Origin of the sequence: Leclercia sp. 1548, from assembly GCF_050435045.1 — a bacterium.
GTDB lineage: Bacteria > Pseudomonadota > Gammaproteobacteria > Enterobacterales > Enterobacteriaceae > Enterobacter > Enterobacter adecarboxylatus.
Window position 1 is genome coordinate 286,640 of the sequence record NZ_JBNDJP010000002.1, and the last position, 57,671, is coordinate 344,310.

At 56.4% G+C, this 57,671-nt stretch carries 43 protein-coding genes, 1 tRNA gene and 1 pseudogene (2 of these 45 running past the window's edge); 21 read left to right on the top strand and 24 right to left on the bottom strand.

Going from position 1 to position 57,671, the window contains the following annotated elements; translation table 11 throughout:
* Both nrdA and ubiG read right to left on the bottom strand, forming a co-directional pair.
* Positions 1-1,840, bottom strand: the 5' portion of a protein-coding gene (gene nrdA, locus ABIE02_RS06660; protein WP_032612721.1) for a class 1a ribonucleoside-diphosphate reductase subunit alpha. The gene continues 446 nt to the left of window position 1, outside the view; 1,840 of the gene's 2,286 nt are visible here — the first part of the coding sequence; its start codon is at positions 1,838-1,840; its stop codon lies beyond the left edge, outside the window.
* A gap of 333 nt (positions 1,841-2,173) precedes the next feature.
* Positions 2,174-2,902 carry a bifunctional 2-polyprenyl-6-hydroxyphenol methylase/3-demethylubiquinol 3-O-methyltransferase UbiG gene (gene ubiG / locus ABIE02_RS06665; RefSeq protein ID WP_336994473.1) on the bottom strand — a complete coding sequence of 243 codons (729 nt, stop codon included), beginning with the start codon at positions 2,900-2,902 and terminating at the stop codon, positions 2,174-2,176.
* 132 nt (positions 2,903-3,034) lie between these two features.
* Between ubiG and gyrA the strand changes: the two genes are divergently transcribed.
* Both gyrA and rcsC read left to right on the top strand, forming a co-directional pair.
* Positions 3,035-5,671, top strand: a complete 2,637-nt coding sequence (gene gyrA, locus ABIE02_RS06670) for a DNA topoisomerase (ATP-hydrolyzing) subunit A (RefSeq protein WP_059307489.1) — start codon at positions 3,035-3,037, stop codon at positions 5,669-5,671.
* Positions 5,672-5,816: 145 nt separating this feature from the next.
* Positions 5,817-8,663, top strand: a complete 2,847-nt coding sequence (gene rcsC, locus ABIE02_RS06675; RefSeq protein ID WP_032610842.1) for a two-component system sensor histidine kinase RcsC — start codon at positions 5,817-5,819, stop codon at positions 8,661-8,663.
* Positions 8,664-9,384: 721 nt separating this feature from the next.
* Here rcsC and rcsB read toward each other — a convergent pair.
* The gene (gene rcsB / locus ABIE02_RS06680; protein WP_032612710.1) at positions 9,385-10,035 is read right to left on the bottom strand and encodes a response regulator transcription factor RcsB; all 651 of its coding nucleotides are present in this window, start codon (positions 10,033-10,035) and stop codon (positions 9,385-9,387) included.
* Between the two features lie 16 nt (positions 10,036-10,051).
* Complete coding sequence (gene rcsD, locus ABIE02_RS06685) at positions 10,052-12,724, bottom strand: phosphotransferase RcsD (protein ID WP_059307491.1); 2,673 nt, start codon at positions 12,722-12,724, stop codon at positions 10,052-10,054.
* A 739-nt stretch (positions 12,725-13,463) separates the two neighbouring features.
* Between rcsD and ABIE02_RS06690 the strand changes: the two genes are divergently transcribed.
* The 6 genes from ABIE02_RS06690 (at position 13,464) to mgtE (ending at position 20,885) form a co-directional block, all read left to right on the top strand.
* The gene (locus ABIE02_RS06690) at positions 13,464-14,576 is read left to right on the top strand and encodes a porin OmpC (protein WP_032612705.1); all 1,113 of its coding nucleotides are present in this window, start codon (positions 13,464-13,466) and stop codon (positions 14,574-14,576) included.
* Positions 14,577-14,696: 120 nt separating this feature from the next.
* Positions 14,697-15,752, top strand: a complete 1,056-nt coding sequence (gene apbE, locus ABIE02_RS06695; protein WP_032612703.1) for an FAD:protein FMN transferase ApbE — start codon at positions 14,697-14,699, stop codon at positions 15,750-15,752.
* Between the two features lie 72 nt (positions 15,753-15,824).
* Positions 15,825-16,889 (top strand): bifunctional DNA-binding transcriptional regulator/O6-methylguanine-DNA methyltransferase Ada, encoded by a 1,065-nt coding sequence (gene ada, locus ABIE02_RS06700; protein ID WP_059307492.1) that lies wholly within the window; start codon positions 15,825-15,827, stop codon positions 16,887-16,889.
* Positions 16,889-17,539, top strand: coding sequence for a DNA oxidative demethylase AlkB (gene alkB, locus ABIE02_RS06705; protein WP_336994474.1), 651 nt, complete (start codon positions 16,889-16,891; stop codon positions 17,537-17,539). The genes ada and alkB overlap by 1 nt, the downstream gene beginning before the upstream one ends.
* Positions 17,540-17,615: 76 nt before the next feature.
* A complete protein-coding gene (locus ABIE02_RS06710; protein ID WP_336994475.1) occupies positions 17,616-19,259 on the top strand; it encodes a multidrug ABC transporter permease/ATP-binding protein in 1,644 nt (547 codons plus the stop codon).
* A gap of 189 nt (positions 19,260-19,448) precedes the next feature.
* Positions 19,449-20,885, top strand: a complete 1,437-nt coding sequence (mgtE, locus tag ABIE02_RS06715; RefSeq protein ID WP_032612695.1) for a magnesium transporter — start codon at positions 19,449-19,451, stop codon at positions 20,883-20,885.
* Here the strand turns inward: mgtE and ABIE02_RS06720 are convergent.
* Positions 20,848-22,194, bottom strand: a pseudogene (locus ABIE02_RS06720) (SulP family inorganic anion transporter). The gene mgtE and the pseudogene ABIE02_RS06720 overlap by 38 nt on opposite strands.
* Before the next feature lie 132 nt (positions 22,195-22,326).
* Here ABIE02_RS06720 and mqo point away from each other — a divergent pair.
* Positions 22,327-23,982 carry a malate dehydrogenase (quinone) gene (gene mqo, locus ABIE02_RS06725; RefSeq protein ID WP_279867396.1) on the top strand — a complete coding sequence of 552 codons (1,656 nt, stop codon included), beginning with the start codon at positions 22,327-22,329 and terminating at the stop codon, positions 23,980-23,982.
* A gap of 38 nt (positions 23,983-24,020) precedes the next feature.
* Here the strand turns inward: mqo and eco are convergent, their stop codons facing one another.
* On the bottom strand, positions 24,021-24,518 hold the full coding sequence (eco, locus tag ABIE02_RS06730) for a serine protease inhibitor ecotin (protein ID WP_059307496.1): 498 nt from the start codon (positions 24,516-24,518) through the stop codon (positions 24,021-24,023).
* 192 nt (positions 24,519-24,710) lie between these two features.
* Between eco and ABIE02_RS06735 the strand changes: the two genes are divergently transcribed.
* The 3 genes from ABIE02_RS06735 (at position 24,711) to ABIE02_RS06745 (ending at position 27,735) form a co-directional block, all read left to right on the top strand.
* Positions 24,711-24,971, top strand: coding sequence for a DUF2534 family protein (locus tag ABIE02_RS06735; RefSeq protein ID WP_032612688.1), 261 nt, complete (start codon positions 24,711-24,713; stop codon positions 24,969-24,971).
* A gap of 93 nt (positions 24,972-25,064) precedes the next feature.
* The gene (locus ABIE02_RS06740) at positions 25,065-26,249 is read left to right on the top strand and encodes an MFS transporter (RefSeq protein ID WP_336994476.1); all 1,185 of its coding nucleotides are present in this window, start codon (positions 25,065-25,067) and stop codon (positions 26,247-26,249) included.
* Between the two features lie 91 nt (positions 26,250-26,340).
* Positions 26,341-27,735, top strand: coding sequence for a DUF1996 domain-containing protein (locus tag ABIE02_RS06745; RefSeq protein WP_336994477.1), 1,395 nt, complete (start codon positions 26,341-26,343; stop codon positions 27,733-27,735).
* Between the two features lie 76 nt (positions 27,736-27,811).
* On the opposite strand, the gene ABIE02_RS06750 is transcribed toward ABIE02_RS06745, so the two are convergent.
* The 3 genes from ABIE02_RS06750 to ABIE02_RS06760 all read right to left on the bottom strand — a co-directional run bounded on the left by ABIE02_RS06750 (position 27,812) and on the right by ABIE02_RS06760 (position 29,969).
* Positions 27,812-27,888 (bottom strand) — tRNA-Pro (locus tag ABIE02_RS06750).
* A gap of 73 nt (positions 27,889-27,961) precedes the next feature.
* Entirely contained in the window at positions 27,962-29,722 is a 1,761-nt protein-coding gene (yejM, locus tag ABIE02_RS06755; protein ID WP_032612682.1) for an LPS biosynthesis-modulating metalloenzyme YejM, read from the bottom strand.
* A 19-nt stretch (positions 29,723-29,741) separates the two neighbouring features.
* Entirely contained in the window at positions 29,742-29,969 is a 228-nt protein-coding gene (locus tag ABIE02_RS06760; protein ID WP_032612681.1) for a YejL family protein, read from the bottom strand.
* Positions 29,970-30,103: 134 nt separating this feature from the next.
* Between ABIE02_RS06760 and yejK the strand changes: the two genes are divergently transcribed.
* Positions 30,104-31,111 (top strand): nucleoid-associated protein YejK, encoded by a 1,008-nt coding sequence (gene yejK, locus ABIE02_RS06765; RefSeq protein ID WP_032612679.1) that lies wholly within the window; start codon positions 30,104-30,106, stop codon positions 31,109-31,111.
* Between the two features lie 51 nt (positions 31,112-31,162).
* Here the strand turns inward: yejK and rplY are convergent, their stop codons facing one another.
* On the bottom strand, positions 31,163-31,447 hold the full coding sequence (rplY, locus tag ABIE02_RS06770) for a 50S ribosomal protein L25 (protein WP_032612678.1): 285 nt from the start codon (positions 31,445-31,447) through the stop codon (positions 31,163-31,165).
* A 126-nt stretch (positions 31,448-31,573) separates the two neighbouring features.
* The gene (locus tag ABIE02_RS06775; protein WP_103792187.1) at positions 31,574-33,334 is read right to left on the bottom strand and encodes a DEAD/DEAH box helicase; all 1,761 of its coding nucleotides are present in this window, start codon (positions 33,332-33,334) and stop codon (positions 31,574-31,576) included.
* A gap of 151 nt (positions 33,335-33,485) precedes the next feature.
* Here ABIE02_RS06775 and rsuA point away from each other — a divergent pair, with 151 nt between their 5' ends.
* From rsuA to ABIE02_RS06790, 3 genes are all read left to right on the top strand, one after another.
* Positions 33,486-34,193 (top strand): 16S rRNA pseudouridine(516) synthase RsuA, encoded by a 708-nt coding sequence (rsuA, locus tag ABIE02_RS06780; protein WP_059307500.1) that lies wholly within the window; start codon positions 33,486-33,488, stop codon positions 34,191-34,193.
* Between the two features lie 15 nt (positions 34,194-34,208).
* The gene (locus ABIE02_RS06785; RefSeq protein ID WP_103792186.1) at positions 34,209-35,405 is read left to right on the top strand and encodes a Bcr/CflA family multidrug efflux MFS transporter; all 1,197 of its coding nucleotides are present in this window, start codon (positions 34,209-34,211) and stop codon (positions 35,403-35,405) included.
* A 332-nt stretch (positions 35,406-35,737) separates the two neighbouring features.
* The gene (locus ABIE02_RS06790; protein WP_032612669.1) at positions 35,738-36,082 is read left to right on the top strand and encodes a YejG family protein; all 345 of its coding nucleotides are present in this window, start codon (positions 35,738-35,740) and stop codon (positions 36,080-36,082) included.
* Between the two features lie 3 nt (positions 36,083-36,085).
* Here ABIE02_RS06790 and yejF read toward each other — a convergent pair whose 3' ends face one another.
* The 9 genes from yejF to ABIE02_RS06835 form a co-directional block, all read right to left on the bottom strand.
* A complete protein-coding gene (gene yejF, locus ABIE02_RS06795) occupies positions 36,086-37,675 on the bottom strand; it encodes a microcin C ABC transporter ATP-binding protein YejF (protein WP_077226281.1) in 1,590 nt (529 codons plus the stop codon).
* 1 nt (position 37,676) lies between these two features.
* Positions 37,677-38,702 (bottom strand): ABC transporter permease, encoded by a 1,026-nt coding sequence (locus ABIE02_RS06800; protein ID WP_336994478.1) that lies wholly within the window; start codon positions 38,700-38,702, stop codon positions 37,677-37,679.
* Positions 38,702-39,796: a microcin C ABC transporter permease YejB gene (locus ABIE02_RS06805; RefSeq protein WP_059307503.1), complete on the bottom strand. Its 1,095-nt coding sequence runs from the start codon at positions 39,794-39,796 to the stop codon at positions 38,702-38,704. The genes ABIE02_RS06800 and ABIE02_RS06805 overlap by 1 nt, the downstream gene beginning before the upstream one ends.
* Positions 39,797-39,805: 9 nt before the next feature.
* A complete protein-coding gene (locus tag ABIE02_RS06810) occupies positions 39,806-41,611 on the bottom strand; it encodes an extracellular solute-binding protein (RefSeq protein WP_336994479.1) in 1,806 nt (601 codons plus the stop codon).
* Between the two features lie 75 nt (positions 41,612-41,686).
* Positions 41,687-43,243 (bottom strand): cyclic di-GMP phosphodiesterase, encoded by a 1,557-nt coding sequence (locus ABIE02_RS06815; protein ID WP_155167079.1) that lies wholly within the window; start codon positions 43,241-43,243, stop codon positions 41,687-41,689.
* 181 nt (positions 43,244-43,424) lie between these two features.
* Positions 43,425-43,994, bottom strand: a complete 570-nt coding sequence (gene mepS / locus ABIE02_RS06820) for a bifunctional murein DD-endopeptidase/murein LD-carboxypeptidase (protein WP_059307505.1) — start codon at positions 43,992-43,994, stop codon at positions 43,425-43,427.
* 440 nt (positions 43,995-44,434) lie between these two features.
* Positions 44,435-45,124: a phosphatase PAP2 family protein gene (locus tag ABIE02_RS06825; protein WP_032612654.1), complete on the bottom strand. Its 690-nt coding sequence runs from the start codon at positions 45,122-45,124 to the stop codon at positions 44,435-44,437.
* 33 nt (positions 45,125-45,157) lie between these two features.
* Positions 45,158-46,144, bottom strand: coding sequence for a CobW family GTP-binding protein (locus ABIE02_RS06830; protein WP_032612652.1), 987 nt, complete (start codon positions 46,142-46,144; stop codon positions 45,158-45,160).
* Positions 46,145-46,269: 125 nt separating this feature from the next.
* Positions 46,270-47,736: a mannitol dehydrogenase family protein gene (locus tag ABIE02_RS06835; RefSeq protein WP_200142066.1), complete on the bottom strand. Its 1,467-nt coding sequence runs from the start codon at positions 47,734-47,736 to the stop codon at positions 46,270-46,272.
* A 205-nt stretch (positions 47,737-47,941) separates the two neighbouring features.
* On the opposite strand from ABIE02_RS06835, the gene uxuA reads away from it, so the two are divergent.
* The gene (gene uxuA, locus ABIE02_RS06840) at positions 47,942-49,132 is read left to right on the top strand and encodes a mannonate dehydratase (protein ID WP_130588473.1); all 1,191 of its coding nucleotides are present in this window, start codon (positions 47,942-47,944) and stop codon (positions 49,130-49,132) included.
* A 128-nt stretch (positions 49,133-49,260) separates the two neighbouring features.
* On the opposite strand, the gene yeiP is transcribed toward uxuA, so the two are convergent.
* Positions 49,261-49,833 carry an elongation factor P-like protein YeiP gene (gene yeiP, locus ABIE02_RS06845; RefSeq protein ID WP_014884579.1) on the bottom strand — a complete coding sequence of 191 codons (573 nt, stop codon included), beginning with the start codon at positions 49,831-49,833 and terminating at the stop codon, positions 49,261-49,263.
* A gap of 163 nt (positions 49,834-49,996) precedes the next feature.
* On the opposite strand from yeiP, the gene ABIE02_RS06850 reads away from it, so the two are divergent.
* Positions 49,997-50,251: a YkgJ family cysteine cluster protein gene (locus ABIE02_RS06850; protein WP_077226275.1), complete on the top strand. Its 255-nt coding sequence runs from the start codon at positions 49,997-49,999 to the stop codon at positions 50,249-50,251.
* Here the strand turns inward: ABIE02_RS06850 and setB are convergent.
* Positions 50,248-51,429: a sugar efflux transporter SetB gene (gene setB, locus ABIE02_RS06855; RefSeq protein ID WP_032612642.1), complete on the bottom strand. Its 1,182-nt coding sequence runs from the start codon at positions 51,427-51,429 to the stop codon at positions 50,248-50,250. The genes ABIE02_RS06850 and setB overlap by 4 nt on opposite strands.
* A 368-nt stretch (positions 51,430-51,797) precedes the next feature.
* Between setB and fruB the strand changes: the two genes are divergently transcribed.
* The 3 genes from fruB to fruA are packed head-to-tail and all read left to right on the top strand — an operon-like array spanning position 51,798 to position 55,580.
* Positions 51,798-52,928 (top strand): fused PTS fructose transporter subunit IIA/HPr protein, encoded by a 1,131-nt coding sequence (fruB, locus tag ABIE02_RS06860; protein ID WP_032612640.1) that lies wholly within the window; start codon positions 51,798-51,800, stop codon positions 52,926-52,928.
* Positions 52,928-53,866, top strand: a complete 939-nt coding sequence (fruK, locus tag ABIE02_RS06865) for a 1-phosphofructokinase (RefSeq protein ID WP_032612637.1) — start codon at positions 52,928-52,930, stop codon at positions 53,864-53,866. Before fruB ends, fruK begins: the two co-directional genes overlap by 1 nt.
* A 16-nt stretch (positions 53,867-53,882) precedes the next feature.
* Positions 53,883-55,580 carry a PTS fructose transporter subunit IIBC gene (gene fruA / locus ABIE02_RS06870; protein WP_144882980.1) on the top strand — a complete coding sequence of 566 codons (1,698 nt, stop codon included), beginning with the start codon at positions 53,883-53,885 and terminating at the stop codon, positions 55,578-55,580.
* Between the two features lie 419 nt (positions 55,581-55,999).
* On the opposite strand, the gene nfo is transcribed toward fruA, so the two are convergent.
* Both nfo and ABIE02_RS06880 read right to left on the bottom strand, forming a co-directional pair.
* A complete protein-coding gene (gene nfo, locus ABIE02_RS06875; RefSeq protein WP_103792178.1) occupies positions 56,000-56,857 on the bottom strand; it encodes a deoxyribonuclease IV in 858 nt (285 codons plus the stop codon).
* 65 nt (positions 56,858-56,922) lie between these two features.
* Positions 56,923-57,671: the 3' portion of a YeiH family protein gene (locus tag ABIE02_RS06880; RefSeq protein ID WP_223610300.1), read on the bottom strand. The gene runs 298 nt beyond the window's last position; the window shows 749 of its 1,047 coding nt (coding positions 299-1,047); its start codon lies beyond the right edge, outside the window; it ends in the stop codon at positions 56,923-56,925.

Genomic DNA, 57,671 nt, shown 5'->3' on the forward strand with positions numbered 1-57,671 from the left:
AGTTACGCAGGCCGTGGGTTTTAATCGACTCGCGCAGGCCTTCCCAGTCGAGGTGCAGCGGCTCGCTGACGATCCCGTCCAGATCTTTCTTGTAGGTATCGATCGGCAGAATGCCTTTGGCGTAGGTGGTTTCGTTGAACCACGGGCAGGCGCCTTGTTCGATGGCCAGTTCGTTAGAGGCTTTCAGCAGGTAGTACTGAATGGCTTCGAAGGTCTGGTGCGTCAGGTTATTGGCGCTGCCGTCGGAGTAACGTTTGCCGTTTTTCGCCAGCCAGTAAGCGTAGTTGATCACGCCAATGCCGAGAGTACGACGACCCATTGCCCCGCGTTTTGCCGCTGGGATTGGGTAATCCTGGTAGTCCAGCAGCGCATCCAGCGCGCGAACCGCCAGCACTGCCAGCTCTTCCAGCTCGTCCAGGCTATTAATCGCACCCAGGTTGAACGCAGAGAGCGTACACAGGGCGATCTCGCCGTTTTCGTCGTTCACATCTTCCAGCGGTTTGGTCGGCAGGGCGATCTCCAGGCACAGGTTGGACTGGCGCACTGGTGCAACGACCGGATCGAACGGGCTGTGGGTGTTGCAGTGGTCAACGTTCTGGATGTAGATACGGCCCGTGGAAGCACGTTCCTGCATCATCAGGGAGAACAGTTCAACCGCTTTCACACGCTGCTTACGGATGCTGTCGTCGTTTTCATACTGAACGTACAGACGCTCGAACTCATCCTGATCGGCAAAGAAGGCGTCGTACAGGCCCGGGACGTCTGACGGGCTGAACAGGGTGATGTCGCCGCCTTTCAGCAGACGGGTGTACATCAGCTTGTTGATCTGAACGCCGTAATCCATGTGACGTACGCGGTTACCTTCCACGCCACGGTTGTTTTTCAGTACCAGCAGGCTTTCGACTTCCAGATGCCACATCGGGTAGAACAGGGTGGCTGCGCCACCGCGTACGCCGCCCTGAGAGCAGGATTTCACCGCAGTCTGGAAGTGTTTGTAGAATGGAATACAGCCGGTGTGGAACGCTTCACCGCCGCGAATTGGGCTGCCCAGCGCACGGATGCGACCGGCGTTAATACCGATACCGGCGCGTTGGGAAACGTATTTCACAATGGCGCTGGAGGTGGCGTTAATGGAGTCCAGGCTATCGCCACACTCGATCAGTACGCAGGAGCTGAACTGACGGGTAGGGGTGCGCACGCCGGACATGATCGGCGTCGGCAGAGAAATCTTGAAGGTGGAAACCGCATCGTAGAAACGCTTCACGTATTCCAGACGGGTAGCACGCGGATAGTTAGAGAACAGGCAGGCGGCCACCAGAATGTAGAGGAACTGGGCGCTCTCGTAGATTTCGCCGGTCACACGGTTCTGGACCAGGTATTTCCCTTCCAGCTGCTTCACCGCGGCGTAGGAGAAGTTCATATCACGCCAGTGATCGATAAACCCGTCCATCTGCTTGAACTCTTCTTCCGTGTAGTCTTCCAGCAGATGCGTGTCGTATTTGCCCAGCTCTACCATCTTCACCACATGATCGAACAACGCTGGCGGCTCAAACTGGCCGTAGGCTTTTTTACGCAGGTGGAAAATGGCCAGACGGGCTGCGAGGTACTGATAATCCGGTGCTTCACGGGAGATCAGATCCGCCGCGGCTTTGATAATGGTTTCGTGGATATCAGACGTTTTGATGCCGTCATAGAACTGGATATGGGAGCGCAGTTCCACCTGAGAAATGGATACGTTATTCAGTCCTTCTGCTGCCCAGTCGAGAACACGATGGATTTTGTCCAGATTGATACGCTCGGTAGCACCGTCGCGCTTTGTCACCAGCAGACTCTGATTCATGTGGGTTTTTACCTGTCCGTGAAAAAAGAAAATATCCCCCGCTTATCCACAGACCTCTGTGGATAAATACTACATATAGGGGTTTTACGATAAGGATAACGCAAGATGGTGAGTATTCTAGTAAGGATTCTTTTCAGTACAAGAGTTGATTTTGAGGTTAAATTGAGGTTGTGAAAGAGTAAAAAAGCGTAAGTCCTCGTACCGTAAGGCCTGGACGTGATGTCAATAATGTAGAAAAAAAAATGAAAAATTGATCGACTGCTGATTTCTTCAACGGGTGGTCAAAAATGCGCAACAAACTGCTGCGCATTCTTAGAAAAAGAGTAGATAACCTTAGTCTTTTTTGGCGGTGGTATGGAGCATGTAGTTAACGTCCACGCCTGGCGCCAGTTTGAACTTGTCGGTCAGAGGATTGTAGTGCAGACCGGTCATGTGCTGCTCTTTCAGGGAGGTGCCATCGACCCAGCTCAGTAACTCTGCCGGTTTGATGAATTTTTTCACATCGTGGGTGCCTTTTGGCACCATCCGCAGCACGTATTCTGCGCCGACCACGGCCATCAGCCACGCCTTGCCGTTGCGGTTGATGGTGGAGAAGAACACCTGGCCGCCCGGTTTAACGAGTTTTGCGCAGGCGTTCACCACCGATTGCGGGTCGGGCACGTGCTCCAGCATCTCCATGCAGGTGACGACGTCATACTGTTGGGCAAACTTCGCGGCGTGTTCTTCAACCGTTTCCTGCACGTACTCCACCTGAATACCGCTTTCCAGCGCATGCAGTCGCGCCACCTGTAGCGGCTCGAAGCCCATATCCAGCCCGGTCACGGTAGCGCCTTCGCGCGCCATACTCTCTGCCAGGATACCGCCGCCGCAGCCTACATCGAGCACCTTTTTAACGAACAGGCCGCCGGAGCGTTCCGCGATATAGCCCAGACGCAGGGGGTTAATGCGGTGCAGGGGTTTAAACTCACCTTCAAGATCCCACCAGCGCGAGGCGACGGCTTCGAATTTGGCGATCTCTTCATGGTCAACGTTGGGAGCCACCGGGGATTTTTCCGCATTCATGGACGCTTTTACTCCGTAATTTAAAGACGAGGAAGTATATCAGGATAACAAAGCAAATTAGTTTAAACCTAAGCGGGTGTGTTATAATTTCCGACCTTTGAATCCGGGATACAGTAGAGGGATAGCGGTTAGATGAGCGACCTTGCGAGAGAAATTACACCGGTTAACATCGAGGAAGAGCTGAAGAGCTCCTATCTGGATTATGCGATGTCGGTCATTGTTGGCCGTGCGCTGCCGGATGTCCGCGATGGACTTAAGCCGGTACACCGTCGCGTACTATACGCCATGAACGTATTGGGCAATGACTGGAATAAAGCCTACAAAAAATCTGCCCGTGTCGTTGGTGACGTAATCGGTAAATATCACCCGCATGGTGATACCGCCGTGTACGACACCATCGTCCGTATGGCGCAGCCATTCTCCTTGCGTTACATGCTGGTAGATGGTCAGGGTAACTTTGGTTCGGTCGATGGTGACTCCGCGGCGGCGATGCGTTATACGGAAATCCGTATGTCGAAAATCGCCCACGAGCTGATGGCCGACCTGGAAAAAGAGACCGTTGATTTCGTCGATAACTACGACGGCACCGAGCGCATTCCCGATGTGATGCCAACCAAGATCCCTAACCTGCTGGTAAACGGTGCGTCCGGTATCGCAGTAGGTATGGCGACTAACATTCCGCCGCACAACATCACGGAAGTGATCAACGGTTGCCTGGCCTATATCGACGATGAAGACATCAGCATTGAAGGGCTGATGGAACACATCCCCGGCCCGGACTTCCCGACCGCCGCCATCATTAATGGCCGTCGCGGCATTGAAGAAGCGTACCGTACCGGTCGCGGCAAGATCTATATTCGTGCCCGCGCAGAAGTCGAAGCCGACGCCAAAACCGGCCGTGAGACCATCATCGTCCACGAAATACCGTATCAGGTGAACAAAGCGCGCCTGATCGAGAAGATTGCCGAGCTGGTTAAAGAGAAACGCATTGAAGGTATCAGCGCGCTGCGTGATGAGTCTGACAAAGACGGCATGCGTATCGTGATTGAAATCAAACGTGACGCGGTAGGGGAAGTGGTACTGAACAACCTCTACTCCCTGACTCAGCTTCAGGTCTCCTTCGGGATCAACATGGTTGCGCTGCACCATGGTCAGCCGAAGATCATGAACCTGAAAGACATTCTGAGCGCGTTCGTGCGTCACCGCCGTGAAGTGGTGACTCGCCGTACCATTTTCGAACTGCGTAAAGCCCGCGATCGTGCGCACATCCTTGAAGCGCTGGCCGTTGCGCTGGCGAACATCGATCCGATCATCGAGTTAATTCGCCGTGCGCCAACCCCTGCGGAAGCGAAAGCGGCGTTAGTGGCTCAGCCATGGGCGCTGGGTAATGTCTCAGCAATGCTGGAACGTGCGGGCGATGACGCTGCGCGTCCAGAGTGGCTGGAACCCGAGTTCGGCGTGCGTGATGGCCAGTACTATCTGACCGAGCAGCAGGCTCAGGCGATTCTGGATCTGCGTCTGCAGAAACTGACCGGCCTTGAGCACGAAAAATTGCTCGACGAGTACAAAGAGCTGCTGGAACAGATTGCCGAGCTGCTGCATATCCTCGGCAGCGCCGATCGTCTGATGGAAGTGATCCGCGAAGAGCTGGCGCTGGTTCGCGATCAGTTCGGCGATGAGCGTCGCACTGAAATCACGGCCAATACCGCTGATATCAACATCGAAGACCTGATCAACCAGGAAGACGTTGTTGTGACCCTGTCTCACCAGGGCTACGTGAAGTACCAGCCGTTAACCGACTACGAAGCACAGCGTCGTGGCGGTAAGGGCAAGTCAGCGGCACGTATTAAAGAAGAAGACTTTATCGACCGCCTGCTGGTGGCCAACACCCACGACACCATCCTCTGCTTCTCAAGCCGGGGCCGTCTGTACTGGATGAAGGTCTATCAGCTGCCGGAAGCGAGCCGTGGCGCACGTGGACGTCCAATCGTCAACCTGCTGCCGCTGGAGCAGAACGAGCGTATCACCGCCATTCTGCCGGTTCGTGAGTACGCAGAAGGCGTGAACGTCTTTATGGCAACCGCCAGCGGTACGGTGAAGAAGACCGCCCTGACCGAGTTCAGCCGTCCACGTTCTGCCGGCATTATCGCCGTCAACCTGAACGAAGGCGACGAACTGATTGGTGTGGATCTGACCTCCGGTTCCGACGAAGTGATGCTGTTCTCTGCCGCCGGTAAAGTGGTGCGCTTCAAAGAGAGCGCAGTGCGCGCCATGGGTCGTACTGCGACCGGTGTTCGCGGCATCAAACTGGCGGGCGAAGACAGCGTTGTCTCCCTGATTGTTCCGCGCGGCGAAGGCGCAATCCTGACCGTTACGCAGAACGGCTACGGTAAACGTACCGCCCAGGACGAGTATCCAACCAAGTCCCGCGGCACCCAGGGCGTTATCTCGATCAAAGTGACTGAGCGTAACGGCTCCGTGGTTGGCGCGGTTCAGGTTGATGATACCGACCAGATCATGATGATCACCGATGCCGGTACGCTGGTGCGTACTCGCGTGTCCGAGATCAGCGTGGTAGGCCGTAACACCCAGGGCGTGATCCTCATCCGTACCGCGGAAGATGAGAACGTGGTGGGTCTGCAGCGCGTCGCTGAGCCAGTGGATGACGAAGAGCTCGACTCTATCGACGGCAGCGTAGCAGAAGGTGACGATGAGATCGCACCGGAAGCGGATACTGACGACGATGCAGCGGATGACGCTGAAGAGTAATGTCTCCTGACGATAAAGGGCCGGTCTCCGGCCCTTTTCTTTTGCCGGTACACGCAATTGCAGACAACCGAACATTGCGACTATGCGCGTTTACCGCTACCTTAAAGCCCATTCCTTTTGACCCTGATGGCGGAGCCTCGCCCCCTTGAAATACCTCGTCTCCTTTCGAACCACGCTGAAAGTTTCTCGCTATCTGTTCCGGGCGCTGGCGCTCCTGATTTGGGTGTTGATCGCCCTGTTTTCGGTGTTTTACATCGTCAATGCGCTGCACCAGAAGGAGTCGGAGATCCGCCAGGAGTTCAACCTTAGCTACGAACAGTCCCAGCGCTACATTCAGCGCACCGCAGACGTCATGAAGGAACTCAAGTACATCGCGGAGAACCGTCTGACGGCAGAAAACGGCGTACTGGCCACCCGCGGACGCGACAGTAAAACCGAGGTGCCCAACTTTGAGCCGCTGTTCCCCGATTCTGACTGTTCTGTTATGGGGCCGGCATGGCGGGGTTCGCTGGCGTCACTGGCCTGGTTTATGCGCTACTGGCGCGATAACTTCTCGGCAGCGTACGATCTGAACCGGGTCTTTCTGATTGGCAGCGAAAATCTCTGTATGGCCAATTTTGGCCTGCGTGACGTGCCGGTCGATCGCGAAAACGCCCTGAAAAGCCTGCGCGAACGGATCACCAAATACCGCAACGCACCGCAGGATGAGCGCGGCAACAACCTGTTCTGGATTGGCCAGGGGCCGCGTCCAGGGGTAGGGTACTTCTATGCCATGACGCCGGTCTATCTGGCGAACCGCCTGCAGGCGATGCTCGGCACTGAACAGACTATCCGCATGGAGAACTTTTTCACCCCCGGCAATCTGCCGATGGGCGTAACCATTCTCGATGAAAATGGCCACAGCCTTATCTCGCTGGCGGGGCCAGAAACACGTCTCAAGGTCGACCCTCGCTGGATGCAGGAGCGTTCGTGGTTTGGTTATACCTCCGGTTTCCGCGATCTGGTGCTGAAAAAGAGCCTGCCGCCATCGTCCCTGAGCATCGTCTATTCCGTTCCGGTGGATCTGGTCCTGGAACGTATCCGCATGCTGATCCTCAACTCGGTGCTACTCAACGTGCTGGTGGGGATTGCGCTGTTTACCCTGGCGCGGATGTACGAGCGCAAAATATTTATCCCGGCGGAGATCGATGCTCAGCGCCTCGAGGAGCATGAGCAGTTCAACCGCAAGATTGTCGCCTCTGCGCCGGTGGGGATCTGTATTCTGCGCACCCTGGATGGGACTAACATCCTCAGTAACGAGCTGGCGCATAACTATCTCAATATGCTGACCCACGAGGATCGGCAGCGGCTGACGCAGATTATCTGCGGACAGCAGGTCAACTTTGTCGACGTGCTCACCAGCAACAACACCAATTTGCAGATTAGCTTTGTGCACTCGCGCTATCGCAACGAGAACGTCGCCATCTGCGTGCTGGTGGATGTCTCCGCGCGCGTCAAAATGGAAGAGTCGTTGCAGGACATGGCCCAGTCGGCTGAACAGGCCAGCCAGTCGAAATCGATGTTCCTTGCGACGGTCAGCCACGAGTTGCGCACCCCGCTGTACGGTATTATTGGTAACCTCGATCTGCTGCAGACCAAAGAGCTGCCCCGGGGCGTAGACCGTCTGGTGACGGCGATGAATAACTCCTCCAGCCTGCTGTTGAAAATCATCAGCGATATTCTCGACTTCTCCAAAATTGAGTCCGAGCAGCTGAAAATTGAGCCGCGCGAATTCTCACCGCGCGAGGTGATGAACCATATCAGCGCCAACTACCTGCCGCTGGTGGTACGTAAGCAGTTGGGACTGTACTGCTTTATTGAGCCGGACGTGCCGGTATCCCTGCAGGGCGATCCGATGCGCCTGCAGCAGGTGATCTCCAACCTGCTCAGCAACGCCATTAAATTTACCGACATGGGCTGCATTGTGATGCATGTCTCCAGGGCAGGGGACTATCTGAGCATTCGCGTGCGCGACACCGGGGTCGGTATTCCGGCCAAAGAGGTGGTCAAACTCTTCGACCCGTTCTTCCAGGTGGGGACCGGGGTTCAGCGCAATTTCCAGGGCACCGGTCTGGGGCTGGCGATCTGTGAAAAACTGATCAGCATGATGGACGGCGATATCTCGGTGGATACCGAACCCGGTATGGGTAGCCAGTTCACCATCCGCATTCCGCTGTATGCCGCGCAGTCTCCGGCCAACGGGCTGGTAGAGGGATTAAGTGATAAACGCTGTTGGTTAGCGGTCAATAATGCCTCGCTGTATGCCTATCTGGAATCCCTGCTGACGACACACGGTATTCGCGTGGCACGCTACACAGGCCAAACGCCGGACGCAGAAGACATGCTCATCACCGACGATGAACTGACGCAGCCGTGGCAGGGTAAAGCGGCAGTGATCTTCTGCCGTCGCCATATTGGCATTGCCCAGGAGCGTGCCCACGGTGAATGGGTGAACAGCGTGGCCTCGCCGCACGAACTGATTACGCTGCTGGCGCGGATCTACCGTGTGGAGATGGAGACAGCCGACGGCACGACGGCGCTACCGTCACCGGAATCGGTGCAGTCGATGAATGAAGACATGATGATCCTGGTGGTGGATGACCATCCGATTAACCGCCGCCTGCTGGCTGACCAGCTTGGCTCGCTGGGCTATCAGTGCAAGACCGCGAACGATGGTGTGGATGCGCTGAATGTGCTGAGTAAAAACCATATCGACATCGTCCTGAGCGACGTGAACATGCCGAACATGGATGGCTATCGCCTGACCCAACGCATTCGCCAGCTGGGGCTGACGCTGCCGGTGGTGGGCGTCACCGCTAACGCCCTGGCGGAAGAGAAACAGCGCTGTCTGGAGTCGGGGATGGACAGCTGTCTTTCCAAGCCGGTAACGCTGGACGTGCTGAAACAGACGCTATCGGTGTACGCGGAGCGGGTGAGGAAGACGCGAGTATAAAAAAAGCCCACTTGTGGTAATGCCAGGCAGTTAAGCCCGGCGGATTGTTCCGTTCACCTCATGTTCAGCAGAACATGGCATTACATAACCCGTGAACGTGACAAGGGGGGCCGCCGGGCCCCCCTTGTCAATCCCCGCGGCCCCGCAATGAAACCGGTGCTTCGCACTGCGCTCACCTCCCGACCGGCTGCCTGCGGTCGGCTCAACTCGACATCCTGTCTCGATTCGCCTCTGGCCGCCATCCCTGGCGTCCAGCCCTTGTCATCCGATCTCCGTTTCGCCGGTTTCAGCGGGGAATCAACACCCGTGCCACATTCAGGCGACTGAGAAGCGTGAGGGTGGGGGAATCCGGCTGAAAATCGCCGAAGCGTTGACCGCAGGCCGAGAGGGCATAGCCTGCCGGGAGCAGGGGTAGCCAGGGAGTGGGAGGCGGCGAACCCCCTGGCACGTTCACCGCAGCGGAAGGGGCATAAAGCATAGGTGCTTTAGTGAACGTAACCCCTCCACTTCAGTCATTTAGGAATACCGAATCGTTTAACTGACTGGCATTACCCACTTGTGGGCTTTTTTATTGCCCACTTATGCTTCGCTTACGCGGGCCTGCCGGGTGCTCTTTCTTCCTGGAAATAGAGGGCTGGGGTGGGGTGAACATCCCGCAACTGCCTGAAAGCGGGGCATAAAAAAAGGCAACTTACGTTGCCTTTTTACGTTGACCTGCCGGTTACTCTTTATCTGCCGGACTCAGGGTCACGGAGGAGAGATAATTCAACAGGGCGATATCGTTTTCCACGCCCAGTTTCATCATTGCAGATTTCTTCTGGCTACTGATGGTCTTGATGCTGCGGTTCAGTTTCTTGGCAATTTCGGTAACCAGGAAACCTTCTGCGAACAGACGCAACACTTCGCTCTCTTTCGGTGACAGACGTTTGTCGCCGTAACCGCCAGCGCTGATTTTTTCCAGCAGGCGGGAGACGCTTTCCGGGGTAAATTTCTTCCCTTTCTGCAGCGCGGCCAGCGCTTTTGGCAGATCGGTAGGTGCGCCCTGTTTCAGGACAATCCCTTCGATATCGAGATCCAGCACGGCGCTTAAAATGGCCGGGTTGTTGTTCATGGTCAGCACGATGATCGAAATGCTTGGGAAGTGACGCTTGATGTATTTGATCAGCGTGATCCCGTCACCGTATTTATCTCCAGGCATGGAAAGGTCGGTGATGAGCACGTGCGCATCAAGTTTCGGGAGGTTATTAATCAGTGCTGTGGAATCTTCAAATTCGCCGACTACATTCACCCACTCGATCTGTTCAAGTGATTTGCGAATACCGAACAGTACAATCGGATGGTCATCGGCAATAATTACGTTCATATTGTTCATGTATAAGGCTACCTTGCTACAGCAAGCTTTTGACATAGTCGTCAATGTCGCTGATGTATTTTTCTATGCTGGCGGCATCTTTCTCGCGAATAAGATGTTCCAGCGTTTCACATAATTGCTTGCCTGGAACCAGATTAAGCATGGCAAACACCCCTTTGAGCCGGTGTGCTGTCTGAGCCAGCGCCGCAAAGTCGTTCGCGGCGGATTCAGTATACAACCTCTTAACATCATCTGGTACTGTGTCTACGAAGAGAGAATAATAGCCGCTAGCCTGCAATTCGGCATTTTCATTGCCGCCCAGTGGGGATTCCGGGATCGTTTCTTGCGCCAGTTGCTCCTCTATAAGTTGTAGTACAGCTTCCTGCATGGCATTGCTCATATTAAAGTTGACGCGCACCTGGCCGGGGCCAATTTTTCGCACGCCTGGCTCATCATCGCTTAAAAGCAAGCCCGAGGCAGTAAGATTAGACGGATTATCTGTTAAAAAGAGATCATATTCTTGACTTGCCAGTCTTTCATCCGGGGAAATACAGGTTGCTCCCCAGTTTTCCAGCTGACGCACAACGATATTGCGGATCTCATTGGAGGTGACGTCTACCATGATCACCACCTCATCCAGCAGACGTTCATCCTCTTCCGCATCCTGCGGTGTCGCAGGCATCTTCACGTGCAGTGAATAACGGGTGCCCAGCGATTCACGGGCTTTGATATTCAGATGACCACCGAGCTTACGCGCCAGCTGATCGCAGAGCCAGAAGGTGAGGGCGTTAGCTTTGCCGTAGTTGTCACCCTGGGTATCGTTCAGGAACGGGAAGTGCAGATTATCGATTTCGCTGGCGGTGACCCCTTCGCCGGTATCGAGGATACGGAAGGTGAGGCGGTCCTCGGCCGATTCATCGCTGCTCACTTCAAGGGTGATTTTGCCGATCTGGGTTGTCGTGACGGCGTACTGGATCAGCATCAGCAGAATGCGACGCAGCGCGTCACGGTCGCCGTGGCGTTCATCGTTGGCCCGCAGCGGGTTGTTGATTAGCAGCTGCAGCCCTTTACGCTTGATCACCGGCAGCACTTCCGGGACCACTTCATCGATCAGGTCCTGAATCGAGAACAGGGTTGCGTTGCTCTTCCAGCTGTCATTTTCCAGCATATTGGCGAGCTGGATCTCATCCACCAACCGAACCAGCGTATCGGCATGGCTCGACAGTTGCAGGCTTTCCGGGCTGGTTAACTGGGCCGCTTCGCTGGCCAGTGCCTTCAGCGGCAGTTTGAAGGCATCGCCGATATTTTGCATAAATGCCGCCCGGCCCTGCTGGTTCTTCTCGTACAGCCTCTGTGCCTGCTTGAGCTTTTTATTGACCAGTACCTCGCGATCCTGATCGCGAATGATAAAGATCTGCGTGCGTGACGCCACCTGGCTGCGGAACTGGCGGATTTCGTACAGCTCATTATTGACGGTCGCCTGAATCACGCCCTGATGCTGATCGGCCATGCTGGTAATGTTTTGCAGATTCAGGTGCGGCAGCAGGTGATCGGCAATTTTATTGCTGATTATCGTGCGGTTGGCCTCCTGGTCATGCACCAGCAGCCCGAGCGGCAACACCGAGACAATCTCTTCATTCAGGGCGCGCAGAACGCGCAGCTCATTGCTGGTGCCAGCGGCAACGGGAACATCGCTCTGGCGACCCGGCTGCGAGCGGAAGGTGCTGTAACCAAACAGCGCCAGCGCCAGCAGACCGATATTAAGCAGCAGCGGCAACAGAATATTTTGCAGGGTATCCAGCAGCAGCGTACCGAAAGGCACCTGCCAGACCAGGCGCATGCCGGTGGTGTTCAGCGAGGAGGCAATCTCGATTTTCGAGCCATTAAAGGAGATAGAGACGCTATCCGGGCTTTCTTTGTCCGTCGGCGCGCGCAGGTTTTGCGCTGCGGTGTCCTGCTCCAGACGGAAGCTTTCGAGCGGCATATCCGGGGGGATCAGGTCGTTAATCGGCAGATCGAAGGCCACCACCGTCGCCAGATGGCCCGGCTGATTAAAGGTGGTGCGCAGGGTAAAGTAGTAGCCATTTTGCCAGGCCAGCCGGCGCAGGGAAGAGAAGCTTTCGCGCTCGTCCAGGGCATTGGCCTGCTGCAGCATCTCTGCGCGCCGGGAGTCGACTACCGTGCCGACCGAGGACTCTTTAAAACCGGAAGAGAGATCTTTCAACGGCAGGGTGGAGATCAGGATCATGCTGTTGTCCTGACCGTTGAGGTAGTACATCGACCAGGGAATCGTCTCCGCGCCCCACAGCGTATCGAGATAGGTCGACATGCGTTGGGTCATCTCCAGCGTGGCGCTGTCGTGGGAGCCAAAGATCAGGGCTTCGGTTTTGCGCCGCGCTTTCTCCAGATAGTAAACATCCTGCTTCAGGCGCGTCTCCTGCAACCCATCTGCGGATGAGGTGGTTGGCGTGGCTGCGATGTTGTCGTAAATCTGCCAGGTTGCGTAACGCCAGGTGTCGATGCGTTTATGGAGCGCATGGGTGATATCGACAATCTGATAACTTCTGTCTTTTAACCAGGTGTTCACCGCGCTCTGCACCATTACGCCCATGGTCACTAACAGCACAACGATCAATAGAAGAAAGAAACGGGTAATGCTGCCCGGAAGCAGGGAGAATTTGTTCGCGGCTGTGGTATCAGACTGACTCATGGATGTGTTTAACCTGTTATGGCTGCGCTTCAGGCGAGTAGGGCAGTATAAAGCGTAATAATCGAATTTCCAGCCTCACGCCACCTTAGAGGCTGACTTTTTCGCTTCGCTGTGCGAGGAAGGCGGGGTGAGTTAAATCTGTACGGTCAGACTGATATTGTACAAATAAGGGACAATACGGAAAAAAAATCGCACGAATTAACAAGAAATTAAATTACCCGTCCATTTTTTGCGCCTAAAAATAGCGCGCAACGATTTAATTAATAGTCGTTATAGTTTCGGGTGGGTAGCACAAATAATTCAGATTTGCGTAAAGAAAGGTAAAAAAAAACCGAATGCAGTGCATTCGGTTCAATTCTGGATAAACAGACATTCAAATTTGAATGACGGTAATAAATAAAGTTAATGATGATAGCGAGAGATATTTTAGTAGCGAGGCGTCATTTTGTTTTGTCAATCAGTGCTATAATTTATTTTTTCTTAACTCTTTGATTTATATGTTTAATTTTAAGTTTTTGATTTTTGGTGCTTTATTTTTTGGCTTTATGTGCGCCCAAAAAGTTCCCTTGTTTTTACAAATTGAAACATCTATACGGCAATATGAAACATCTTAAAAGTTTTCGTATCATATTCTTATTGGATTATTCTGTATTTTTGAGGAGAATGAGATTGCCGACTGGTTAAGAGGGTTAATCAGTAAGCAGTGGTAATAAAAGACATATAACAGAGGGTTAAAATAATGAAAGTTAAAGTACTGTCCCTCCTGGTGCCAGCACTGCTGGTAGCAGGCGCAGCGAATGCGGCTGAAATTTATAACAAAGACGGCAACAAATTAGATCTCTACGGCAAAGTAGATGGTCTGCACTATTTCTCTGATGACGACGGCGCTGATGGCGATCAGACCTACATGCGTCTCGGCTTCAAAGGCGAAACTCAGGTTAACGACCAGATCACTGGCTACGGTCAGTGGGAATACCAGATTCAGGGCAACACCACCGAGAGCGACAACCAGTCCTGGACACGTGTGGCCTTCGCTGGTCTGAAATTCGCTGAAGCAGGTTCTTTCGACTACGGTCGTAACTACGGCGTCATCTACGACGTCACCTCCTGGACCGACGTACTGCCAGAATTCGGCGGCGACACCTACGGTTCCGACAACTTCCTGCAATCCCGTGGTAACGGCGTTGCAACTTACCGTAACCAGGACTTCTTCGGTCTGGTTGATGGCCTGAACTTTGCTCTGCAGTACCAGGGTAAAAACGGCAGCGTCAGCGGTGAAAACGACACCGGTCGTAGCCTGCTGAAACAGAACGGCGACGGCTTCGGCGGCTCCCTGACCTATGACCTGGGCGAAGGCTTCAGCGTAGGCGCGGCAGCAGCATCCTCCAAACGTACCGCAGATCAGAACGGCCCGCGCGTTTACGGCCGTGGCGACCATGCTGAAGTGTACAGCGGTGGCCTGAAATACGACGCGAACAACCTGTATCTGGCAGCGCAGTACACCCAGACTTACAACGCGACCCGTTTCGGTGACTCTCAGTCCGGCGGCACTAACGCTGTTTATGGCTTCGCTAACAAAGCACAGAACTTCGAAGTGGTAGCACAGTATCAGTTCGACTTCGGTCTGCGTCCATCCGTGGCTTACCTGCAGTCCAAAGGTAAGGACATCGAAGGTAATGGCGACCAGGATCTGCTGAAATATGTTGATGTTGGCGCGACTTACTACTTCAACAAAAACATGTCCACCTACGTTGATTACAAAATCAACCTGCTGGATGAAAATGCCTTCACCGACCGTGCCGGCATCAGCACTGATGACATCGTAGCGCTGGGTCTGGTTTACCAGTTCTAAGTCTTACGTACTATTGCAAAAGGGGCCAAAAGGCCCCTTTTTTTGGCCTTACTATCAGGCCCTTACAAAGCGTGCTTTTTAGTGTACTCTTGCCGGTCTCAGGCTTGAGGATAATAACGAATGGAAATTACTTTTCTGCGCGCCGGTTTTCTGGCGACGCTCTTAATGCTGTCTGCATGTGATGATCCCACTCCTCCGGCTAAGGCCGACACCGCCGCTGCGACGGTGCTGGAAGGGAAAACCATGGGCACCTTCTGGCGCGTTAGCGTCATTGATCTCTCTGCTGACCGGGCTGAAGAGCTGCGCGGGAAGATCCAGTCCCAGCTGGATGGCGACGACCAGCTGATGTCCACCTATAAAAACGACTCTGCCCTGATGCGCTTTAATCAGTCCCAAAGCACTTCTCCCTGGCCGGTGAGCGAAGCGATGGCGGATATTGTCACCGAGTCGCTGCGGGTGGGGTACAAAACCAACGGTGCGATGGATATCACCGTCGGCCCGCTGGTGAATCTGTGGGGCTTTGGCCCGAACAAGCAGCCGGTGAAAACCCCTGACCAGGCGCAGATTGACGATGCCCGGGCGCAAACGGGCCTGCAACATCTGACGGTCATTAATCAGGCCGGCAAGCAATACCTCGAAAAAGACATCCCCGATCTCTATGTCGATCTCTCGACGGTAGGGGAGGGGTATGCCGCCGATCACCTGGCCCGGCTGATGGCCGAGGAGGGGATCCCGCGCTATCTGGTGTCGGTGGGTGGCGCGCTGGTCAGCCGCGGCATGAATGCCAGCGATAAGCCCTGGCGCGTGGCGATCCAGAAACCCACCGATCAGCAAAATGCGGTCCAGGCCATTGTCGATATCAACGGCCACGGCATCAGCACCTCCGGGAGCTACCGCAACTATTATGAGCTGGACGGTAAACGTATTTCCCATGTGATCGATCCCCAGACCGGCCGCCCGATTACGCATAATCTGGTGTCGGTGACGGTGATTGCCCCCACGGCGCTGGAAGCCGATGCCTGGGATACCGGCCTGATGGTGCTGGGCACAGAAAAAGCCAAAGAGATTGTGCGTGAACAAGGGCTGGCGGTTTATATGATCACCCGCGAAGGGGAAGGGTTCAAAACCTGGATGTCCCCGCAGTTCGCCAGCTTCCTCGTCAACGGCGCGAATTAAAAAGCAAGGTTGCGGGTTTTTGTCGGGTGGCGTTCAGGCAGGCTAGGCGTATGCTTAGATAAGGAGCCGATCATGAAAAAGCCGAACCCGATGAATGACGATCAACGCTGGCTGGCGGTGCTGGCCCGCGATGGCAATGCCGATGGTCAGTTTGTGTTTGCCGTACAGACTACCGGCATCTTCTGCCGTCCCTCCTGCCGCGCGCGCCACGCCCTGCGTGAAAACGTTCGCTTTTACGCCGATGCCGGTCAGGCAGCGCAGGCGGGATTTCGTCCCTGCAAACGCTGCCGCCCGGATCAACAGGATCCGCAGGCGCAGCGGGTCGCCACCATCGAAAAAGCCTGCCGGTTACTGGAGCAGGAGCAGCCTCTGACCCTTGGGACGCTGGCGCAAGAGGTGGGGATGAGTCCGTATCACCTTCACCGACTTTTCAAAGCGTTTACTGGCATGACCCCGAAAGCCTGGCAGCAGGCGGCCCGGGCGAAACGGCTGCGTCACGCGCTGGCACAGGGCGATAAAATTACCGATTCGGTGCTGGCGGCGGGGTTCCCGGACAGCAGCAGCTATTATCGCAAGGCAGATGCCACCCTGGGAATGACCGCGAAGCAGTACCGCAACGGCGGGGACGATACCACCGTACGCTACGCCCTGAGTCACTGCACGCTGGGGCGGTGTCTGGTGGCTGAGAGCGTGCGGGGTGTCTGCGCCATTTTACCCGGGGATGATGACAGCGCCCTGATCGCCGAACTTGAAACACTCTTTCCCCACGCCCGGCGAGAACAGGCCGATGCCGCCTTCGCCGCGCGCGTTGCACAGGTGATCGCCAGCGTGGATAACCACGATGTCGCTCTCGCCCTGCCGCTGGATATTCGCGGCACCGCCTTCCAGCGTCAGGTCTGGCAGGCGTTGCGCGCCATTCCCGTGGGCGAAACCGCAAGCTATCAGCAGGTGGCCAACGCCATTGGCCATCCCGGCGCGGTGCGGGCAGTGGCCCGGGCCTGCGCCGCTAATACGCTGGCGATTGTCATCCCCTGCCACCGGGTGATTCGTCGCGACGGCGGGCTGTCGGGCTACCGCTGGGGCACGGTCCGCAAGGCGGCGCTGCTGCGTCGCGAAGCCAACAAAGAGGAGGTGTGATGCTGGATCTTTTTGCTGATGCTGAACCCTGGCAGGAGCCGCTGGTGCCCGGGGCAGTGATCCTGCGCCGCTTTGCCCAGGCGCGGGCCAGCGCCTTAATGCAGGGGATCGAACAGGTCGCCAGCGCGTCGCCGTTTCGGCAGATGGTGACCCCCGGGGGATACACGATGTCGGTGGCGATGACCAACTGCGGCGGACTGGGCTGGACCACTAACACGCGCGGCTACCTCTATTCACCCGTCGATCCGCTGACCGACGCGCATTGGCCGCCGATGCCGGACGTTTTTGCCGCTCTGTGCCATGATGCGGCCTGCGCGGCCGGTTATCCTGACTTTCAGCCGGACGCCTGTCTTATCAACCGCTACGCCGTCGGGGCTAAACTCTCTCTGCATCAGGATAAGGACGAGGCAGACCTGCGGGCGCCGATTGTTTCGGTATCGCTCGGCCTGCCCGCGGTCTTCCAGTTCGGCGGATTACACCGCAACGATCCGCTTCAACGCCTGCTGCTGGAGCACGGTGATGTGGTGGTGTGGGGTGGGCCTTCCCGCCTGTTTTATCATGGCATTCAGCCGCTTAAGCCGGGGGTGCATCCCCTCACGGGCGACTGTCGCTACAACCTCACCTTCCGGCAGGCGGCGAATAACGAATAAAAATAAGAATTATTCTTGATGTAAGTGGCGGGCAGTTTACACTGCTGGCTGATTTTTCTTGTCTGGATTGCTCTGTATGGAACTCCTGTTACTGGTCTGGCGTCAATACCGCTGGCCGTTTATCGCGGTAATGGCATTGAGCCTGCTCAGCGCCGCGTTGGGTATTGGGCTTATCGCCTTCATTAACCTGCGTTTAATTGAAACGGTGGACACCACCCTGATGGTGCTGCCGGAATTTCTCGGGCTGCTGGTGCTGCTGATGGCCGTCACTCTGGGTTCGCAGCTGGCGCTCACCACCCTCGGCCACCACTTTGTTTACCGCCTGCGCAGCGAGTTTATCAAGCGTATTCTGGATACCCAGGTTGAACGTGTCGAGCAATTGGGCAGCGCCTTACTGCTGGCCGGGTTGACCAGCGATGTGCGTTCAATCACCATCGCTTTTGTGCGTCTGCCGGAGCTGGTGCAGGGGATTATCCTGACCTTCGGCTCGGCGGCCTATCTGGCCTGGCTCTCCACCAAAATGCTGGCAATCACCGCCCTGTGGATTGTGATCACCATCTGGGGCGGCTACATGCTGGTGTCGCGGGTCTATAAGCACATGGCGGTGCTGCGTGAAACCGAAGATAAGCTTTATAACGACTATCAGACGGTGCTGGAAGGGCGCAAAGAGCTGACCCTCAATCGCGAGCGCGCCGAGCATATCTTCAATAATCTCTATATCCCGGATGCCCGCGAATATCGCCACCACATTGTGCGCGCCGATACCTTCCACCTCAGCGCGGTTAACTGGTCAAATATTATGATGCTGGGCGCGATTGGCCTGGTCTTCTGGATGGCTAACAGCCTCGGCTGGGCAGATACCAATGTCGCTGCCACCTACTCGCTGACGCTGCTTTTCCTGCGCACGCCGCTGCTCTCAGCCGTCGGCGCGCTGCCGACCCTGCTCAGCGCCCAGGTGGCCTTTAACAAGCTGCGCAAGTTCTCTCTCGCGCCCTATAAAGCCGAATTCCCACGTCCGCAGGCCTTCCCGGACTGGCAGACCCTGGAGCTGCGTAACGTTACCTTTCAGTATCAGGACAGTGCCTTTTCCGTCGGGCCGGTGAACTTAACCCTCAACCGCGGCGAACTGCTGTTCCTGATTGGCGGCAACGGCAGCGGTAAATCGACGCTGGCGATGCTGCTGACCGGCCTGTATCAGCCGCAGTCGGGGGAGATCCTGCTGGACGGTAAACCCCTCAGCGCCGAAAAACCGGAAGATTACCGCAAGCTGTTTTCCGCCGTGTTCACCGACGTGTGGTTGTTCGATCAACTGCTTGGCCCGGAAGGCAAACAGGCCGATCCGGCGCTGGTGGAGAAGTGGCTGGCGCATCTGCAAATGTCGCACAAGCTGGAGTTGCAGGATGGCAAGATCCTTAACCTCAAGCTGTCGAAAGGGCAGAAGAAGCGCGTGGCATTGCTGCTGGCGCTGGCGGAAGAGCGCGACATCATTCTGCTGGATGAGTGGGCTGCCGATCAGGACCCGCATTTCCGCCGCGAGTTTTACCAGGTACTGCTGCCGCTGATGCAGCAGATGGGCAAAACTATTTTCGCGATCAGCCATGACGATCACTACTTTATTCATGCCGACCGCCTGCTGGAGATGCGCAGCGGCCAGCTGAGTGAGTTGACCGGTGCCGAGCGCGATGCCGCCTCGCGTGATGCGGTGTCCCGTACCGCCTGAGTGTCAATGTGCCGGGGGGTGGCTTCACCTCACCCGGCCTGCGTTTTATCAGCCCGGGCAGGCGCAACGCCGCCGGGCCATTCCCCCTCATGACTGCTGCTTTTTTATTCTTTCCTCTCATCCGTTTATTAAAAATTACAAAAGCCCGCGCTATGCTTAATGCCAACTCATTTAATGGATTTATGATTAATGTCTGCATTAAGCAAAAACAGCGCACGGCTGCGCGATGAAGAGCGTGCGCGCCTGATCTGGTTGATGACCACCGACAAAGCGCTCACGTCCACTCTGCTGGGTAAACTGACCCTGGCTGAGCAATATGACGTCGGCACATTAGCCGACGATATTGCTGAGGTAGGGGCGTTGGTGGCGCATTTACCGCCACCGGATCTGGCTGACACCCTCGAAGCATTACCTTCGGAAGAGCGCCATGCCTTGTGGCGTCTGGTGCAGGATCACGAGCGTGGGCAGGTCCTGGTAGAGGCCTCGGAGAACGTCTGGGAAGATCTTATCGATGAGATGAGCGACCATGCGATCCTTGATGCCCTGCGCACCCTGGATATCGACGACCAGATTTACCTCGTTCAGCATCTGCCGCGTAACCTGACCGGACGCCTGCTGGTGTCGCTGCCACCGCAGGAACGCGCCCGCGTGCACCAGGTCCTGCACTATGAGCAGGACCGCGTCGGGGCGATCATGGAGTTCAGCGTCATCACGGTGCGCCCGGATGTGACCCTGGGCACGGTACAGCGCTACCTGCGTCGGCTCGGCAAAATGCCGAAAAACACCGATAAACTTTTTGTCACCTCCCGGGATAAAACCCTGCTCGGCGAGCTGGCGCTACAGACCATTCTGCTTAACAGCGCCCAGAGCAAAGTCAGCGAGGTGATGGACACCCAGCCGATGCTCTTCTCCCCGGAAGATGACGCCGAGAAAGCGGCCCGTACCTTTGAGCGCGACAACCTGCTCAGCGCCGCGGTAGTAGACGCGGTGGGTAAGCTGATGGGGCGACTGACCATCGATGAGATTGTGGATGTGGTCTATAAAGAGACCGATAACGATATGCGCGCCCTTGGGGGTCTCAGCGCGGAAGAGGATGTCTATGCCCCGGTAAGCAAGGCGGTGAAAACCCGCTGGGCCTGGCTGGCGATCAACCTCTGCACCGCCTTTATCGCCTCGCGGGTGATCGACGGGTTTGAACATACCATTTCACAGCTGGTGGCGTTGGCCTCGTTGATGCCTATTGTGGCAGGCATTGGCGGAAATACCGGTAACCAGACCATCACCATGATTGTGCGCGCCCTGGCGCTACAGCACATTCAGCCCGGCAACTTTACCTTCCTGATCCTGCGTGAGCTTGGCGTGGCGCTGATTAACGGTCTGGTGTGGGGCGGCATTATGGGGGGCGTCACCTGGTGGCTGTACGACGACATGGCGCTGGGTGGGGTAATGACCCTGGCGATGGTGCTGAACCTGCTGGTAGCGGCGTTGATGGGGGTCATCATTCCGATGGTGATGACCCGCCTCGGGCGCGACCCCGCAGTGGGGTCGAGCGTGATGATCACCGCCATTACCGATACCGGCGGGTTCTTTATTTTTCTTGGGCTGGCGACGCTGTTTCTGCTGTAGCGGCGCTGTGGCGGCGCAGACGGGCAGGGAGGATCGCCATAAGGATAATCCCGCCCAGCACGCCAATGGCCAGATTGCCGGTTGAGACGGTGGCCGCGACGGTCACCAGCATCACCAGGGTTTCGGCGACGGGCGCACCTTTCACCGTGGCAGGGCGAATGCTCTGCCAGTTAAAGGTTTTGATGGCGACAATGGCCATGATCCCCGCCAGCACCGCCATCGGAATTTTTGCCATTACTTCGCTCAGGGCAGTGACCAACAGCAGCAACACCAGCCCGGCCGCCAGGGTGGAGACACGGCTGCGACCTTTACCCATTTCGACGTTAACGATGGTCTGACCGATCATCGCGCACCCGGCGATCCCGCCAAAGAAGCCCGCCAGGATATTGGCTACGCCCAGCCCTACGCTCTCGCGGCGCTTGCTGGACGGCGTGGCCGTCAGTTCATCCACCAGTTTTGCCGTCAGCAGCGACTCCATCAGGCCGACGAAGGCAATGCTCAGCGCGCAGGGCCAGATAATGCTCAGGGTTTGCAGGTTGAGGGGCACCAGCATCTGAGTGATACCCGGCAGGCCGCCGCCGATAGATCCTTCGTCGCCCACGGTTGGCAGCAGCTGGCCGCTGGTGACGGTGTAAAGCGTCAGGACCACAATGGCGATCAGCGGGGAAGGAATACTTTTAATGTAGCGGGGTGCCCACAGCACAATCAGCAGCGTCAGAACAAAGAGACCGACAATCAACGGACTTCTGCTCCAGAAATGGGGCACCTGGGCAAAGAAGATTAAAATCCCCAGCGCGTTCACAAACCCGGTCATCACCGACTGGGGAATAAAGCGCATCAGGCGCGCCATTCCCAGCGCGCCGAACAGGATCTGGATCAGGCCCGCCAGCAGCACCGCAGGCAGAATATACTGCGCGCCATGCTGATGCACCATCGGCCCAATCACCAGCGCCACCGAGCCTGCGGCAGCGGTCACCATCGCCGGACGTCCACCTATCACCGACAGCGACAGACAGAGCACCACCGAGGCGAACAGGCTCACTTTCGGATCGACCCCCGCCACTACCGAGAAGGAGATCACCTCGGGGATTAACGCCAGCGCGGTGATCACACCGGCCAGGGTTTCGCGCATTAACAGCGACGGAGAACGCAGGACCGATAAGGTCCGGGGAGAGGCATGGGTATGAGACATAGTTTTTCGCAAGTTAGTGGCGGTTGGCTGGATCTGTGCGGTCGATCACAAAGGGCTGCATAGTAGCGGGAAAATGCGCATCTTTCCAGCGCAGCAGCGCCTCGACCCTACAAACATAGCGACATTGATTATCATAATTACAATAATTATTTAACCTTTAAACAATATTTAAATGTTGCTACCGTGGCGCCGCACTCGACTTCATCTGCATAAATAGCGAACAATACGCTTATTACGAAGGCATTAATTATGAAAAAAATGACTGCCCTGTTGCTGGCTGCGGCGGCAAGCTTTAGCGCTGCTCCGATGGCGGCGAAGGCTCAGGCATCGCAGGACCAGGAAACGGACGTTCTGTTAATTGGCGGCGGGATCATGAGCGCCACGCTGGGAACCTATCTGCAGGAGCTTCAGCCGGACTGGTCAATGACCATGGTTGAACGTCTGGACGGCGTAGCCCAGGAAAGCTCCAACGGCTGGAATAACGCCGGTACGGGCCACTCGGCTTTAATGGAGCTGAACTACACCCCGCAGAAAAAAGACGGCTCTATCAGCATTGAGAAAGCCGTGGAGATCAACGAAGCGTTCCAGATCTCCCGTCAGTTCTGGTCTCACCAGGTTAACAGTGGCGTAATGCATGATCCGCACAGCTTTATTAACACTGTGCCGCACATGAGTTTTGTCTGGGGTGACGATAACGTTAACTTCCTGCGCGGCCGTTATGCTGCCCTGCAGCAAAGCACGCTGTTCCGTGGGATGAAATACTCCGAAGATCACGCTCAGATCAAGGAGTGGGCGCCGCTGGTGATGGAAGGGCGCGACCCGAACCAGAAAGTGGCCGCGACCCGTACCGAAATCGGTACCGACGTTAACTACGGTGAAATTACCCGTCAGCTGGTGGGTTCTCTGCAGAAAAAAGAGAACTTCACTCTGTCGCTGAACAGCGAAGTGCGCGGCTTTAAGCGTAACGCAGACAACACCTGGAGCGTGACCGTTGCCGATCTCAAGCACAATGATGAAGAGCACGTCATCAAGGCGAAGTTCGTCTTTATTGGTGCCGGCGGCGCGGCGCTGAAGCTGCTGCAGGAGACCGGTATCCCGGAAGCGGAAAACTACGCGGGCTTCCCGGTTGGGGGTCAGTTCCTGGTGTCTGAAAACCCGGACGTGGTGAACCGTCATCTGGCGAAGGTATATGGTCAGGCTTCCGTGGGCGCACCGCCGATGTCAGTGCCGCATATCGACACCCGTATTCTCGACGGTAAGCGCGTGGTGCTGTTCGGGCCGTTTGCGACCTTCTCGACCAAGTTCCTGAAGAACGGTTCGCTGTGGGATCTGCTGAGTTCTACCACCACCTCGAACGTGGGGCCAATGGTTGATGTCGGTCTGGATAACTTCGATCTGGTGAAATACCTGATTAGCCAGGTGATGCTCTCCGATGACGATCGCTTTGAAGCGCTGAAAGAGTACTACCCGGACGCGAAGCAAGCGGACTGGCGTCTGTGGCAGGCGGGTCAGCGCGTGCAGATCATCAAGCGTGACGAGGAGAAAGGCGGCGTGCTGCGTCTGGGCACCGAAGTGGTTAGCGATAAAGAAGGCACCGTAGCCGCGCTGCTGGGTGCATCTCCGGGCGCATCCACTGCCGCGCCGATCATGCTGCATCTGATGGAAAAAGTGTTCAAAGACAAAGTCGCCAGCCCGGAGTGGCAGGCGAAGCTGAAAACGATCATTCCATCTTACGGTACGGCGCTGAACGGCAACATCGATGCTACCGAGCAGGAGCTGGAGTACACCAGCCGCGTTCTGCAGCTGAAGTATGAAAAGCCGCAGGCCCCGGATGCGGTGCCTCAGGCTCAGCCGCAGGCGACGGCCCAGCCGGAAAGCAAACCGGTCGCGGATATCGCACTCTGATGTAAAAAAAGCCGGCTTAACATAACCCGGCTTTTTTATTAACGCGCGACGGCGTTTTCGATTTTCTCATCTGCCTGCCAGACGCGGTATTTCACCTCGATGTTGTCCGGCGTATAGATCACAATCGGCAGCTTGCTGTTGTAGCGCAGCAGACTGTGCTCACCCAGATTCGCAGTCACAAATTTAGCGGTTTTCTTCCCTTCCGGGCAGGCCATCATCGTGGAGACCGGCGAGGTGACCTTATCAAAGACGTAATAGTCGTAGCCCCAGCCTTCCAGCGTCTTGCTGGTTAACTGGCCGCCCAGACGATGCAGGTTGCAGTCCACGTCCAGCGTCTGGCCGATCAGCAGTTCTACTTTGTAATTCGCTTCATCTTTCTGGGCGGGCAGGTCGATAACCTGGCGCTTCATCCCGTGCTCCGCCTGCGGATACGGGGCCGTTTTCTCAAGGGGTTGAGCGGCAGGGGCGGCATAGGCACTGGCGCAGGCCAACGCCAGAAGGGCGACGATGCTTTTAGGTGCGTTTTTCACAGTCATTCCTTTTTATGTCAAACGGTTCCTGCTTACACTATCATAAGTGGTGTTTTTTGCCTTTATTTTATTTTTATCTGGTTTATATCACTAACAATTTGCCTTTGTTGTGGTTTTAAATTCTGGATTGGTGCGGCAGGCACGATCGTGGTAGGGTGAGCGGCAATCATTGTTATTCATCTGTGAAGGAAGAGACGCATGGTACGCCAAAAACTTAACACCCCAGCGGGGAAAAAATTTCTGCTGGCACTGCTGACGGTGTTTCTCATCGCGGTAATGGGGGTAGGCCGTGTAACGATCATCGGTGTGGTTGAGCAGTACAACATTCCGCTAACGTCGTGGACCACCAGCATGTACGTTCTGCAATCGGCAATGGTGTTAGTTTACAGCACGGTCTTTACCGTTCTGCTGGCCATCCCGCTGGGGATCTTTTTCCTCGGTGGTAGCGATAAGCACTAAGCTTTCGCGCTTCGCTTTTACGATATTGATTCACATTCCCTTCTGCTACTTTTTCGGGTTAAATGACGGTTTTCCCGGTAGCAGGAGCGGAGCATGGCCTCCCGGTTTTCCACGCTGAGCCAGATCCCCAAAGGGGTCTGGATCGTTGGCGGCGTCAGCATGTTGATGGACATCTCCTCGGAGATCATCCATAGCTTATTGCCGCTGTTTATGGTGACCACGCTGGGAGCCAGCGTCATCTTCATTGGCCTGATCGAAGGGCTGGCGGAAGCCACGGCGCTGATTATCAAGGTTTTCTCCGGTGCCATCAGCGACTATCTGGGGAAACGCAAAGGGCTGGCGCTGCTGGGCTACGGGCTGGGGGCGGCCAGCAAGCCGCTGTTCGCGCTCGCCTCCTCGTCGGGGATGATCCTCGGGGCACGGTTAATTGACCGGGTAGGGAAGGGGATCCGCGGCGCACCGCGTGATGCGCTGGTGGCCGACGTAACGCCACCCGAACTACGGGGTGCCGCCTACGGGCTGCGTCAGTCGATGGACACCATCGGCGCGTTTCTTGGCCCGCTGCTGGCGGTCGGCATGATGCTGTTGTGGCATAACGATTTCCGCACCATTTTCTGGATCGCCGTGATTCCTGGCGTACTTGCCGTCGCGCTACTCTTTTTTGGCCTGCATGAACCCGCCTCTCCTGTCGCCCACAAACGCACCAATCCGATTAAAAAAGCGAACCTGAAACGCCTCGGTGCCAGCTGCTGGTGGGTGGTCGGCCTGGGGGCAGTCTTTACCCTGGCCCGCTTCAGCGAGGCATTTCTGGTGCTGCGCGCCCAGCAATCCGGTATCCCGCTGGCGTTGATCCCGCTGGTGATGGTCGCCATGAACCTGCTGTACGCCTTTTCAGCCTATCCCTTCGGTAAACTCTCCGATGCCATGAGCCATACCCGCCTGCTGCAAGGGGGGCTGGTGGTATTGATCGCGGCAGATATCGTGCTGGCCCTGAGCACCCACTGGGTGGGGATCATCGTCGGCGTGGCGCTGTGGGGCATTCATATGGGAATGACGCAGGGGCTGCTGACGGCGATGATTGCGAAAACAGCTCCCGCCGACCTGCGCGGAACCGCCTTTGGCCTGTTCAGTATGGTGAGCGGCGTGGCGCTGCTGATTGCCAGCCTCGGAGCGGGCATCATCTGGGAAACGTGGGGCGCGGAATATACTTTCTATACGGGGGCCGTTATCTGCCTGATAACCCTGGGGTATCTGCTTAAGCGTCCGGCAGCGTTGTAAAGCACGTTACAGCGGAAAATCATTTCGTAAATCATTCGGAGAGTGAACGCCGTTTTGTTACCAATGTGGGCCTTTCTATCAGGAGATCTCTATGAAAAGGACCACAGTTTATACTGCGCTGGCATCCGCCCTTTTGCTGCCATCGCTTTATGCGCATGCCGCCCCGCAGGCGCACGTTGTCTGCGGGTATAACCACACCCTGGGCGATGATGCCATCATGATGTTCGGCAAAGCCAACCAGGCGATGTGGCATGACTTTTTTGGCAATACCCGCACGGATGCCCATTCCACCTCTTCGTCGCTGCGTAAGCAACCGGACACCACCTGCGATAACAAAGCCGACAGCTCAGCCTACTGGGTGCCGTCGCTGCGCCTGCCAAATGGGACGGTGGTAAAGCCTGCCTACCAAAAAACCTACTATCAGGCTTCGCAGGTCGATCAGTACCCACTCAGCCCGTTCCCGGCCGGGCTGGCGTTGCTGGCGGGCGATCACCGCGGCACTAAACCCAACTCCCGGATCACCTTTTTATGCGCCAACGGCAAAGGCTACACCAATAAAGTCGGTGAAGTCTGTGGCCTGAGAAAAGCCAAAGATGCGGTGCAGTTCAATATCGGCATTCAGTTCCCTAACTGCTGGGATGGCATTAACCTCAAGCCGCACCACGGGATGGCTAACGCCGCCTACGATGTGAAAGGGGATTGTCCTTCCGGCTTCCCGGTGAAGATCCCGACGGTAAATATGAACGTGGCCTGGGTGCTGCACGGCATCACCTCTCTGGATACGGCGAAAGCGCAGCTGTCGCTCGATCCCACCATGAATGGCGATGCGCGTGAGGAGCACTGGGGTAGCCTCTATACCGCCCATGCCGACTTTATGAACGGCTGGACCGAAGAGGGCGCCCGCTTTATGACGGAGATGTGCATGAATCAGGGCATGGATTGCGGTACCAACGTGCCTTATGGCTATTCGAAGGCGCTGGCAAACGTCCGGGTGAGCAGCGAGACGGCGAGCGCCCCGGCGCAGACCTTATTAGTCCAGGATAACTGGCAAAACGGGGGGCGTACCCACAATAGCGAGACCCTGAGCCTGGTTAAATTCACGATCCCACCGCTGCCGACAGGCCAGGATCCCTCTCTCTTCAAGTACAAAATTCGTATCTATGGCGGGAAAGTCGAAGCCAACGGCGCGGATCAAATCTTCTTCTACCCGGCCAGCAACGACTGGGATCCGGCTACCGTCAGCTGGAAAAAACGGCCTGCCTGCAACTACAGCTCCGATGCAAAACTGTATCTCAACAACAAGCGTGAGTACCGGATGGTAGATGTCGACAAGGCGGTGCGTAAAGCGCTGGCCGCAGGAAAGACGGAAATCTCCTGGTACATCGGGGGCGACCGTCAGGGCAACCACTACGAGTTCAGCCCGGCGGATTCGAAAGAGAGCCTGATGCTGATGTTGACAGGGTATAAAAAGACGCCGGAAATTTAAGCGCGCATTGAAGCGCTGTCGCGGAAGTCAGGCATAAAAAAACCAACCGTAAAAGGTTGGTTTTTTTTGGGATTTTTGGTCGGCACGAGAGGATTTGAACCTCCGACCCCCGACACCCCATGACGGTGCGCTACCAGGCTGCGCTACGTGCCGACGCATGAGAATTTATACTACCCATTTCCGCGCTTAATGCAAGGCCAGTCCAGGCTAACTGATTAATTTTAAATCAGTTAGCAATGAACCGTTTTTCATCCGTCAGCACCTGGAGCAGCAGGCTGAGCTGCGGCGTCTGGTCGTTGAGTTTCTCACCCTGCAGGTTGTACGTTTTGTAGCTGCCGTTACTGTTCAGTACCAGCGTCAGGGCTGGCGTCGTGACGGCCAGCGTATTATTGCTGGCAGCGGTCACCCAGTTATGACGACGTGTGGCGCTGAACAGATCCTGACCCTGGGAATACTCATTGGCTGGCGTGCTGACGTGGAGCAGGCGTTGCATCAGGGTGGTCATCACATCTTTATGATCGGTCAGCATGTTAATGCGCTGCGAGGGCGTCCCCGGCCAGTGGATAACCAGCGGAACGTGCAGGCGAGGGCGCGACCAGTCAACATCCGTGCGCTCGTTACCCAGCGGCACACCGTGACCTGCGGTGATCACCACTACCGTGTTCTCCAGCTTGCCGGATTCACGCAGGGCGTTCAGTACCCGGGCGATCTGGGCATCCACATCGCCTGCTGCCTGAGCGTAGCGGCGGGCAAAGGTTTTCTGGTTGCTGTTATCCAGCGTGGTGCCGTTGAGGGCAACCCAGGAGAACCAGCGGTTATCGTCCTGCGCATAGCGGTTCAGCCAGCTGATCCACTGCCCGGCGGTCTGGGCGTCGGACTGACTCTGGGTGGCCGGCAGCGAGAAGTCGGACAACAGTGCCTGACGGTATAGCGGGCTGCTGAAGCCATCTGACGAGAAGAGCCCCAGCTGGTAACCCTGCTGGTTCAGACCGGTAATCAGCGCCGCAGGAATACGCGACGACAGTACGCCGTCCATATAGCTTGGCGAAATGCCGTAGAACAGGCCGAAGATCCCGGTATCGGTGGCGTTACCGGAGCTCATATGCTGGGTAAAGTTGATGTTCTTATCGGCAAACTCCGCCAGCGCTGGCATCTGCTTCTCAAAGCGCGAGTAGTTCAGCCCGTCAACGGTGATCAGCAGGACGTTCTGACCCTGGCCCATGTCACGGTAGCGCAGATCGCTGAGCGGATACTGTACCGATACCGCTTCGGGATCGCCTTGCTCGATCAGGCGGCGCTGATACTCCTGCGCATCAAGCAGGCCGTGTTTCTCAAGGAAGCGGCGGGCCGTCATCGGATAGGAGAGCGGCAGGTTCGCGCGCTGCATGGTGACTGGGCGGTAGAAGTTGGCGTCAGCCCAGATATACATGAAATGCGAGCCGATAAAGGCCACGAAGAAGAGGGCGGCAACCGGTTTGGCGTAGCGACGACGACGCGTCAGGCTGCGCAGCTTTTGCCAGCTCCAGGTGGCAAACAGCATCTCAATCAGCAAAATAATCGGCACGCTGATAAACATCAGCTGCCAGTCGCGTGCCGTTTCGTTCTGGTCGGGGTTAATCACCAGTTCCCAGACGACAGGATTAAGATGCAGGTGAAAACGGGTAAAGACTTCGCTGTCGATCAGTAACAGCGTCATGCCCACCGTGGCGAGAATGGCGGAGATAAACCGCATCAGCCGCTGCGACATGACGACAAACGTCAGCGGGAACAGGATCAGCAGATAAGTGGCGAATACCAGGAAGCTGAAATGGCCAATGACGCTCATCCAGGAGTAGATACGCCCGGCAAGCGTTGTCGGCCAGTCGGCGACAAACAGGTAACGACTGCCAAGCACCATCGCCAACAGAATGTTGAACAGGGCAAACCAGTGCCCCCAGCTAACCATCTGGGAGACTTTTTCACGGTAGCGCTGACGATTCGTCACCATAAACTGTCGTTCGTTTCCCTTAGTGTGCCTGGTCGTCGTTAACCGAGGACTGTAAGGCCTGAGCGAAAGATTTTGCGATTGCCTGGCGCTGGGCCGGCGCAACGCTGGTATTGATAAGGTTAGTCACCATATTTCCCAGAACCATCAGGGAAAGGTCGGTGGGTGCCTTATGTTTTTCCAGTACGTTGAGCAGCTCACTGAGCATTTGTTCAACGTGTTCATCACTATAGCGGGAGAGTTGTGGCATAAATCGAAATCTGTTTGTGAAGGAAAGGGCAACATATTACCGTAGCAACAGCTTTTTTTCCCCTTTTTTATCTTCGGTTGCATACATGTCTGGCGGGTGGTTGAATACGGCCCGGTCTAAAAGGAGAGTTTATCATGAGTCTGGATATCAACCAGATTGCCCTGCACCAGCTTATCAAGCGTGATGAGCAAACCCTTGAGCTGGTGCTGCGCGATTCGTTACTGGAGCCTACGCCTACCGCTGTTGACATGATCGCGGAGCTGCACCGGGTTTACAGCGCTAAAAACAAAGCCTATGGCCTGTTCAGTGAAGAGAGTGAACTGGCGCAGGCGCTGCGCCTGCAACGTCAGGGCGACGAGGATTTCCTCGCCTTCAGCCGGGCCGCCACCGGCCGCCTGCGCGATGAGCTGGCAAAGTACCCATTTGCCGATGGCGGGATCGTCCTGTTCTGCCATTATCGTTACCTGGCGGTGGAGTATCTGCTGGTGGCGGTGCTGAACAACTTAAGCAGCATGCGCGTTAATGAGCAGCTGGATATCAGCTCCACCCACTATCTGGACATCAACCACGCGGATATCGTGGCGCGTATCGATTTGACGGAATGGGAAACCAATCCGGAATCGACCCGCTATCTGACCTTCCTGAAAGGGCGGGTAGGGCGCAAGGTGGCCGACTTCTTTATGGATTTCCTCGGTGCCAGCGAAGGGTTGAACGCCAAGGCGCAGAACAAAGGCCTGCTGCAGGCGGTAGATGATTTCACCGCAGAAGCCGAGCTGGATAAAGCGGAACGCCAGAACGTGCGTCAGCAGGTGTACGCCTACTGCAACGAGCAGCTGCAGGCGGGAGAAGAGATCGCTCTGGAGTCGCTGTCAAAAGAGTTAGCGGGCGTCAGCGAAGTGAGTTTCCAGGAATTTACGGCTGAGAAAGGCTATGAGCTGGAAGAGAGCTTCCCGGCGGATCGCAGCACGCTGCGTCAGCTCACCAAATTTGCCGGTAGCGGCGGTGGGTTAACCATTAACTTTGATGCCATGCTGCTCGGCGAGCGCATTTTCTGGGATCCGGCGACCGACACGCTGACCATTAAAGGCACCCCGCCAAACCTGCGCGACCAGCTGCAGCGTCGCACCTCCGGCGGTAAATAACGGCCATAAAAAAACCCCGCAATGCGGGGTTTTTTCTCAACCTGTAAGCGATTACGCGCGAACGAAGTCGATGTGAGCCAGTTTTGGCTTGAACGGGTGACGCTGAACAGCCTGAACCTTCACTTTTTCTTCTTTACCGTCAACAACCAGGGTCAGAACTTCGCCATAGAAACCAGGCTTGTCCTGCAGGTTCCACACTTTGTCGTGGTCCAGTTCGATTGCGATTGGCGCAGCTTCGCCGCCATAGATGATGGCAGGGAATTTGTTTGCTACACGCAGGCGGCGGCTCGCACCCTTGCCCTGCTCTTTACGTACTTCTACATTGATAGTTAACATTGATTTCTCTCTGTACATATTATTCCTGCTACAGGCGACCCAGCAGCAGGTAAGTGTTCTGCCTCACGGATGTGAAGCGGGCGGCATTTTATACTCAAATGGCCTGCACATCAATGAAAAGTCCCTTTATCCACGCAATTCGTTAGCCCGCCGATAGCGGCCTTCATAATCAAAAACCTTTTCGCGCACCTGCCAGAACTGGCCTTTTTTCCGCGCTACCACGAAGTCAGGGTGGCGCAGCAACGGCTGCTGATGAACGATATCGGCCGCGGTGATCCAGCGCAGCGGCACGCCGGGCGTGCGGGTATGCGGACGGATAAACAGCTGCTCAAAGGCGGTACGCTGGGCGGGCGTCTGCAGACGGAAGCGCTCACTGACATCGGTGCCATCTTCGTCGTAATAGGTAATTTTCAGCCATTCGCCTTTCTCGTCCGCGCCATGAGCCAGCACCATCCCGCTGCAGCGCAGCACCAGCGCGTCTTTCAGCTTGAGGGCCGCTTTCAGCATATCGTCGGGATCGACCAACACCGCATCGCAGGCGCGACAGCGACGGGCGGCAATGTCGTTTTCAGCATTGCACTGCGGGCAGTTTTTGAAGCGGAAACGGTAGTCACACTGTTCCCGATGGCCGTCGTCATCTTCAAACCAGCCCTGACAACGTCGGCCAAAGTGCTCAATCAGCGTGCCGTCGGCGGTCGTTTTGCCCCAGAAGGTGTTGGCAAATCCGCAGCCGGGACAAAACACCTGCACGGGGACGTTGTCACTTTTTCCTTTTGGCGCACCCACTTCCGGGGCGTACAGGTCGTGTGGGTTGCCAGCGTAATCCAGAATCAGGCAATCGGTTTTATCGGGGGCTAAACGCAGGCCGCGGCCGACAATCTGTTGGTAAAGGCTGACGGATTCGGTGGGGCGCAGAATAGCAATCAGATCGACGTGTGGGGCATCAAACCCGGTCGTGAGCACTGACACGTTGACCAGATAGCGGAACTGCTGTGCCTTAAACGCCTCAATCAGCTGGTCGCGTTCGTTGCCCGGCGTCTCGCCGGTGATAAGCCGCGCCTCGCTGGCGGGCAGCAGGCCGGTGATTTCCCGGGCGTGTTCCACGGTGGCGGCAAAGATCATCACCCCTTTGCGATCGGCGGCAAACTCCACAATCTGGCTGATGATGTGGGGGGTAATACGATCCTGCTTTTTCAGCTCGCGGTTAAGATCCGCTTCGCTGAACAGGCCGTTACTCTGCACCTGCAACCGGCTGAAATCGTACTGCACCACCGGCATATCCAGCCGCTCTGGCGGCGTCAGGTAACCGTGTTTAATCATGTAGCGCAGCGGCAGCTCGTAAATACAGTCGCGGAACAACGCCTTTTCATCGCCACGTACCATGCCGTGATAATGAAAGCGGTAGATCCAGCCTTTTCCGAGGCGGAACGGGGTGGCGGTCAGCCCCAGCAGACGAATGTGCGGGTTCACGCTCTTCAGATGGGTCAGGATCTGCTGATACTGGCTGTCGTTGTCATCGCTGATACGATGGCACTCATCCACGATCAGCAGCGAGAACTCGCTCTGAAACTTGTCCAGATTGCGCGCTACCGACTGCACGCTGCCAAACACCACTTTGCCGTGGCTCTCTTTACGCTGTAATCCGGCGGCAAAAATATCAGCCTCCAGGCCCAGCGCCAGATACTTGGCGTGGTTTTGCGCCACCAGTTCTTTGACGTGCGCCAGCACCAGCACGCGACCGCGCGCCAGGCGCGCCAGCTCGGCGATCACCAGGCTTTTGCCCGCCCCCGTGGGCAGGACGATGGCGGCCGGTTCTTTATGCTGACGAAAGTGGGCGAGGGTGGCGTCCACGGCTTCCTGTTGATAGGGGCGAAGTGTAAAGGTCATGGTTACTCAGCTTTGTTATCCCGCATATAGTATGCCACGAAACTTTTTCCCTTGAGTGGCGCGGATAGCCCGTTATACTGGGCTGTTGTTAACTGCTTCTTTTCCGGGCGCCCCGTCCGGCTCCTGGCACCTTTAAGGCTAAAATTATTTCATGCGACTTGATAAGTTTATCGCTCAGCAACTCGGCGTAAGCCGCGCTATTGCTGCGCGTCTGATTCGCGGCAGCCACGTTACTGTGGATGACGATATTGTGCGAGACAGCGCGTTCAAACTCCAGCCCGAGCATCAGGTGGAATATGACGGCAATTCGCTGACCCAGCAGAACGGCCCGCGTTACTTCATGCTCAATAAGCCGCAAGGCTATGTCTGCTCGACTGACGATCCCGATCACCCGACCGTGCTCTATTTCCTCGACGAGCCAGTGGCGCACAAACTGCACGCCGCCGGGCGTCTGGATATCGACACTACTGGCCTGGTGCTGATGACCGATGACGGTCAGTGGTCGCATCGTATTACTTCCCCGCGCCACCATTGTGAGAAGACCTACCTGGTGACGCTGGAATCCCCGGTGAGCGACAGCACGGCAGAACAATTTGCCCACGGCGTTCAGCTGCACAATGAAAAAGATCTGACTAAGCCCGCCGTGCTGGAAGTGATCACCCCTACCGAAGTGCGTCTGACCATCAGCGAAGGGCGCTACCATCAGGTAAAACGCATGTTTGCTGCCGTGGGTAACCACGTTGTGGGTCTGCATCGCGAACGGATTGGGGCGATCGCCCTTGACCCGGATCTTGAGCCAGGCGAATACCGCCCGTTGACGGAAGAAGAAATTGCCAGCGTTGGCCTCTCTTCACGCTAATTTCAGGAGCTAATTGTGACCACCAGGCCACACTCGTCGTTCAGCATTGTCTTTATCCTTGGTCTGCTGGCTATGCTGATGCCGCTGTCCATCGACATGTATCTGCCTGCGCTGCCGGTGATCGCTGAGCAATTTGGCGTGCCGGCGGGTAGCGCGCAAATGACCCTCAGCACCTATATTCTCGGCTTTGCCCTCGGCCAGCTGCTGTACGGCCCTATGGCCGACAGCCTGGGCCGCAAACCGGTGGTGCTGGGCGGGACGCTGGTGTTTGCTGGTGCGGCGGCAGCTTGTGCGATGGCGCAGTCCATCGATCACCTGATTGTGATGCGTTTCTTCCACGGCCTGGCGGCAGCGGCCGCAAGCGTGGTCATCAATGCCCTGATGCGCGATATCTACCCCAAAGAAGAGTTCTCCCGCATGATGTCCTTCGTCATGCTGGTCACCACCGTGGCGCCGCTGGTGGCACCGATGGTCGGGGGGGCTGTGCTGGTGTGGTTCAGCTGGCACGCGATTTTCTGGCTTCTGGCGCTGGCGGCCCTGCTGGCCTCGGCGATGATCTTCTTCTTTATAAAGGAAACCCTGCCTGCGGAGCATCGGCAGAAGTTTCATATCCGTACCACCCTTGGCAACTTTGCCTCACTGTTTCGCCATAAGCGCGTGCTGAGCTATATGCTGGCCAGCGGCTTCAGCTTTGCCGGGATGTTCTCATTCCTCAGCGCCGGGCCGTTTGTCTACATCGAACTCAACCACGTCTCCCCGCAGCATTTCGGCTACTACTTCGCGCTGAACGTGGTCTTCATCTTTGTGCTGACTATGATCAACAGCCGCTTCGTCCGTCGGGTGGGGGCGCTGAACATGTTCCGCATTGGTCTGTGGATCCAGTTCGTCATGGCGGTGTGGATGGTGGTGACGGCCTTCTTTGATGTGGGCTTCTGGACGCTGGTGATAGGGATTGCGGCCTTTGTGGGCTGTATTTCGATAGTGTCGTCCAACGCGATGGCGGTGATCCTTGATGAGTTCCCGCATATGGCCGGGACGGCCTCTTCACTGGCAGGCACCTTCCGCTTCGGGATTGGCGCCATTGTCGGGGCGCTGCTCTCCCTGGCGACCTTTACCACCGCCTGGCCGATGCTCTGGTCAATTGCCTTGTGCGCGACCTGCTCGATCCTTTTCTGCCTCTACGCCAGCCGGCCACGAAAAGCAGTAAAATAGTGCAGCGATAAGGGTCCCGACGGGGCCCTTTTTTGATGTTGGTCAAGCAAAGCACGTTTCACCGCTCCCCTGTTTGTTTCTTTTATGTAAAATCTATTTGTGTAAATAGTCACAGCCTTGTAGTTAAAAAGGTTGTGTTAGATCACAGAAACGGGTACATATAGCGCCGCTATCAACCTGAAACACTGTCAAAAAGCCCTGATAAATTAGACGCCAACCCCCGTGGAAACAGGTGTAAGCGTTTTCTTATTAAAAACAGAGCAGGTAAGTGTTGATGTGTTACTATAAATGTAAATAGATTGTGAAGTATATTTTGCTTCCGGGGAACAAACGTGAATACATTACAGCTCTCCATTGTGCATCGCTTGCCGCAGAGCTATCGCTGGTCGGCGGGTTTTGCAGGTTCCAAAGTTGAACCGATTCCGCAAAGCGGAGCAAACAGTGATAACTGTCTGGTGGCGCTTAAGCTGCTAAGCCCGGAAGAGGGCAACGCATGGCCGGTAATGGAAAAGCTGAGCCAGGCGCTGACGGACATTGAGCTTTACAGCTCGGTACTGGAGTGCGAAGGCGAGCCGTGCCTGTTCGTGAAAAGCCAGGACGAGTTCGCGGCGACCTGCCGCCTGAAAAACTTCGGGGTGGCGATTGCCGAATCCGTAGCAGGTCAGGATCCTGTCTGAGCGTCAGCGTAACGCTAATAGCTGACGCGTATACTCCTGCGTCGGCGCGGCAAACACGCGCTGACACTCCCCTTGCTCGACCACCTCTCCCTGACGTAACACAATCACCTGGTGACACAGCGCGCGTACCACCTGCAGGTCGTGGCTGATAAAGATATAGGCCAGCCGGTGTTTCTCCTGCAGATCTTTCAGCAGCGCCAGGATCTGCGCCTGTACGGTTTTATCCAGCGATGAGGTGGGTTCATCCAGAATAATCAGCTCCGGACGCAGGATCAGCGCGCGCGCAATGGCGATCCTCTGACGCTGGCCGCCGGAAAAGGCGGCAGGATAACGATGCCGGGTCTGCGGATCCAGCCCCACTTCGCCCATCACCCGAATGACCTCCTCCTCCCGCGCCTGCACGCTGAGCGTGGGCTGATGCACCCGCAGCCCTTCTTCGATAATTTGCTGCACGTTAAGACGTGGATTCAGGGAGGAGTTTGGATCCTGAAACACCACCTGCATCCGGTGGCGGACGGGCAACATCTGACGGCGATCCCAGCGATGCAGCGGCTGACCATCAAACACAATCTCCCCTCTGGAGGCGATCAGGCGCAGCAGCGCCAGCCCGGTAGTGCTTTTACCGGAGCCGGATTCGCCTACCAGCCCCAGGGTTTCACCGGGGCGCAGGTTAAAGCTGACGTTTTTTAGCACCTGCTTGTTATCCACCACCCGACGCAGGAGGCCTTTGCGCACCGGAAAAGCCACCGAGAGATCTTTCACGCTCAGCAGCGGTTGTGACGCGTCCGGCAGCGGGACGGGATCGCCAGCTGGCTCGCTGTTGAGCAGCCGCTGGGTGTAAGGGTGCTCAGGCGCGGCAAGCAGCGTCGCGGCCCGGTTCTGCTCCACGCAGCAGCCGTTTTGCATCACCGCGACCCGGTCGGCCAGCTTTCTCACGATGCTGAGGTTGTGGGTGATAAACAGCAGGCTCATGTTCAGCTCGTCACGCAGCTCGCGTAACAGCTGAAGGATCTGCGCCTGTACCGTGACGTCCAGCGCGGTGGTCGGTTCATCGGCAATCAGCAGCTCCGGGCGGGTCAGCAGTGCCATGGCGATCATTACCCGCTGGCGTTCACCGCCGGAAAGTTGATGAGGAAAATCGGCCAGCCGTTTTGCGGCATTGCGGATCCCGGTGCGTTCGAGACAGTCGAGCATCTCTCCGCGTGCCGCCTCTTTGCGCATGCCGCGGTGCAGGGAGAGTACTTCATAGAGCTGTTTTTCGAGGGTGTGCAGCGGGTTCAGCGACACCATCGGCTCCTGGAAAATCATGGCGATCTTGTTGCCCCGCACCCCGCGCAGGGTGCGCTCGTCGGCATGCAGCAGCGACTGCCCATGAAACAGGATATCGCCCTGCGGATAGACTACCGGCGGGGCTGGGAGCAGGCGCAGGACGGAGAGCGCGGTAACGCTCTTCCCGGAGCCAGATTCCCCCACCAGCGCCAGCGTTTCCCCCGCATCTATGTGCAGGGAGACATCATTGACCACGGTACGCAGCTCGCCCTGCTGGCGAAACGCGATGGAGAGGGCGTCAATGTGAAGGAGAGGCTGGGTCATCTTAAACCGCCTTATTCGGGTCAAAGGCATCGCGCACCGCTTCGCCAATAAAAATCAGCAACGAGAGCAGCACGGCAACGGAGAGAAAGGCGGCGATGCCGAGCCACGGCGCCTGCAAATTGTTTTTCCCCTGTAACAGCAGCTCGCCCAGCGACGGCGAACCCAGCGGCAGGCCGAAGCCGAGAAAATCGAGCGAGGTAAGGGTCGTGATGGAGCTGCACAGGATAAACGGCAGGAAGGTCAGGGTCGCCACCATGGCGTTCGGCAGCATATGACGGAAAATGATCCCGCGATCGCTGACCCCCAGCGCCTGGGCGGCGCGAATGTAGTCAAAGTTACGGGTGCGCAGGAACTCCGCGCGCACAACCCCCACCAGCGCCATCCAGCCAAAGAGCACCGTGATGGCCAGCAGCCACCAGAAGTTAGGCTGAACCACGCTTGAAAGCAGAATGATCAGGAACAGCGTCGGCATCCCGGACCAGACCTCGATAAACCGCTGGCCCCAGAGGTCGATTTTACCGCCGTAATAGCCCTGGATCGCCCCGGCCAGCACGCCCATCACGCTGGAAAACAGGGTCAGCATCAGGCCAAACAGAATGGAGATCCGCGTGCCGTAGAGAATGCGCGCCAGCACATCCCCGCCGTTGGCATCGGTGCCTAGCCAGTTTTGTGCCGAAGGCGAGGACGGGAAGGGCGTGGTGGTGGCAAAGTTAATGCTGGTGGCACCAAAGCGGACCGGGGCCCACAGCACCCAGCCGTGCTCGTTGAGCTGCGCCTGTAACCAGGGATCCTGATAATCCGCTGCGGTGGCAAAGGGGCCGCCAAAGTCGCTTTCGCTGTACTCTTTGATCACCGGGACGTACCAGCGATCGTTAAAGTGCACCAGCAGGGGTTTATCGTTAGCAACCAGTTCCGAGCACAGGCTCAGGGCGAAAAACAGGGCGAAAATCCACAGCGACCAGTAGCCGCGGCGATTGTGACGAAACCTGGCCCAGCGGGCCTGATTGATGGGGCTTAAGCGCGGCATCAGCGACCCTCAAAATCAATACGCGGATCGACCAGCGTATAGCAGATATCGCTGAGGATATTCAGCAGCAGGCCAATCAGGGTGAAAATATAGAGCGTGCCAAACATCACCGGGTAATCCCGCGAGACGGTGGCCTCGTAACCGAGCAACCCCAGCCCGTTAAGGGAGAACATCACCTCAATTAACAGGGAGCCGGTAAAGAACATGCTGATAAAGGTGGCGGGAAAACCGGCGATCACCAGCAGCATGGCGTTGCGAAAAATGTGTTTCCACAGAATGCCCCGCTCGCTGACCCCTTTGGCGCGGGCGGTGACCACGTACTGCTTGCGGATCTCATCGAGGAAGGCGTTTTTGGTCAACATGGTCAGAGCCGCAAACCCGCCGATCACCGTCGCCAGCACCGGCAGGGTAATGTGCCACAGGTAGTCGGTAATTTTCTCGTACCACGGCAGGCTGCTGAAATCGGTCGAGACCAGCCCGCGTAGCGGGAAGAGGTCGAAGTAACTCCCCCCGGCAAAAAAGACAATCAGCAGAACGGCAAACAGAAACGCCGGTATCGCATAGCCAATAATAATGAAGGTACTGCTCCAGATATCGAACCGGCTGCCGTTATCCATCGCTTTACGGATGCCGAGCGGGATCGAGACCAGATAGATAATCAGGGTGCCCCACAGGCCCAGGGTGATGGAAACCGGCAGGCTCTCTTTAATCAGATGCAGCACCGAGGCGCTACGGAACAGGCTGTCGCCAAAATCAAAGCGCAGATAGTCCCCGAGCATTTTGAAGTAGCGTTCATGGATCGGTTTATCAAAGCCGTACCGCTGGGTGATCTCGGCGATCACTTCGGGATCCAGACCCCGTCCACCGCGATAGTGGCTTTCGTTGATATTGCCCACCCCGGTGCGGGCGTGGCTGGCGCGCATGCCTTCATCGCCCCCGCCGGGCATCGCCCCGCTGTTACCGAATTCGATGGCGGCAATCGCTTGATCCACCGGGCCGCCCGGGGCAATCTGCACGATAAAAAAGTTGATGGTGATAATCGCCCACAGGGTGGGGATCACCAGCAGTAAACGACGAAGTAAATAAGCGCCCATTGCGTATCCTTAACGCCGCTCGGCGGGTAATTTCGCCGCTTTGTTAACGTCATACCACCAGTTTTCGAACCCGAGGGAGTAGACCGGGCGCTGGGCCGGAAGACCAAATTTATCCCAGCGGGCCACCCGATCCTGGCCCATAAACCACATTGGCAGCATGTAATAGTTCCAGGTCAGGACCCGATCCAGCGCGCGCCCGAGGGGCAGCAGCTTCTGTTTATCGCCCTGCGCGGCAACGATTTGCGCAATCAGAGCGTCGATGGCCGGGTTTTTTACTCCCGGTGAATTATAGGTTGAGTCAATGTACTGGGAGGCCCAGGAGATCTGCAGGTCCGAGCTCGGCCACGGCATGGCCCGCCACAGGCGCGGCATCATATCGTAATCGCGGTTGCGCATCCGGTTGGTGATTTGTGAGTTATCCACCTGGCGAATGTTCATGGTAATGCCCAGCCGTTCAAGGTTGTGCTGGAACGGCAGTACCCACTGGTTATTCCCCCCGGAGGGCAACAGCAGTTCAAAACTGAGCGGTTTGCCGGTTTGCGTGTTAACCCGCTGCTTATTTTTGATTGTCCACCCGGCCTCGTCCAGCAGCTGGCTGGCTTTCAGCAGGTTGTTACGATCGTAGCCATCGCCTTTAGAGACCGGCGGCTGAAAGACGGTAGTAAACACCTCGGCGGGGAGGGCGCTCTTCAGCGGGGCGAGGAGCGTCAGCTCCGCGGCATCCGGGTAGCCCTTAGCCGCGTATTCCGTATTCTGGAAATAGCTGTTAACCCGACTGTAGGCGCCGTAGAACAGCGCCTTGTTCATCCACTCAAAATCAAAGGCGAGGGTAATGGCCTGACGGACCCGGCGATCGCTGAATACCGGGCGCTGAATATTAAAGGCCAGCCAGCGCGTATCCTGAGCGGAATCATTTTTGAGCGCCTCTTTCACGATAAAGCCGCGGTCAAAGTTTTTCCCGATGTAGCGCGTGGCCCAGTTTTTGGCGCTGCTCTCTACCCGCATATCGAACGCGCCCGCTTTGAACGCCTCGAAGGCCACGTTGTCGTCCAGATAGTAGTCGTAGCGCAGGGTATCGAAATTCCAGCGGCCCCGGTTCACCGGCAGGTCGGCTGCCCAGTAATCCTTCACCCGGGAGTAGATAAGATACTGCCCCATACGCCAGCTCGTGATGCGGTATGGCCCGCCCGCCAGCGGTGGGGTGGAGAGGGGATCGCTGAGCTTATGATCTTTCCAGAACTTTTCAGGCATGACCGGCAGGGTGAGCAGGCTCAGCATGTCCTCTTTGTTAGGGTTGGCGAGCGTGATGCGCACCGTCAGCGGGGCGATGGCCGTCACCGTAGCCCCTTTATAGACCAGCCGGAACTGCGGCACCCCTTCGGTCATAAACTTATGGAAGGTAAAAGCCACGTCGCTGGCCTTCACCGGTGTGCCGTCATGAAAGCGCGCCAGTGGATTGAGGGTCAACTCCATCCAGGCAAAATCATCGGCGTAGCGGGCCTGCTCGGCCACCAGCGGATAATAGCTGCCTGGCTCATCATCAGACGTCGTAAAAAGGGTGTCGTAGAGGGCGTCGGTACGCTCGGCCGCCACGCCGCGCAGGGCATAGCGGTTGAAGTTATCGAAGGTGCCGTTGGCGGCAAGGGTAAGATTGCCCCCTTTTGGCGCGGCAGGGTTAACGTAATCGTAGTGATCGAAATTGATGGCATATTTCGGCTCGCCAATCACCGCGAACGCGTAGCTTTCTTTAATGGTTTGCGCCTGGCTGAGTCCACTCATCATCGCCATCAGCAGTACTATTATGCGCACAATCATTCCGCGACATTTTCCTCTTGCAGTCTGGCCGGGCAGGATACCTGAATAATAAGTGACGTAGCGGTGGTTGGGAAATTATTCGCTGTCGGGGTGAACGTCAGGCTGCCAGACCAGCAGCTGCTCCAGGCGCATCGGGCGGCTGATCCAGTAGCCTTGCAGCATATTGACGCCGTGATCGCGCAGCCACTTCGCCTGCTCGGGCGTCTCGACACCTTCGGCAATGGTCACCATATTCAGCCGCCGGGCGAGCGTCAGCACGGTATCCAGCACCGGGGAAGTCACGGTCTCCAGGCCGATGGCGTTGACAAAGCCGCGGTCGATTTTCAGATAGTCCATGGTGAAACGCTCAAGGTAGATGAGGGCGCTGTGCCCGGTACCAAAATCATCCACCGCGATTTCAAATCCTTCCAGATGCAGCCATTCAAAGAGCTTTGTGGCTTCCCGCTGATTCAGCATATCGCGCTCGGTAATTTCGAGCACAATCTGGAAATGATCCGGCGGCAGCGAGGCGGCGAATTTACGCATATCTTCCTTGAAGCTGTCGGCGTGCAGGTGGCCCGGGGAGAGATTAATGCCCAGCTTGGAACCTGGCGGAAGGCGTTTTTTCAGCGCCGGGGCGTCGCGCAGGATCAGGTCGAAGAGATGCAGCGTGAGCGGCACAATCAACTTCTGTGCTTCTGCAAAGCCAATAAAGGCATCCGGCGGGATCTCCCCGGCACCGGGATGGTGCCAGCGCATCAATACCTCCACGCCGCCCATCTGCAGATTGTTCGCGTCCACGACCGGCTGATAGACCACGTGAAACTGGTTCTGCTTAATCGCGGTGAGGATCTCTTTTCGCGGATTGGCGTGGTTCATCAGCCCATAGAAACAGAGCACCCCGATGCTGGAGCCGCACATCAGACCAAACAGCAGGGCAAAATAGAGATCGGCCATCGTCCAGGTATCGGCATACAGATTAATGGTCAGCGGCAGTCCTTCAATCCGGCTGGAGCGCACGGGGTGTTTATCCAGATCCGAAATGTGAATCAGCCGGTTTGAATAAGTCGAAAAAGAGGTATCGCCGATAATAAGGGCAATACCGGCAAATTCATCCTGGCGGGCGGTATATAACAGGTAGGGAGTCAGGTTGAGATTAATAGAAGTAAATACGCCGCCACTGTCCAGCAGCGGGTTTCGGTGCCACAACACAATGGCCGGTTTTTTCGGCATCATCGGCGTACCGGGCAGCAGAGCCATATCAACATCTTTATTCACGTCGATATTCGGCACCAGTTCGCTGAGGGGGACATTCAACGGCCCGGTTGCTGACGAGCAGAAGGCAATTTTATCTTTTACCAGCAGGAAGGCACGGACGTTAAGGCTGAATGCGGCGCGGGAGGTCAATTCGGCGCTGACCTCGTGGCACTGGCTTAAGGTCAGCGGCTGCAACCCATCGATGGAGATGCGCAGCTCTTTAAAATAATCTGCCATGTAGTCATGGAGGTCGGTAATCAGGTTATCGTATTTCACATCCCGTTTGTGATAACTGAAAAAAAACTGCATACCGCCGCAGAGCAGGGCGACAATAAGTCCGGCAAGCACGCTGAGCATCAGCACTTTTCGTCGGGTTGATAAATGGCGGGTAAACATAAATGTAATCGGATCCTGATATGCCGCCCGCGTTATCATGACGGCTAAACTCACGCTACTACCAGACTATAGCCTGGAACGACCAGCCCTGAATGTGTTGTTGAGTTATAAAAAAAAAGCACTGCCGTAGCAGTGCTTTTTTAGCATGCTGTCAGTCAAGGGAAACGGACAGCACTGGCGGTTAACTGCGAGTTAATACACGGCGCGCTTCATTGTAGCGCTTCTTCCAGTAGGGCTCGTTCATACTGGAGATCGTCACACCACTGCTGGTGGACGCGTGGACAAACTGGTCGTTACCAATATAGATGCCGACATGACGGCCGGTTGAACCCGCCCGGAACAGCACTAAATCGCCGGTGCGCAAGCTACTACGCGAGATCGATTTGCCCATTTCCTGTTGTTCATAAGTTGAACGCGGAAGTTCTAAACCAAACTGTTCGCGGAAAGTACGTTGTACGAAGCCGGAACAATCAATCCCTTTACGTGTATCGCCGCCAAGGCGATAGCGCACGCCTTTCCAGCTAGCATACTGGTCCATTAATCGGGATTTGATATCCAGATTGCTGACCATTTTTTCAAATTCATCCTGAGAGGCTTGCAGTGAAGAGGTGTCTTCTGACCCCACAACACGCGTCTCAGGATGCATATTCTTTGCGGTATTCGATGCGCTACAAGCTGAAAGCAGAACCGCTACTGCAATCGCCGGGATCACCCGTGAGAAGTATCTCAAGATCGGTTGAGATTTGACCATGTTGTTTATTATCCCTTGAAGTCCTTAACGACAAATATCGTTATAAAAAATGCCAAGCGAGACGAGACTAAATACCTGCGCACTATCAGACAATTCTTTATGGTCAAATCTGTGGCGAATCGCACAAATTTATTTACAACGATAATAATTGTAGCGCTGAGGTAAAACGAGTTTGAGAGTACCCGATCGACACGGTCATTGCGAGCAAAAATTGCCAAATTTTTATAAGAAAATGTGATACCAAAAGTTTGCTGCCGGGAGAGCAAAATTGCGGGTTAATTTAGGTTAAGGAATAACCAAACTGTTAATTTCTAACGTGATTATTATGACAGGAAAATGACAGGCTGGGGCAGTGCAAGCAAATAATACATGAGGGATCTGCATTGATCCCTCATTGATACTGTTAATTTCGGTTAGTAACTTGTTTTAAAAATGTTGAATCAGCCAGGCAGGTAGCGATCAAAGAATGCTATTAAACGGTCGCTCAGTGGGGTCATCAGACACCATGGAAGCCCAATCAACGCCACTGAAAGAGAACCGACGGCAATATCGCTGAACCAGTGCGCGCCAATCATTACCCGTGGAAAAGAGAAAACCATAAAAATAATGAGGGCTAATGCGAAAGTCTTATGACCAAAATAACGCCACATAAAAGCGGTGAAAATAAGCAGCATCATCCCGTGATCGCCCGGGAAACTGTCCTTCGAGGCATCTTTTGTCGAAATATGCAGTAATTCACTGACGCGGTAGATGTCAGGGAAAAATAGCGTCGGACTTGAGCGTTTCACCGGAATCAGAGCCTGCGCCAGCTGGTTCAGAACCACGGCAGTCAGCAGCATAACCAGGCCAATCATCAGAATGCGTCGACGCCCGGCCGCACTCTCGTTCCGCCAGAAGGTCAGCATGAGGTAGCCCATCGCCAACAGGGAACAGACGTCAAAGGCCCGATTATTGGTGATCGCCACCAGCCACAGGAAGGGGCGACTCTCTGCCAGTTTCTGGTTAAAGAAGTGGAATATCCCGCTGTCCAGCGGGAACCAGAAACCGTGGTTGACCGGCAGATACCAGGATAAAAAGAGGCCCAGGCCAGCAAGGTTAAGCAATAAAACAGGTAATAGTCGGGTTTTCATCATTAAGCCGTAAGCAGTTAAACCAGGGCAACGTTAGTTGCCCGAACTTAAACGAAGCTTCAACAAGCTGGACTGTAAGGCGTTCCAGTCGGTGTTAACCGCACTAATTAACTCTATTCGGCTGTCCGGTGGCGTTACACCCTGCGTTTCGATGTGAAAATCGGCGCCCTGGCGATTGACCTGTAACAGCCCCTCGGGAATACGCATAACACCTTTCACGCGTTCAACCGGTGCCAGCCGCACCCACTCCAGTAAACCGATGGTGTCGAAGCAGGTGTCCGCATCGAACACCCAACCACAGGCCTGGTGACCCTGGCCGCTATTCAGGCTGCGACGCCAGCGCTGGTGAGCAGGCAGACTCAGCGCGGCCAGACCCTGTTTTTCGCCGTGACTGTGGGCATGGGCGGCGCTGGCAGGTAACGCTTTCAGATTACGCCGCGGCAGATCGAGCAGGGCACCATCAATATTTCCCTGCGTGGTACAGGAGAGCTGACGTTCGCCGCCGAAGTGCTGCCACCAGATATCCAGCGCGGCGCGGCTTTCTGCGGTGGCGCGATCCTCTTTATTGGCAATGATGACGTCGGCGGCGGCGAGCTGATCGCGGAAGTTTTCGTTCTGGACATATTTTTCGTCCAGTAGCTGACGCGGGTCGAGCAGGCACAGGGTGGCGCGCAAATCGATCCAGGGTTCATAGACCGGGGCGGTCAGCAGGTCGAGGATCTGCTTCGGGTGGCCCAGCCCGGTGGGTTCAATCAGCAGCCGGTCGGGCTTGCCCTGACGCAGCAGGGTGTTAAGCCCCACCTGCATCGGCAGACCGTTCACGCAGCACATGCATCCCCCGGGGATCTCTTTTACCAGTGCCCCGTTATCGGCCAGCAGTGCGCCATCAATGCCGATCTCGCCAAATTCATTGACCAGCACGGCCCATTTTTCAGCAGGATCTTTATTCGCCAGCAGGTGCAGTATCGATGTGGTTTTCCCGCTGCCGAGAAAGCCCGTAATGAGGTTGGTTTTAGTCACAGGTGCTCCAGGGGTGATAAATGTAATGCTATAACAATTATCAATAATCCTGGCGCAAAAGAACACCCCTGAGAAGCGGGGAGGGCGAACGGGAGGCTTCCCGCTCGCCTTAAGCGCACCAGAGGTTAAATCTGGAGCGTATCGATAATGGCCTGGCGCGCGCCCGACTGGCTAATGCGCTGGTAAGCCAGGGTAATGGCCTCTACAAACTGCGGATCCTGCGGCAGGTCGGTGCCGAAAATTTCAGTGAGCGCCAGCAGGGCGGTAACGCGCTCCTCTTCGCTGCTGGTCTCTACAATGGCGCGGATCTTATCGCTCAGCGGATCGCGTACATCAATGGCGTGGCCTGCATCGTCCACGCCGCTGACGTAGCGCATCCAGCCCGCGACGCCGAGGGCCAGCAGCGGCCAGGCGGTGTCGCGCTGGCGGTGGAGGCGAATACTCTCCAGCATCCTTTGAGGCAGTTTCTGGCTGCCGTCCATGGCAATCTGCCAGGTGCGGTGCTTCAGCGCCGGGTTGGCGAAGCGGTCAATCAGGCTGTCGGCGTAGGCGGTCAGATCCACCCCGGTGATACGCAGCGTCGGTGCCTGCTCCTCAAGCATCAGGCGACGGGCGGCGTCGCGTAGCGCGCTGTCGGCCATGCAGTCGTTAATATGGGCGAAACCGGCCAGATAACCGAGGTAGGCCAGGAAGGAATGGCTGCCGTTAAGCATACGCAGCTTCATCTGCTCCCACGGCAGGACGTCCTGCACCATCTGCACGCCCGCCACTTCCCACTCCGGGCGACCGGCGACGAAGTTATCCTCGATCACCCACTGGATAAAAGGCTCACAGCTGATGGCGCAGGGATCGTCAACTCCCACTTCACGGGCGATCTCTGCAAGGGAATCATCGGTGGCGGCGGGAACAATCCTGTCCACCATGGTGCCGGGGAAGCTAACGTTATCGGCGATCCACTCCGCCAGCTCCGGGGAACGCTTGTGGGCCATGCCCAGCACCGCGTTTTTCACCACATGGCCGTTATCGGGGATGTTATCGCAGGAGAGTACGCTGAACGGCGACAGACCCCGCTCGCGACGGCGATGCAGGGCTTCGACGAGGATCCCCGGCGCGGAGTGCGGCGCATCGGGATGCTCCAGATCGTGCATGATGCGTTCATTGCGGGTATCCAGCTTGCCGGTGGCCGGATCGATGCAGTAGCCCTTTTCGGTAATGGTCAGGGAGACGATTGCCACCTGCGGCTCGCAAAATTTCTCAATAATGGCAGCCAGCGAATCAAGCCTGGCGTTCAGGCATTCATGCACTGCCCCGACGATAATTGGCTGATTACCCTCAGCCCCTTTTTCCAGCACCGTAAACAGATGATCCTGGGCGCGCAGCTGGCTCATCAGCGTATCGCCGCTAAACAGGCTAATCTCACATATCCCCCAGTCGCCGCCTCTGGCGTTCAGCACCCGATCGGTCAGGAGCGCCTGATGCGCACGATGAAAGGCACCAAAGCCGAAATGGACGATACGGGAGCGTAACGCCTGACGATCGTACTGCGGCTGTAACACGTGAGCGGGTAGCGCGATGGAGGCAATTGTCTTCATGAAATACACACCTGATTAACCATTAATTAACAATGCCAGTGTAAAGTTATATGACAACAAATTGAATTGGTGAGCCGTAAATATCCGGGAACTGTGAGATGGATCAATCAATATAGCGAGACGCATTGACCTGCATGATCATGCATGTATGGTAGTCGTCATTACGATAGATAATATTGGTATAACAACTTTAGAGGGTGAATCAATGGAACAAACCTGGCGTTGGTACGGGCCGAAAGATCCGGTTTCTCTTGATGATGTGCGTCAGGCTGGCGCAACGGGCGTCGTCACCGCACTGCACCATATCCCCAATGGCCAGGTGTGGCCGGTGGAGGAGATCAAACAGCGTCAGGCGCTGCTGGCAGAGAAAGGGCTAACCTGGTCGGTGGTGGAAAGTATTCCGGTTCACGAAGAGATCAAAACCCACTCCGGCAACTACCAGACCTGGATTGCGAACTACCAGCAGAGCATCCGCAACCTGGCGGCCTGCGGTATTGATACCGTGTGCTACAACTTTATGCCTATCCTCGACTGGACCCGTACCGACCTGGAATATGAAATGCCGGACGGCTCAAAAGCGCTGCGTTTTGACCAGATCGCCTTTGCCGCGTTCGAACTGCACATCCTGAAGCGCGAAGGCGCGGCGGCTGATTACACCGCGGAAGAGCAGCAGCAGGCGCAGGTGTGGTTCGACACCGCCAGCGAGGCCGATATTGAAAAGCTGACCCGCAACATTATCGCCGGCCTGCCGGGGGCGGAAGAGGGCTACACTCTCGACCAGTTCCGCGCGCGTCTGGCCGAGTATGGCAACATCGACAAAGCGCAGCTGCGGGAAAACATGGCGGTCTTCCTGCGGGCCATCGTGCCGGTGGCGGAAGAGGTGGGCGTGCGTCTGGCGGTCCACCCGGACGATCCGCCGCGTCCTATCCTCGGCCTGCCGCGTATTGTATCCACCATTGAAGATATGCAGTGGCTGAAAGAGACGGTCGATAGCATCAACAACGGCTTTACCATGTGCACAGGTTCATACGGCGTTCGGGCCGATAACGATCTGGTGCAGATGATTGAAACCTTCGGTGACCGCATCCACTTTACCCACCTGCGGGCAACCTGTCGGGAAGATAACCCGAAAACCTTCCACGAAGCGGCGCATCTTGGCGGGGACGTGAACATGGTGGCGGTCGTCGATGCGATTCTGGGTGAGGAGCAACGTCGTAAGCGGGCAGGCGATTTGCGTCCGATTCCGTTCCGCCCGGATCACGGACACCAGATGCTGGACGATCTGCGTAAGAAAACCAATCCGGGGTATTCCGCGATTGGGCGTCTGAAAGGGATGGCGGAAGTGCGCGGCGTGGAGCTGGCGTTGAAGATGACCAAATATCCTGAGCTGCTGTAACAGCTATTGCCCGGCGGCGTTATGCTGACCGGGCCGACAAAAAAACCGGCCATTGAGCCGGTTTTTTTATACGTGCTTTTGCAGGCCGGGTAAGGCGAAGCCGCTACCCGGCAAAACAGCGTGCAGGATCAGTCAGCACGACCCATATAGCGTTTTTCTTCGATATGGATGCGGATTTTCTCGCCTGCGGACAGGTATTCCGGCACCTGCACGACCAGACCGGTGGTCAGGGTCGCAGGTTTGTTACGCGCGGAGGCGGAAGCACCTTTAATGCCCGGGGCCGTTTCCACGATCTCCAGATCGACAGTCTGCGGCAGCTCCAGCGCCAGCAGGACGCCATCCCAGGTCAGAACCTGCATATCCGGCATCCCGCCTTCCGGGATAAACAGCAGCTCTTCTTCAATCTGATCTTTGGTGAAGATGTACGGGGTGTAGTCTTCTTTATCCATAAATACGTATTCGTTGCCGTCAACGTAGGAGAAATCGACATAACGACGGGTCAGGGTAACGGTATCCACGATATCGTCGCCTTTGAAACGCTCTTCAACTTTCAGACCGGTACGCACATCAGCAAAACGCATTTTGTACAGCGTTGCTGCGCCACGGGCGCTGGGTGCCTGAATATCGATGTCTTTCACAATCAGCAGCTTGCCGTTGTAATTCAGCACCATACCTTTCTTAATTTCGTTCGCTCTTGGCATTGCAGTAATCCTGTTCACGGGAAGGTCAAAAATATCGCGTCAAAGTACTCGCGCGCGGCATTTCAGGCAAGTGGATTTCGTGGCTTTTGCTATCAATACGCAAAAGGTGTTACTGTGCGCGTCACGCCCGCGGGAGCGGCTTTCTTTCAGGTAACGTACGTATATGGATTGCCGTTCGGACTGCGGAGCATGTTGCACCGCGCCCTCCATCTCCAGCCCCATCCCCGGGATGCCCAACGGCAAACCTGCCAATACCCCCTGCGTACAGCTTGACGCGCAACAGCGCTGCAAAATCTTTGGCTCGCCGCTGCGGCCCAAAGTGTGCGCCAGCCTGCAGCCGTCGCTCGAAATGTGCAGCACCTCGCGTACCCAGGCCATGACCTGGCTGCTTGACCTCGAGACGCTCACCGCGCCTTAAATATCCTTAATGCGCGTCAGGCAGAGCGTCGTCAGGATGCACATCCCCAGCGCAATCCAGAACACGGCGTGATAGCTCCAGATCTCGGCGACGACCCCGGCCATGGAGCCGGCGATAATCCAGCCCACGCGGGTGGTATTGGTGTATAGCGTGGTCGCAGCACCCGCCTGTCCCGGCATCAGATCCTGGAAGTAGAGCATGCCGATCCCTGCGAGAATGCCGATATAGATCGCGTTTAGCAGCTGTAACCCCAGCAGCAGCGCGGGGGAGTGGGCGGTCAACATCCCGACGTAAAACAGGAGTCCGGCAACGGCAGCAATGCGCATCAGGAAGCGTTTCCCGAAGCGTTTTGCGTAGTAACCGGCGATCAGCATGGTCGGGATCTCCAGCCCGGCCGCCGTCCCCATCATCACCCCCGCCAGTTTCTCGGACAGATGCAGCTCATTAATGATGAACAGCGGCATATTGATGATGTACAGGCTGTTGGTGCCCCACATTAACGTGCAGATGGTAAACAGCAGCAGGGCGTCGCGACGGTTGCGGCGCGGTGATTCCAGCACCCCGGTCGCCAGCTTCGGCTCTTTGCGCATCGTCGGCAGGAAAAACCAGACCATCGCCCCACAGACCACAAACGCCACCGCGGCGCTGAGATACATTGCCGGAAAACCAAACCCCATCGCCAGGGCGTAAGCCAGCGGCGGCCCGACGACCCATGCGAGTGACACCTGAGCGCGCAGGATCGAGCTGAACATCACCGCTTCGCGGCCGGTATGGTCTGCGTGTTCGCGGGCTAAGGCAAAGAGCTGCGGGTTGGCGGTGGAGCCAAAGCTACTAAGAAACACGCCGACAAACAGCAACACAAAATAGTTACGGTTCCAGGCGAACAGCAGGCAGGCAAAAACGCCCATCAGGCAGCAAAAAACGATCAGGGACTTGCGGTCACCTTTCTTATCCGAACGCCCGGCCAGAAACTGGCTGACCAGAATGCCGATGATGGCGCTGCCGGTAAAGAAGAAGCCAACCATTGCTGGACGGGCATGAACCTCGTTCGTGAGGAACAGACTCAGCGTAGGAGTTTGTAACGCACCGGCGATACCGGTGAGGAAGGCAACAATCAAAAACGCCGATGAGGTCAAATCAAATGACTTCCGGGGGACGGCGGCGGGGGTCGTGTGCATGTTTCTGTATCAGTGATATGAAGAAAGGCGGAGTTTACGCCGCTTGTCAGAAAATAGACAGAAAACCGGATCATTCATCCCACGAAAAATCAAAATCCCCTTTCAAAAGGTTTTCCGATTTTGCTGAAGTTGCTGAAACAGAGCGGTGGATTTCAAAACAGATTTGTAAAAATGCGCTGCCTGCCAATAAAACGTGCTGCACATCTAATTTTTGTATGCTGAATTGTAACTTTACTTGCAAGCTTTTGTAGAAAGAGCAAGACTTCTTGAAACGTTTCAGCGCTATCCGGTATCTGTTTGCCAACCCAAATAGCGTATTTTTTCTTATCTAAGCTGAATCGATTCAATTTCAGCAGGAGTGGAGAATCATGTTCCAGTTATCCGTGCAGGACATCCATCCGGGCGAGCAGGCCGGATCAAAAGAAGAGGCTATCCGGCAGATCGCCGCAGCGCTGGTGCAGGCAGGCAATGTCGGCAACGGCTATGTTGACGGCATGCTCGCTCGCGAACAGCAAACCTCAACATTCCTTGGCAATGGCATCGCCATTCCGCATGGCACCACCGATACCCGTGACCAGGTACTGAAAACCGGCGTTCAGGTTTATCAGTTCCCGCAGGGCGTGCTTTGGGGTGAAGGCCAGGTAGCCTATGTCGCCATTGGTATCGCCGCCAGCAGCGACGAACACCTCGGCCTGCTGCGTCAGCTGACGCACGTGCTGAGCGATGACGCGGTGGCTGAACAACTCAAATCCGCGACCACCGCCGAAGAGCTGCGTGCCTTGCTGATGGGTGAAAAGCAGAGCGAAGCCCTGAAACTGGATAACGACATGCTGACCCTGGACGTGGTGGCTTCCGATCTGGTGACCCTGCAGGCGCTCAACGCCGGTCGCCTGAAAGAAGCGGGTGCTGTCGATACCACTTTTGTTGCCCATGCGATTAACGACAAACCGCTGAACCTCGGTCAGGGCGTCTGGCTGAACGACTGTGCTGAAGGCAACCTGCGCAGCGCTATCGCCGTCAGCCGTGCGGCTACCGCGTTTGATACCGCCGGAGACACCACCGCCATGCTGGTGACTGTTTCCATGGCCGATGAACAGCCGGTAGAGGTGCTGAAGCGCCTGAGCGACCTGCTGCTGAACAAAAAAGCTGAACAACTGCTGAAAGCCGATGCCGCTACCTTGCTGGCGCTGCTGACCAGCGATGATGTGAATACCGATGAGCTGCTGAGCGCTGAATTTGTGGTACGTAACGAACATGGTCTGCACGCCCGTCCGGGCACCATGCTGGTGAATACCATTAAGCAGTTCAATAGCGACGTTACCGTCACCAACCTCGACGGCAGCGGTAAACCGGCCAACGGTCGCAGCCTGATGAAAGTGGTTGCGCTGGGCGTGAAGAAAGGCCATCGCCTGCGTTTCACCGCGCAGGGTGCGGATGCTGAACAGGCGCTGAAAGCGATTGGCGACGCCATCGCGGCCGGTCTGGGGGAGGGCGCATAATGAGCAGACGTGTTGCCACTATTACGCTGAACCCGGCTTACGACCTCGTGGGCTTTTGCCCGGAAATCGAACGCGGCGAAGTTAACCTCGTGCGTACCACTGGCCTGCACGCGGCAGGTAAAGGGATTAACGTTGCAAAAGTGCTGAAGGATCTCGGGATTGACGTCACCGTCGGCGGCTTCCTCGGCAAAGATAACCAGGATGGTTTCCAGCAGCTGTTCAGCGAGCTGGGGATCGCCAACCGTTTTCAGGTGGTGCAGGGCCGTACCCGCATCAACGTGAAATTGACCGAAAAAGATGGCGAAGTGACCGACCTGAACTTCTCCGGTTTTGAAGTCACCCAGGCCGACTGGGAGCGTTTTGTGAATGACTCCCTGACCTGGCTTGGTCAGTTCGACATGGTCTGCGTCAGCGGCAGCCTGCCGTCCGGCGTCAGCCCGGAAGCCTTTACCGACTGGATGACGCGCCTGCGTAGCCAGTGCCCATGCATCATCTTTGACAGCAGCCGCGATGCGCTGGTGGCGGGTCTGAAAGCAGCGCCGTGGTTGGTGAAACCTAATCGTCGCGAACTTGAGATCTGGGCTGGCCGTAAGCTGCCAGACTTAAAAGATGTGATTGACGCCGCCCACGCTTTACGTGAGCAGGGTATCGCGCATGTGGTGATCTCTCTGGGCGCAGAGGGCGCGCTGTGGGTTAACGCGTCCGGCGAATGGATCGCCAAACCGCCATCGATGGAAGTGGTCAGTACCGTGGGTGCAGGCGATTCGATGGTCGGCGGGTTGATCTATGGCCTGCTGATGCGCGAATCCAGTGAACACACATTACGTCTTGCCACCGCCGTTGCTGCCCTGGCTGTCAGCCAGAGCAATGTCGGGATTACCGATCGTACCCAGTTAGCCGCGATGATGGCGCGCGTTGACTTGAAACCCTTTAACTGACAGCAGGAGAGGCATAATGAAAACGCTGCTGATTATTGACTCTGCACTCGGACAGGCGCGCGCTTATATGGCGAAAACCTTGCTGGGTTCAGCGGGGCATAAAGCACACCTTGATTTTATCGATAACCCGGGCGATGCCGAACTGGTCATTGTACTGGGCGACACGATCCCGGCCGACAGTTCACTGAACGGCAAAAAAGTGTGGCTGGGCGATATCAATCGCGCAGTCGCCCACCCGGAACTGTTCCTGAGCGAAGCGAAAGGCCATGCGGCGCTGTACACCGCACCTGTCGCGGCGGAAACGGCAACAGCTGTGACCAGCGGTCCGAAACGCGTGGTGGCGGTCACTGCCTGCCCAACTGGCGTAGCGCACACCTTTATGGCCGCAGAAGCCATTGAAACCGAAGCCAAAAAACGCGGCTGGTGGGTAAAAGTTGAAACCCGCGGTTCAGTGGGCGCAGGCAATGCTATCACCCCGGAAGAGGTGGCGGCAGCGGACCTGGTGATCGTGGCGGCGGATATCGAAGTGGATCTGGCGAAGTTTGCCGGTAAACCGATGTATCGCACCTCAACCGGTCTGGCGCTGAAGAAAACGGCCCAGGAACTGGATAAAGCGCAGGCAGAAGCGAAACTGTTCCAGCCTGCGGGTAATACCGCGTCTTCGGCTTCCGAAGGCAAGAAAGAGTCTGCCGGTGCCTATCGTCACCTGCTGACAGGCGTCTCCTACATGCTGCCGATGGTTGTGGCAGGTGGTCTCTGTATCGCGCTCTCCTTCGCCTTTGGTATCGAGGCGTTCAAAGAGCCAAACACCCTGGCAGCGGCATTAATGCAGATTGGTGGAGGCTCGGCGTTCGCGCTGATGGTGCCTGTGCTGGCAGGTTACATTGCGTTCTCCATCGCTGACCGTCCAGGTCTGACCCCGGGTTTGATCGGCGGTATGCTGGCGGTGAGCACCGGTTCTGGCTTTATAGGCGGGATCATCGCCGGCTTCCTCGCAGGCTACGTGGCGAAGCTGATTAGTTCGAAGCTGAAACTGCCGCAAAGCATGGAAGCCCTGAAACCGATCCTGATCATTCCGCTGTTCTCCAGCCTGATTGTTGGTCTGGCCATGATCTACCTGATCGGTAAACCGGTTGCGGGTATCCTCGAAGGCCTGACCCACTGGCTGCAAACCATGGGTACCGCCAACGCGGTCCTGCTGGGTGCAATCCTCGGGGCGATGATGTGTACCGATATGGGTGGTCCGGTGAACAAAGCAGCATATGCGTTCGGTGTTGGCCTGCTGAGTACCCAGACTTATGCACCGATGGCGGCCATCATGGCTGCGGGTATGGTGCCACCGCTGGCGCTGGGCCTGGCGACCCTCGTTGCCCGTCGTAAATTCGACAAGGCGCAGCAGGAAGGGGGTAAAGCGGCGCTGGTTCTCGGCCTGTGCTTCATCACCGAAGGGGCTATCCCGTTTGCGGCTCGTGACCCGATGCGCGTTCTGCCGTGCTGTATCGTCGGCGGTGCCGTGACCGGTGCCATCTCCATGGCGGTTGGCGCAAAACTGATGGCGCCGCACGGTGGTCTGTTTGTTCTGCTGATCCCGGGTGCGATTACCCCGGTGCTGGGTTACCTGCTTGCAATTATCGCCGGTACGCTGGTGGCAGGTCTCTCTTACGCGGTGCTGAAACGCCCGGAAGCTGAGGTAGTTGCTGCGAAAGCCGCATAAGCATTCTTCATTCAAAAAGGGCAGAGGCGACTCTGCCCTTTTTTTGCATTTAAACGTGCAACGAATCAAACGCTTTTGTCGAACAGAAGGGGGCAGGGCGGGTAGCGACACTACCGCGGCAGGCGACGGGCGATGTTCCGCGCCACGCCACCCCACCCGCTGCGTACTGAATAGCTCCCGGATGAGAGGAAGATTAAGGGAAGCGAATGTCGGCCATACCCCGTATATCCATATGGATGGCGCGAGCGCGACACAATCATCCTGTTCGGTGAGGATACAACCCTTGTCTGTGATTGCCCCTTTGCGCATTCACTCCATGAGGTGTGCAGCAATGCGCGAACGGCTGAGATCAAGGGTCTTGTCAGGCTGTTGAATAAAAGGGGGGCGCCGCAGGATCGGCGTTTCCCTTTCGTTCATCCTTATGCGGTGGCCTCGGTGTACTGTTGTGCTTTCAGCCAGGCGATCTCTTCTGCCCAGATATCCGGATTGATGGTTTCCAGCACCATCGGAATGCCGTCGAAACGCGGGTCCTGCATGATAAAGCGGAACGCATCGTGGCCGATGTTGCCTTCACCCAGGCTGTGGTGGCGGTCAACGCGGCTGCCAAAGGCGCTTTTCGCATCGTTGAGGTGCATTCCGCGCAGATACTCAAAGCCAACAATCCGTTCGAATTCCGCGAAGGTCTTTGTACATTCTTCCATGCTGCGCAGATCGTAACCGGCGGCAAAGGCATGGCAGGTATCAATGCAGACGCCAACGCGGGTTTTATCTTCAACACCGTCAATAATGGCCGCCAGATGTTCAAAGCGGAAACCGAGGTTGCTGCCCTGTCCGGCGGTATTTTCAATCACCGCCGTTACCCCTTGCGTCTTGTCCAGCACGATATTGATCGACTCGGCGATCCGCGCCAGGCAGGCGTCTTCATCAATTTGCGTCAGATGGCTGCCCGGGTGGAAGTTCAACAGCGTCAGACCGAGCTGCTCGCAGCGCTGCATCTCATCGAGGAAAGCCTCACGTGACTTCTCCAGCGCCTCCTGAACCGGGTGGCCGAGGTTAATCAGGTAGCTGTCGTGCGGCAGGATCTGGCCGGAAGTGAAATGGTATTTTTCGCAGGCCGCTTTGAACTCATCAATCACCTGAGTGGTTAAGGGGGCGGCACGCCACTGGCGCTGGTTTTTGGTGAACAGGGCGAAGGCGGTCGCCTCAATTTCGGCGGCACGAATGGCGGCATTCGCCAGGCCGCCAGCAGCACTGACGTGTGCTCCAACATATTTCATACAGGGACTCCTGTTAACCCACAAACGCTTATGATAGCGGGTTAACAGGAGAAGGATGAAGTGGTTTATGCCAGCAGGCTATGAACCGCCAGGTTAATGGCTCCCCCGCCTACAATCAGCCAGACGAAGAGCAGCAGCGCCATCAGCAGCGGTTTAGCCCCGGCTTTTTTCAGGGCGCTGACGTGGGTGGTTAAGCCCAGCGCCGCCATCGCCATGGCCAGCAGCACCGTATCCAGCGTCACCAGCATATCCACCACGTCTTTTGGCAGCAGATGGAACGAGTTAAACACCGCCACCACAATAAACAGGATCGCAAACCACGGAATGGTGATTTTGCTCTTCTCGCCGCTGCCCGCCGGGGCGAGGTGTTTGACCCTTGCCGCCAGGATCAGCAGGAAGGGGGCCAGCATCATCACCCGCAGCATTTTGGCGATCACCGCCGCATTTTCCGCTTCCGGGTTGATGGCGTGACCGGCTGCTACTACCTGGGCCACTTCGTGCATCGTCGAGCCGATGTAAATCCCGTAGGTCTCCGGGCTAAACCAGTGCGCCACCAGCGGATACATCGCCGGATAGAGGAAGATCGCCAGCGTACCGAAGATCACCACTGTCGCGACGGCAACCGTCACCTTACTGGACTCGGCCTTCACCACCGGCTCGGTCGCCAGCACTGCCGCAGCACCGCAAATGCTGCTCCCGGCACCAATCAACCAGCTGGTCTGTTTGTCCAGCCCGAACACTTTCTGGCCAATAACGCAGGCCAGTGTAAAAGTGCTGGTCAGGGTTAATACGTCGATGACAATCCCGCTGACGC

Excerpts from the sequence above, each read along its gene's own strand:
- ubiG (WP_336994473.1), bottom strand. The coding sequence starts at position 2,902 with ATGAATGCGGAAAAATCCCCGGTGGCTCCCAACGTTGACCATGAAGAG.
- gyrA (WP_059307489.1), top strand. The coding sequence starts at position 3,035 with ATGAGCGACCTTGCGAGAGAAATTACACCGGTTAACATCGAGGAAGAG.
- rcsB (WP_032612710.1), bottom strand. The coding sequence starts at position 10,035 with ATGAACAATATGAACGTAATTATTGCCGATGACCATCCGATTGTACTG.
- rcsD (WP_059307491.1), bottom strand. The coding sequence starts at position 12,724 with ATGAGTCAGTCTGATACCACAGCCGCGAACAAATTCTCCCTGCTTCCG.
- ABIE02_RS06690 (WP_032612705.1), top strand. The coding sequence starts at position 13,464 with ATGAAAGTTAAAGTACTGTCCCTCCTGGTGCCAGCACTGCTGGTAGCA.
- apbE (WP_032612703.1), top strand. The coding sequence starts at position 14,697 with ATGGAAATTACTTTTCTGCGCGCCGGTTTTCTGGCGACGCTCTTAATG.
- ada (WP_059307492.1), top strand. The coding sequence starts at position 15,825 with ATGAAAAAGCCGAACCCGATGAATGACGATCAACGCTGGCTGGCGGTG.
- alkB (WP_336994474.1), top strand. The coding sequence starts at position 16,889 with ATGCTGGATCTTTTTGCTGATGCTGAACCCTGGCAGGAGCCGCTGGTG.
- ABIE02_RS06710 (WP_336994475.1), top strand. The coding sequence starts at position 17,616 with ATGGAACTCCTGTTACTGGTCTGGCGTCAATACCGCTGGCCGTTTATC.
- mgtE (WP_032612695.1), top strand. The coding sequence starts at position 19,449 with ATGTCTGCATTAAGCAAAAACAGCGCACGGCTGCGCGATGAAGAGCGT.
- mqo (WP_279867396.1), top strand. The coding sequence starts at position 22,327 with ATGAAAAAAATGACTGCCCTGTTGCTGGCTGCGGCGGCAAGCTTTAGC.
- eco (WP_059307496.1), bottom strand. The coding sequence starts at position 24,518 with ATGACTGTGAAAAACGCACCTAAAAGCATCGTCGCCCTTCTGGCGTTG.
- ABIE02_RS06735 (WP_032612688.1), top strand. The coding sequence starts at position 24,711 with ATGGTACGCCAAAAACTTAACACCCCAGCGGGGAAAAAATTTCTGCTG.
- ABIE02_RS06740 (WP_336994476.1), top strand. The coding sequence starts at position 25,065 with ATGGCCTCCCGGTTTTCCACGCTGAGCCAGATCCCCAAAGGGGTCTGG.
- ABIE02_RS06745 (WP_336994477.1), top strand. The coding sequence starts at position 26,341 with ATGAAAAGGACCACAGTTTATACTGCGCTGGCATCCGCCCTTTTGCTG.
- yejM (WP_032612682.1), bottom strand. The coding sequence starts at position 29,722 with ATGGTGACGAATCGTCAGCGCTACCGTGAAAAAGTCTCCCAGATGGTT.
- ABIE02_RS06760 (WP_032612681.1), bottom strand. The coding sequence starts at position 29,969 with ATGCCACAACTCTCCCGCTATAGTGATGAACACGTTGAACAAATGCTC.
- yejK (WP_032612679.1), top strand. The coding sequence starts at position 30,104 with ATGAGTCTGGATATCAACCAGATTGCCCTGCACCAGCTTATCAAGCGT.
- rplY (WP_032612678.1), bottom strand. The coding sequence starts at position 31,447 with ATGTTAACTATCAATGTAGAAGTACGTAAAGAGCAGGGCAAGGGTGCG.
- ABIE02_RS06775 (WP_103792187.1), bottom strand. The coding sequence starts at position 33,334 with ATGACCTTTACACTTCGCCCCTATCAACAGGAAGCCGTGGACGCCACC.
- rsuA (WP_059307500.1), top strand. The coding sequence starts at position 33,486 with ATGCGACTTGATAAGTTTATCGCTCAGCAACTCGGCGTAAGCCGCGCT.
- yejF (WP_077226281.1), bottom strand. The coding sequence starts at position 37,675 with ATGACCCAGCCTCTCCTTCACATTGACGCCCTCTCCATCGCGTTTCGC.
- ABIE02_RS06800 (WP_336994478.1), bottom strand. The coding sequence starts at position 38,702 with ATGCCGCGCTTAAGCCCCATCAATCAGGCCCGCTGGGCCAGGTTTCGT.
- ABIE02_RS06805 (WP_059307503.1), bottom strand. The coding sequence starts at position 39,796 with ATGGGCGCTTATTTACTTCGTCGTTTACTGCTGGTGATCCCCACCCTG.
- ABIE02_RS06810 (WP_336994479.1), bottom strand. The coding sequence starts at position 41,611 with ATGATTGTGCGCATAATAGTACTGCTGATGGCGATGATGAGTGGACTC.
- ABIE02_RS06815 (WP_155167079.1), bottom strand. The coding sequence starts at position 43,243 with ATGTTTACCCGCCATTTATCAACCCGACGAAAAGTGCTGATGCTCAGC.
- mepS (WP_059307505.1), bottom strand. The coding sequence starts at position 43,994 with ATGGTCAAATCTCAACCGATCTTGAGATACTTCTCACGGGTGATCCCG.
- ABIE02_RS06825 (WP_032612654.1), bottom strand. The coding sequence starts at position 45,124 with ATGAAAACCCGACTATTACCTGTTTTATTGCTTAACCTTGCTGGCCTG.
- ABIE02_RS06835 (WP_200142066.1), bottom strand. The coding sequence starts at position 47,736 with ATGAAGACAATTGCCTCCATCGCGCTACCCGCTCACGTGTTACAGCCG.
- uxuA (WP_130588473.1), top strand. The coding sequence starts at position 47,942 with ATGGAACAAACCTGGCGTTGGTACGGGCCGAAAGATCCGGTTTCTCTT.
- yeiP (WP_014884579.1), bottom strand. The coding sequence starts at position 49,833 with ATGCCAAGAGCGAACGAAATTAAGAAAGGTATGGTGCTGAATTACAAC.
- ABIE02_RS06850 (WP_077226275.1), top strand. The coding sequence starts at position 49,997 with ATGGATTGCCGTTCGGACTGCGGAGCATGTTGCACCGCGCCCTCCATC.
- setB (WP_032612642.1), bottom strand. The coding sequence starts at position 51,429 with ATGCACACGACCCCCGCCGCCGTCCCCCGGAAGTCATTTGATTTGACC.
- fruB (WP_032612640.1), top strand. The coding sequence starts at position 51,798 with ATGTTCCAGTTATCCGTGCAGGACATCCATCCGGGCGAGCAGGCCGGA.
- fruK (WP_032612637.1), top strand. The coding sequence starts at position 52,928 with ATGAGCAGACGTGTTGCCACTATTACGCTGAACCCGGCTTACGACCTC.
- fruA (WP_144882980.1), top strand. The coding sequence starts at position 53,883 with ATGAAAACGCTGCTGATTATTGACTCTGCACTCGGACAGGCGCGCGCT.
- nfo (WP_103792178.1), bottom strand. The coding sequence starts at position 56,857 with ATGAAATATGTTGGAGCACACGTCAGTGCTGCTGGCGGCCTGGCGAAT.